The organism is Streptomyces sp. SD31 (genome assembly GCF_052068475.1).
Lineage (GTDB): Bacteria > Actinomycetota > Actinomycetes > Streptomycetales > Streptomycetaceae > Streptomyces.
The window spans coordinates 169215-220162 of sequence record NZ_JBQHCX010000021.1; the positions used below are offsets into that span (position 1 = coordinate 169215).

The 50948-nt window shown below is 71.3% G+C and carries 45 protein-coding genes (1 of these 45 only partly in view); 22 read left to right on the forward strand and 23 right to left on the reverse strand.

From position 1 onward, the window contains the following. Nucleotides 1-851 carry the 5' portion of a cytochrome P450 gene (locus ACTMVF_RS36470; protein WP_441275349.1) on the reverse strand. It extends 2314 nt beyond the left edge of the window, so the window shows 851 of its 3165 coding nt (coding positions 1-851); its start codon is at nucleotides 849-851; the stop codon falls past the left edge of the window. Between the two features lie 103 nt (nucleotides 852-954). On the opposite strand from ACTMVF_RS36470, the gene ACTMVF_RS36475 reads away from it, so the two are divergent. Beyond that, nucleotides 955-1638 (forward strand): PAS domain-containing protein, encoded by a 684-nt coding sequence (locus ACTMVF_RS36475; RefSeq protein WP_441275350.1) that lies wholly within the window; start codon nucleotides 955-957, stop codon nucleotides 1636-1638. Here the strand turns inward: ACTMVF_RS36475 and ACTMVF_RS36480 are convergent. Continuing rightward, nucleotides 1569-2492 (reverse strand): DUF3626 domain-containing protein, encoded by a 924-nt coding sequence (locus ACTMVF_RS36480; RefSeq protein WP_441275351.1) that lies wholly within the window; start codon nucleotides 2490-2492, stop codon nucleotides 1569-1571. The genes ACTMVF_RS36475 and ACTMVF_RS36480 overlap by 70 nt on opposite strands. Nucleotides 2493-2580: 88 nt before the next feature. On the opposite strand from ACTMVF_RS36480, the gene ACTMVF_RS36485 reads away from it, so the two are divergent. Continuing rightward, nucleotides 2581-3075: an FBP domain-containing protein gene (locus ACTMVF_RS36485; protein ID WP_441275352.1), complete on the forward strand. Its 495-nt coding sequence runs from the start codon at nucleotides 2581-2583 to the stop codon at nucleotides 3073-3075. Nucleotides 3076-3089: 14 nt separating this feature from the next. On the opposite strand, the gene ACTMVF_RS36490 is transcribed toward ACTMVF_RS36485, so the two are convergent. Continuing rightward, nucleotides 3090-4424, reverse strand: a complete 1335-nt coding sequence (locus ACTMVF_RS36490) for an erythromycin esterase family protein (protein ID WP_441275353.1) — start codon at nucleotides 4422-4424, stop codon at nucleotides 3090-3092. Nucleotides 4425-4700: 276 nt separating this feature from the next. On the opposite strand from ACTMVF_RS36490, the gene ACTMVF_RS36495 reads away from it, so the two are divergent. The 3 genes from ACTMVF_RS36495 to ACTMVF_RS36505 all read left to right on the forward strand — a co-directional run bounded on the left by ACTMVF_RS36495 (nucleotide 4701) and on the right by ACTMVF_RS36505 (nucleotide 8428). Further along, nucleotides 4701-5954, forward strand: a complete 1254-nt coding sequence (locus ACTMVF_RS36495; protein ID WP_441275354.1) for an FUSC family protein — start codon at nucleotides 4701-4703, stop codon at nucleotides 5952-5954. Between the two features lie 50 nt (nucleotides 5955-6004). Beyond that, a complete protein-coding gene (locus tag ACTMVF_RS36500) occupies nucleotides 6005-7063 on the forward strand; it encodes a hypothetical protein (RefSeq protein ID WP_441275355.1) in 1059 nt (352 codons plus the stop codon). Nucleotides 7064-7198: 135 nt separating this feature from the next. Beyond that, nucleotides 7199-8428 carry a beta-propeller fold lactonase family protein gene (locus ACTMVF_RS36505; RefSeq protein WP_441275356.1) on the forward strand — a complete coding sequence of 410 codons (1230 nt, stop codon included), beginning with the start codon at nucleotides 7199-7201 and terminating at the stop codon, nucleotides 8426-8428. On the opposite strand, the gene ACTMVF_RS36510 is transcribed toward ACTMVF_RS36505, so the two are convergent. Next, nucleotides 8396-9121, reverse strand: coding sequence for a DUF2470 domain-containing protein (locus tag ACTMVF_RS36510; protein WP_441275357.1), 726 nt, complete (start codon nucleotides 9119-9121; stop codon nucleotides 8396-8398). The genes ACTMVF_RS36505 and ACTMVF_RS36510 overlap by 33 nt on opposite strands. 104 nt (nucleotides 9122-9225) lie before the next feature. Then, nucleotides 9226-9834 (reverse strand): TetR/AcrR family transcriptional regulator, encoded by a 609-nt coding sequence (locus tag ACTMVF_RS36515; RefSeq protein WP_441275358.1) that lies wholly within the window; start codon nucleotides 9832-9834, stop codon nucleotides 9226-9228. A gap of 107 nt (nucleotides 9835-9941) precedes the next feature. Here ACTMVF_RS36515 and ACTMVF_RS36520 point away from each other — a divergent pair, with 107 nt between their 5' ends. After that, the gene (locus tag ACTMVF_RS36520; RefSeq protein ID WP_441275359.1) at nucleotides 9942-11468 is read left to right on the forward strand and encodes a cytochrome P450; all 1527 of its coding nucleotides are present in this window, start codon (nucleotides 9942-9944) and stop codon (nucleotides 11466-11468) included. Here ACTMVF_RS36520 and ACTMVF_RS36525 read toward each other — a convergent pair. Beyond that, entirely contained in the window at nucleotides 11430-12272 is an 843-nt protein-coding gene (locus tag ACTMVF_RS36525; RefSeq protein ID WP_441275360.1) for a pentapeptide repeat-containing protein, read from the reverse strand. The two genes, ACTMVF_RS36520 and ACTMVF_RS36525, sit on opposite strands and share 39 nt — an antisense overlap. A gap of 140 nt (nucleotides 12273-12412) precedes the next feature. On the opposite strand from ACTMVF_RS36525, the gene ACTMVF_RS36530 reads away from it, so the two are divergent. Continuing rightward, nucleotides 12413-12613: a DUF5999 family protein gene (locus ACTMVF_RS36530; RefSeq protein WP_441275361.1), complete on the forward strand. Its 201-nt coding sequence runs from the start codon at nucleotides 12413-12415 to the stop codon at nucleotides 12611-12613. A 3-nt stretch (nucleotides 12614-12616) separates the two neighbouring features. On the opposite strand, the gene sigJ is transcribed toward ACTMVF_RS36530, so the two are convergent. From sigJ to ACTMVF_RS36580, 10 genes are all read right to left on the reverse strand, one after another. Next, nucleotides 12617-13516, reverse strand: coding sequence for an RNA polymerase sigma factor SigJ (gene sigJ, locus ACTMVF_RS36535; protein ID WP_441275362.1), 900 nt, complete (start codon nucleotides 13514-13516; stop codon nucleotides 12617-12619). A 33-nt stretch (nucleotides 13517-13549) separates the two neighbouring features. Continuing rightward, nucleotides 13550-14293, reverse strand: coding sequence for a PIG-L deacetylase family protein (locus tag ACTMVF_RS36540; RefSeq protein WP_441275363.1), 744 nt, complete (start codon nucleotides 14291-14293; stop codon nucleotides 13550-13552). A 28-nt stretch (nucleotides 14294-14321) separates the two neighbouring features. Further along, the gene (locus ACTMVF_RS36545; protein WP_441275364.1) at nucleotides 14322-15623 is read right to left on the reverse strand and encodes an alpha/beta fold hydrolase; all 1302 of its coding nucleotides are present in this window, start codon (nucleotides 15621-15623) and stop codon (nucleotides 14322-14324) included. Nucleotides 15624-15724: 101 nt separating this feature from the next. Beyond that, complete coding sequence (locus tag ACTMVF_RS36550; protein WP_441275365.1) at nucleotides 15725-16750, reverse strand: LacI family DNA-binding transcriptional regulator; 1026 nt, start codon at nucleotides 16748-16750, stop codon at nucleotides 15725-15727. A gap of 84 nt (nucleotides 16751-16834) precedes the next feature. Further along, entirely contained in the window at nucleotides 16835-18265 is a 1431-nt protein-coding gene (locus tag ACTMVF_RS36555; RefSeq protein ID WP_441275366.1) for a BNR repeat-containing protein, read from the reverse strand. A 52-nt stretch (nucleotides 18266-18317) separates the two neighbouring features. After that, nucleotides 18318-18638 carry an L-rhamnose mutarotase gene (locus tag ACTMVF_RS36560; protein WP_441275367.1) on the reverse strand — a complete coding sequence of 107 codons (321 nt, stop codon included), beginning with the start codon at nucleotides 18636-18638 and terminating at the stop codon, nucleotides 18318-18320. A 17-nt stretch (nucleotides 18639-18655) separates the two neighbouring features. Then, on the reverse strand, nucleotides 18656-19735 hold the full coding sequence (gene rhaS, locus ACTMVF_RS36565) for a rhamnose ABC transporter substrate-binding protein (protein ID WP_441275368.1): 1080 nt from the start codon (nucleotides 19733-19735) through the stop codon (nucleotides 18656-18658). A gap of 114 nt (nucleotides 19736-19849) precedes the next feature. Further along, complete coding sequence (locus ACTMVF_RS36570) at nucleotides 19850-20836, reverse strand: ABC transporter permease (protein ID WP_441275369.1); 987 nt, start codon at nucleotides 20834-20836, stop codon at nucleotides 19850-19852. After that, nucleotides 20829-21869 carry an ABC transporter permease gene (locus ACTMVF_RS36575; RefSeq protein ID WP_441275370.1) on the reverse strand — a complete coding sequence of 347 codons (1041 nt, stop codon included), beginning with the start codon at nucleotides 21867-21869 and terminating at the stop codon, nucleotides 20829-20831. The genes ACTMVF_RS36570 and ACTMVF_RS36575 overlap by 8 nt, the downstream gene beginning before the upstream one ends. Then, on the reverse strand, nucleotides 21866-23383 hold the full coding sequence (locus ACTMVF_RS36580) for a sugar ABC transporter ATP-binding protein (RefSeq protein WP_441275371.1): 1518 nt from the start codon (nucleotides 23381-23383) through the stop codon (nucleotides 21866-21868). The genes ACTMVF_RS36575 and ACTMVF_RS36580 overlap by 4 nt, the downstream gene beginning before the upstream one ends. Nucleotides 23384-23664: 281 nt before the next feature. On the opposite strand from ACTMVF_RS36580, the gene rhaI reads away from it, so the two are divergent. From rhaI to ACTMVF_RS36610, 6 genes are all read left to right on the forward strand, one after another. Then, nucleotides 23665-24825, forward strand: a complete 1161-nt coding sequence (rhaI, locus tag ACTMVF_RS36585; protein ID WP_441275372.1) for an L-rhamnose isomerase — start codon at nucleotides 23665-23667, stop codon at nucleotides 24823-24825. A 143-nt stretch (nucleotides 24826-24968) separates the two neighbouring features. Next, nucleotides 24969-27008 carry a bifunctional aldolase/short-chain dehydrogenase gene (locus ACTMVF_RS36590; protein WP_441275373.1) on the forward strand — a complete coding sequence of 680 codons (2040 nt, stop codon included), beginning with the start codon at nucleotides 24969-24971 and terminating at the stop codon, nucleotides 27006-27008. A gap of 8 nt (nucleotides 27009-27016) precedes the next feature. Further along, the gene (locus ACTMVF_RS36595) at nucleotides 27017-28465 is read left to right on the forward strand and encodes a rhamnulokinase (protein ID WP_441275398.1); all 1449 of its coding nucleotides are present in this window, start codon (nucleotides 27017-27019) and stop codon (nucleotides 28463-28465) included. An 88-nt stretch (nucleotides 28466-28553) separates the two neighbouring features. After that, the gene (locus ACTMVF_RS36600; protein WP_441275374.1) at nucleotides 28554-29309 is read left to right on the forward strand and encodes a (Fe-S)-binding protein; all 756 of its coding nucleotides are present in this window, start codon (nucleotides 28554-28556) and stop codon (nucleotides 29307-29309) included. Beyond that, a complete protein-coding gene (locus ACTMVF_RS36605) occupies nucleotides 29306-30784 on the forward strand; it encodes a LutB/LldF family L-lactate oxidation iron-sulfur protein (RefSeq protein WP_441275375.1) in 1479 nt (492 codons plus the stop codon). Before ACTMVF_RS36600 ends, ACTMVF_RS36605 begins: the two co-directional genes overlap by 4 nt. Next, nucleotides 30781-31431: a LutC/YkgG family protein gene (locus ACTMVF_RS36610; protein ID WP_441275376.1), complete on the forward strand. Its 651-nt coding sequence runs from the start codon at nucleotides 30781-30783 to the stop codon at nucleotides 31429-31431. Before ACTMVF_RS36605 ends, ACTMVF_RS36610 begins: the two co-directional genes overlap by 4 nt. A 17-nt stretch (nucleotides 31432-31448) precedes the next feature. Here the strand turns inward: ACTMVF_RS36610 and ACTMVF_RS36615 are convergent, their stop codons facing one another. After that, a complete protein-coding gene (locus ACTMVF_RS36615; protein ID WP_441275377.1) occupies nucleotides 31449-32987 on the reverse strand; it encodes an FAD-dependent oxidoreductase in 1539 nt (512 codons plus the stop codon). Between the two features lie 252 nt (nucleotides 32988-33239). On the opposite strand from ACTMVF_RS36615, the gene ACTMVF_RS36620 reads away from it, so the two are divergent. From ACTMVF_RS36620 to ACTMVF_RS36635, 4 genes are all read left to right on the forward strand, one after another. After that, entirely contained in the window at nucleotides 33240-34031 is a 792-nt protein-coding gene (locus tag ACTMVF_RS36620; RefSeq protein ID WP_441275378.1) for an ABC transporter ATP-binding protein, read from the forward strand. A gap of 3 nt (nucleotides 34032-34034) precedes the next feature. Next, nucleotides 34035-35345: an FtsX-like permease family protein gene (locus tag ACTMVF_RS36625; protein ID WP_441275379.1), complete on the forward strand. Its 1311-nt coding sequence runs from the start codon at nucleotides 34035-34037 to the stop codon at nucleotides 35343-35345. Between the two features lie 122 nt (nucleotides 35346-35467). Continuing rightward, complete coding sequence (locus ACTMVF_RS36630) at nucleotides 35468-36334, forward strand: AAA family ATPase (protein WP_441275380.1); 867 nt, start codon at nucleotides 35468-35470, stop codon at nucleotides 36332-36334. Beyond that, nucleotides 36331-37689 (forward strand): vWA domain-containing protein, encoded by a 1359-nt coding sequence (locus ACTMVF_RS36635; protein WP_441275381.1) that lies wholly within the window; start codon nucleotides 36331-36333, stop codon nucleotides 37687-37689. Before ACTMVF_RS36630 ends, ACTMVF_RS36635 begins: the two co-directional genes overlap by 4 nt. Nucleotides 37690-37709: 20 nt before the next feature. Here the strand turns inward: ACTMVF_RS36635 and ACTMVF_RS36640 are convergent, their stop codons facing one another. Beyond that, the gene (locus tag ACTMVF_RS36640) at nucleotides 37710-38414 is read right to left on the reverse strand and encodes an SDR family oxidoreductase (RefSeq protein ID WP_441275382.1); all 705 of its coding nucleotides are present in this window, start codon (nucleotides 38412-38414) and stop codon (nucleotides 37710-37712) included. Between the two features lie 184 nt (nucleotides 38415-38598). Between ACTMVF_RS36640 and ACTMVF_RS36645 the strand changes: the two genes are divergently transcribed. Continuing rightward, nucleotides 38599-39573, forward strand: a complete 975-nt coding sequence (locus ACTMVF_RS36645; RefSeq protein WP_441275383.1) for an NAD(P)-dependent alcohol dehydrogenase — start codon at nucleotides 38599-38601, stop codon at nucleotides 39571-39573. A 52-nt stretch (nucleotides 39574-39625) separates the two neighbouring features. Here ACTMVF_RS36645 and ACTMVF_RS36650 read toward each other — a convergent pair whose 3' ends face one another. From ACTMVF_RS36650 to ACTMVF_RS36660, 3 genes are all read right to left on the reverse strand, one after another. Beyond that, on the reverse strand, nucleotides 39626-39982 hold the full coding sequence (locus ACTMVF_RS36650; protein WP_441275399.1) for a cupin domain-containing protein: 357 nt from the start codon (nucleotides 39980-39982) through the stop codon (nucleotides 39626-39628). A 144-nt stretch (nucleotides 39983-40126) separates the two neighbouring features. After that, nucleotides 40127-41104 carry a threo-3-hydroxy-L-aspartate ammonia-lyase gene (locus tag ACTMVF_RS36655; RefSeq protein ID WP_441275384.1) on the reverse strand — a complete coding sequence of 326 codons (978 nt, stop codon included), beginning with the start codon at nucleotides 41102-41104 and terminating at the stop codon, nucleotides 40127-40129. Beyond that, nucleotides 41101-41892: a helix-turn-helix transcriptional regulator gene (locus tag ACTMVF_RS36660; protein WP_441275385.1), complete on the reverse strand. Its 792-nt coding sequence runs from the start codon at nucleotides 41890-41892 to the stop codon at nucleotides 41101-41103. The genes ACTMVF_RS36655 and ACTMVF_RS36660 overlap by 4 nt, the downstream gene beginning before the upstream one ends. A 193-nt stretch (nucleotides 41893-42085) precedes the next feature. Between ACTMVF_RS36660 and ACTMVF_RS36665 the strand changes: the two genes are divergently transcribed. The 4 genes from ACTMVF_RS36665 (at nucleotide 42086) to ACTMVF_RS36680 (ending at nucleotide 48605) form a co-directional block, all read left to right on the forward strand. Beyond that, nucleotides 42086-43267 carry an MFS transporter gene (locus ACTMVF_RS36665; RefSeq protein WP_441275386.1) on the forward strand — a complete coding sequence of 394 codons (1182 nt, stop codon included), beginning with the start codon at nucleotides 42086-42088 and terminating at the stop codon, nucleotides 43265-43267. Between the two features lie 37 nt (nucleotides 43268-43304). Beyond that, the gene (locus ACTMVF_RS36670) at nucleotides 43305-45068 is read left to right on the forward strand and encodes a beta-galactosidase (RefSeq protein ID WP_441275387.1); all 1764 of its coding nucleotides are present in this window, start codon (nucleotides 43305-43307) and stop codon (nucleotides 45066-45068) included. Further along, nucleotides 45065-47437, forward strand: coding sequence for a beta-galactosidase (locus ACTMVF_RS36675; RefSeq protein WP_441275388.1), 2373 nt, complete (start codon nucleotides 45065-45067; stop codon nucleotides 47435-47437). The genes ACTMVF_RS36670 and ACTMVF_RS36675 overlap by 4 nt, the downstream gene beginning before the upstream one ends. A gap of 100 nt (nucleotides 47438-47537) precedes the next feature. Then, on the forward strand, nucleotides 47538-48605 hold the full coding sequence (locus tag ACTMVF_RS36680; RefSeq protein ID WP_441275389.1) for a LacI family DNA-binding transcriptional regulator: 1068 nt from the start codon (nucleotides 47538-47540) through the stop codon (nucleotides 48603-48605). 15 nt (nucleotides 48606-48620) lie between these two features. On the opposite strand, the gene ACTMVF_RS36685 is transcribed toward ACTMVF_RS36680, so the two are convergent. Both ACTMVF_RS36685 and ACTMVF_RS36690 read right to left on the reverse strand, forming a co-directional pair. Next, a complete protein-coding gene (locus ACTMVF_RS36685) occupies nucleotides 48621-50621 on the reverse strand; it encodes a heavy metal translocating P-type ATPase (protein ID WP_441275390.1) in 2001 nt (666 codons plus the stop codon). A 99-nt stretch (nucleotides 50622-50720) separates the two neighbouring features. Further along, the coding region (locus tag ACTMVF_RS36690) for a metal ABC transporter solute-binding protein, Zn/Mn family (RefSeq protein ID WP_441275391.1) at nucleotides 50721-50948 on the reverse strand (228 nt) is incomplete at its 5' end.

The following is a 50948-nucleotide window of genomic DNA, read 5'->3' on the forward strand; positions in this document are numbered from 1 at the left end:
TACAGCGCGAAGGACATCGCGCCGGAGGTCGTCTCGTGGCCGGCGATCAGGAAGGTGATGACCTGGTTGCGGATGTTGGCGGCGTCGAGGGTGGTGCCGTCCTGCGGGTGCTCGGCGGTGAGCATGAGGCCGAGCAGGTCCTGGGCGCCGCGCTGGTCGGTGCCGGCGCGGGAGGCGATGACGTCGTCGACGACCTGGGCGAGGTAGGCGGCGTCGTCCCGGAAGGAGGAGTCGGCCGCCGAGTGGTCCCGACCCGGGACACGAGCGAGCCGGGTCATGCTCCACTCCAGGCAGCGGACCATCGATTCGACGAAGGGGTGCGGCTCGGCCCGCTCGAAGGACCCGAAGTCGTAGCCGAAGCCGGCGAGCCCGATGGTGTCGAGGGTCATGCGGGTCATGTCGTCGGGAACGTTGACCGGCTGTCCGGCACGGGCATCACGGTCCCACGACCCGATGAGCCGCTGGGCCACCTTCAGCATCACGGGGTGATAGGTGCGCATCGAGCCGAGCGCGAAGGCGGGCATGAGGATGTCGTGCGCCCTGGCCCAGTTCGGTTCGTCGCTGTACGCCGTGAACAGGCCGTCGGCGGCGAACTCCCGGACGTTCTCCAGGGCGGGCCCCACATGCTTGGCGAACCGCTTCTCGTCCGCGAGGTCGGCCACCATGTCCAGATCGGCGGCGAACAGCGTGTCCCGCCCGTGCAGCCGCCGCACGAGCACCGGCCCGTGCTCCCGCATCAGCTCCATGACCTGCTGGATCGGGGTGCGGCCGGGTCCGACGGCGGTGATGTCGACGACGGGGACGCCGGGGAGGGTGTCGAGGGTCTGCGGGTGCAACGCGGTGGGGGGCATGGCGCGACAACTGCCTTTCGCGGTACGGGACTACTGCGGTCCAGCGTGATCGACGGCCCCCGGCCGCCCGCACCCCCGCCCTACATGATTGTGTAGTCCCCGGATGGGCGTCGCTCTTGCGCCCGAGGGACCGGAGGTGCTGGTGGACCGGGCTCACCCGGAGGCCGTGGTGTGGCGCAACCGCGCCCTGATGGTCTTCGACCGCGTCTCGGTGCCGCTCGCGGTCTGCGATGTGTACGGCGCGGTCCTGCTGGCCAATCCGGCGATGGCGGCGGAGTGCGGTACGACCCCGGGGCGGCTGCGCGGCCGGGAGGTACTGGAGCTGTTCCGGCCGCAGGAGGCGACGCAGGTGGAGCGCATCGCCGAGGCACTGCGGCTGCGGCACCGGTCGCGGTACCAGGTCTCGGTGCGCTGGCCGGCGCCCGACGGTGCTGAGCGGTACGGGGAGCTGACGGCGGACCCGGTGAGCGACACCGTCGAGGAGACGCCGGCGCTGCTGGTGATGCTCCGCGTCCTGGGCGAACGCGAGCCGCATCGGCGCAGGCCCGCGAAGGTGGCGCCGAGGGAGGCCCACATCCTGGCCCTGCTGGCCGGCGGCGCCACCACCGCCCAGGCCGCCCGCGAGACCGGCCTCACCGTGGACGGCGTCAACTACCACCTGCGACGCCTGTCGACCCGCTGGAACGCGACGAACCGCACGGAACTGGTGGCCCGCGCCTATGCGCTGGGGGTGCTGGCCGCCGGGGTGTGGCCGCCGGCGCCGGCCGCCGCGGAGGGACCGGAGTAGGCGGTCCCCGCACCCTCAGGGGCGCCGAAGCGGGCGAGGGTGTGCCACACCCTCTTCAGGTCCTGGAGTTCATGACGGCCGGTCCGCGCGGCGTCCCCGATCACGCGCGGGTCGATACGGCCGTCCTCGGCGATGCGGGCGCCGAGCTCGGCATACTCCCGGCCCCGGTAGTCGGCGTGGCGGTGCAGGTCGGCCACGGTGAGCCGGTAGCCGGGGTGCCACTCGACCGGGAACGGCAGCAGACGGGCCGCGGCCTCGACGGGCGTGCCCCGGTAGCAGCCGTCCAGTACGACGGCCTCGACGTCACGGGCGAGGACAACCCCGCCGTGGACCTGGGCCTCGATGTAGTCGTTGAGGGCGTCCTGTTCGTCGCTCTCGGCGAGCGCGACGAGATGCATGCCGACGGCGACGCCGAAGTCGGTCGGTTCGGCGGCACTGTCGGGATAGCAGAAGGTGGCGCGGGCGAGTGCCGCACCGTTCAGCCTGAAGTGCGAGGAACCGAACCGTGGGGCGGCGCCCACCACCTGACGGCGGAAGTTCAGCGCGCCGTACACGGGCCGCTCGTGCGGGGGCGCGTCGTCGTACACGCCGCCGAAGATCCGGCTCTCCCAGCGCCAGCGGTCGCCGCCGGGGTGGGCGGTGAGTCCGCCGTTGCTGACGCCGGTGACGAACTGCGAGTGGTAGCCGCCGTCCAGGGCCAGCGCGCGCAGGATCGGCCTGCCCCGCACCAGCCGGTCCGGGTGGAAGTTGAGGGTGACGCGCACGTCGGGGTCGAGGGCAGGTCCCGCGGAAGTGGCCGCGACATGCCGAAGGGCGGCATGGGCCCGGGGTGACCCGACAGGGCCGAAATTCACTGGCTCCCCCTCATCGAGCTGCCTACCCTAGCCAAGAACCTAGACACCCTAGTTTTCCTCCGGCACCCGTACACTCCAGGAGACTCCCATGAAGCCGCTCACCGAGCAGGACATCCGCAACTCTTTCATCAACTGCTCGAAAGGCGAGGCCAAGCGCCTGTCCCTCCCCCGTGATCTCGACGAACGCCCTTGGGACGATCTCGACTTCCTCGGCTGGCGGGATCCGGGAGCCCCCGATCGCAGCTATCTGGTCACCGAGCGGGAGGGGCGACCGGTTGGTGTCACTCTTCGCTTCCCGTCCTCGCAGCGCGGTTTCCTGCACCGCAGCATGTGCTCCCTGTGCCTGACGACGCATCCGGGCGGCGGCGTCTCGCTGATGACGGCCCGCAAGGCGGGGGCGGCGGGCCGTGAGGGCAACTCGGTGGGTCTGTACATGTGTACTGACCTCGCCTGTTCGCTGTACATCCGCGGCAAGAAGAACCTGGAGTCCGGGAGCCGCTTCGAGGAGAGCCTGACGCTGGAGGAGCAGATCGCCCGGACCACGGGCAATCTCACCGCCTTCCTCGACAAGCTGTACGTCTGACGAGCGCCGGGCGGCTAACGGTCCCGTAGCCGCGCCGCCTCCACCCGGTGCAGATGGATCAGCACGTCGTAGCTGCGGGCGAGCGCGATGTCGTGCGGCCCGTCGGGGTAGGAGGTGCCGATGCCGCGCGTCGGGCGCGCCCGCCGCAGCCAGTCACGGGCCGGAGCTGCGGCGGTCCGTAGGTCCAGTACGTAGTCGCGGTGCCGCACCCCGTCGAGGGTCCGCTCGTTGCTGCCCGGGCCCGCCGGGCCGAGCGTCCAGCGGCGGACGGTCTCGTCGTCCCGGCCGGTGGCGTTGAACGAGCCGTGGTCGAAGGTCAGGCCCACGCTCACATAGCCCGCGCCGAGGAGGTCGCGCAGGAACGCGCCCTGCACCTTCGGGTTCTCGGCGGGTTCCTCCGGGACATAGCCGACGTGGTTGTTGTGCGCCGACAGCAGCACCTTGGTGCCGGTGTGCCGCTGCCACCACACCACGTTGGCGGCCATCGCCCCGTCGCGGTAGCGCATGGCCTCGGCGATCTGTGCGGGGTCCTCGAAATCGAAGTCGTACTGCCGGGCGGTCCGGTCGATCGCCGTCGCATGCTGGATCGCCCAGTCGTACGCCGCGCGGTCGGCACCCGGGGCCAACTGCTCGACCAGCCGCAGCGCCTCCCCCGTCCGCGCCGCCCGCTCCCTGCGTTCGGCGTACGGCAGGCCCAGGTACTGCTCGATGTACGCCCCGGTCGGCACGGTGGGCCGCAGTCCGCGGTAGAGCTCGGCCAGGCGGGCACTCAGCTCGGGAGCGGCGTCGGCCACGTAGTCCTCGACGGCGTCGTACAGCTCGGGTCCGGTCCAGGCGATGTCGTCGCCCATGAAGCGGACGGGGTCCCCGGGGTGCCGGACGTTGTAGGCGCGCATCCACTCCACGAGCCGCAGATAGTCGGTGTTGTTCCACCACAGGTAGTCCCGCTGGAACTCCTCACGCATGATGCGCCGCGGATCGCCCTTGCCGTACAGCACATAGTCGTTGAGGCGCAGGCCGGTGCTCCAGGGGGCCTCCACGGCGAAGGTGCGGAAGCCCCGTTCCTCGACGAGGTGGCGGAAGACGCGGTCCTTGAGGGCGAAGAAGTCGTGCGAGCTGTGCGTGGCCTCGCCCAGGCCGACGACGCGCGCGTCGCCGATCATGCGGTCCAGGGGGCGCAGGTCGCCGGTGTCGCCGACGGGTTCCACGGTCCGCAACGGGTGGGCGGCACGGTCGAGCGCCCCGACGACCGTGGTGGAGGTAGGTGCCGCCGCGGCCGGGATGCCGGTCGTCAGGGCGGCGAGGATGATGAAGAGGGTCAGTGCCGGTCCGGTCGGATGCCGTTTCATGATCCCAGGCTTGCGTCCCGGCCCGGGCCGGGACCATACGGCGGTCCGCCGTCCCCGGGTGCGGCCAACCGGGGGGTGGCGGCGGGGGTTTTCCTCAGTCCGGACCCGGTCGGCCGCCCGGCCTCACGTCGCGCGGGTGTCGCGCGGGTGTCGATGATCACCAGCCCGGCCCCTTGCCGCACCACGACCGCTGCGCTCAGTCTGGGGGTTCCTTGCGGACCGTCACGTTCCGCGAGCAGGGTTGGGAAGCGTCTGTGGAAAGGGAACAGCCCAAGGATGCGAGAGGTACGTGAGGGCACGCTGTCCCTGGAGCGGCTCGGGAAGCTGCGCCGGGACCCGGTGGTGGTCCAGACGCTGCGGTCGGCGGCCGCGGCGACGATCGCGTACGTCATCGCGCTGCGCCTGAGCCCCGAGCAGGCGCCCCTGACCGCGCCCCTGACGGCGCTGCTGGTCGTCCAGGTCACGCTGTACGCGACGCTCACCAACGGCATCCGACGGGTGAACTCCGTGGTGGCCGGCGTCCTCGTCGCCATCGCCTTCAGCCTCCTGGTCGGCCTGACCTGGTGGAGTCTGGCGCTGCTGATCGTGGCCTCGCTGGTGGTCGGGCATCTGGTGCGGGTCGACGAGTACGTGCCCGAAGTGGCGATCAGCGCGATGCTGGTCCTCGGGGTCACGACCGTCGGGGACACGGCCTGGGCGCGGATTCTGGAGACACTGATCGGCGCGGTGGTCGGGCTCGGCTTCAATCTGCTCCTCGCGCCACCGGTGTGGGTGGAGGAGGCCGGTGAGTCGCTGGAGGGACTGGCCCGGCGGCTGCGGCAGTTGATGCTGCGCATCGGCGAGGAGGCCGCCGGCCGCACACCGTTCGAGCAGGCCGCCGCCCGGCTGCACGAGGCACGCCGGCTCGACCACGACATCGTCGAGGTGGACGCGGCGCTGAAGCAGGCCGAGGACAGCCTGCGGCTCAACCCGCGGGTGCGCGACAGCCTGCTGCACCGGGTGGTGCTGCGCACCGGACTGGACACGCTGGAGATCTGCACGGTGGTCCTGCGGGTGCTCGCGCGCACCCTCACCGACCTGGCGAAGGAGCGGGAGCCCGAGCCGCTGTTCGCGAAGGAGACCGGCGCGGTCGTGGAGCAGCTGCTGTCGGAGATCGCCGACGCGGTGGTCAGCTTCTCGGTGCTGGTCACCACTCATGTCAGCAGCAACGCCGACGCGGCGGAGTCCCGGCTCGCCGCCGAGTTGCGCGCGGCGGCGGGCACCCGCGACAAGCTGGCCCTGCTGCTGCGTGAGGAGGCCGAGCGCGAGGACCGGCACTGGCAGCTGCTCGGCGCCGTACTCACCGAGGTGAACCGCATCCTCGACGAGCTCGACACCGAGCACCGCTCACGCAGGCTGCTGGAGGAACTGGACCGCGTGTCGCAGGACCAGCGCGCCCGAATGCCACGCCTGACCCGGCTGCGCGAGCGCATGGGCGTTCAGGAGCAGCTGTGGCGGAACCGCACGGGGTTCGGCGGGCGTTCTTCGTGAGGGAGCGCCGGGACGCGGCCGGCGAATACAGGACCTGGGGGAGCTGTCCGATGACCGACACCACCGTGCGGATCGACGGGAACACGTTGCGGCTGCCGGGCGGGGTGGTGGTGCGGTTCATCCGTACGCTGCGGCTGCCCGAGTCGGGCACGCACCCGCTGCCGCCGGGGCTCGGCGAGTTCCCGGTCCGGCGGGTGGCGGACTGCGCGGACCGCGTTCCCGAGGCATGGCGGCAGCGCGGCGGTGTGATGCTGCCGGTGTATCTGCGCGAGGCGATGTGGCTGAGCTTCGGGGGCACGACCGAGCCGGCCGCGCTCCAGGTCGGGGTGGGCAAGGTGTGCGCGGTCTCGGGGAAGCCGTGGAGCGACCGGCTGTCCCGCAAGCCGCAGAACTACGTCGTGCTGCCCCGCCAGCCCTGGCTGGACGGCATCAACTCCGGGAAGGGCACGGTCCGCCAGTTCGTGGCCGTGCCGCTGGGGCTGGGCGCGACCGTCGAGGGGCAGGTCACCGGCGAGGAGGTCTGGGGCGGCGTACAGCTGCAGTCCTTCGCGCTGAAGGAGCCCCAGCTGGCGAGGTGGCGGGAGGAGGAGCGGCGCCGGGCGGAGCAGGCGCGGGCGATGCCCGCGTATGGGGGCTTCGGTGCCGCCATGCCCATGGCGGCGGCCGCCCCGCAGGGCGGCGTTCCGGCGCCCGCGGCCGCTCCGGCCGGTCCCGCGCGCCGGGCCGCCGCGGCGATGGGCCTGGGCGTCGGCGGTTCGATGCGCCAGGAGGTCTACGAGGACGACCGGCCACTGTCGGACTGGTCCGAGGGCCCCGCAGGCCGGGTCTTCGTCCATCTGGTGACGCCCCCGGAGTGGCGTCGCATCACCGGTGAGGCTCCCCCGCCGTCGCCGGTGGACCGGGCGGCGTACACACGGGCGGGGCTGCCGTGGTTCGACTACTACGACCAGGACGCCGAGGATCTCGCCCCCACGGACACGCTGGGATCGGTGAAGCCGGTCGGCGACTGGCTCGGTGACGACCACGAGCCCTGGCAGGCGCCCTCGCCGGGCCAGGTGACGCCGCTCAAGGACGCGCAGGGCAAGCCGGTGCAGGACGGGGACTGGTAGGAGACCCGAAGCGCACGCACAGCACACCCCTGAATTGCAGCATACGCAACGACCGTTGCTCTTCTTGCGCTCGATGGGTGATCCACGCCAAGGTGGCTGTCGCGACCACGACGACCGACGACCTGAGGTGTGGACATGGGCAGTGGTGGGCTGAGCAGGCGCCGATTCGTCGGAACCCTCGCTGGATCGGCCGCCGGCGTGACGCTCCCGGCGGCCACGGCGTGCGACGACGCGCCGGCCCCGGCGGACACGGCCGGCACGGCGGCCCCCGGGGCGACCACTCCGGGCACTCCCGGGACCCGCCCGAGCGCCCAGACCGAGAGCCGCGAGCCATCCGGCCCGCGCCCCCTCCACCTCGGCACCTACACCTCCGTCGAGAGCGGCGGCACAGGCATCGGCGTCGCCACGTACGACCCGGTGACGGGCCAGGTCACCGGCGCCGGAACGATCACCGGGATCGGCGACCCGTCATATCTGGCACCGCACCCGAACGGTCGGACGCTGTACGCGGTCAACGAGCGCGAGGACGGTGCCGTGACCGCCGTCCGTCTCGCCGACCGCAAGGTCCTGGGGAGCCGGAGCACCGGCGGGGCCGCGCCGTGCCATCTGTCGGTGCATCCGAGCGGCCGCTGGCTGCTGAGCGCCAACTACGGCACGGGCAGCGTCGCCGTGCACCCGATCGACGCCTCGGGTGCGCTCGGCGAGCGCACCGAGCTGGTCACGCACTCCAGTCCGCCGCCCGGCCCCGGCCAGGAGGGCCCGCACGCCCACCAGTTCATCACGAGCCCCGACGGCGGCCATGTGCTCGCCGTGGACCTCGGCACGGACACCGTGTACACCTATCGCCTCGACCAGAAGGCGGGCACGCTCACCGAGGTGGCGCGGGCGCAGACCGAGCCGGGCGCGGGCCCGCGTCATCTCACCTTCCACCCGGGCGGCCGGTACGCGTACCTGGCCAACGAGGTCGGCAACACCCTCGCGGTGTGCACCTACGACCCCGGCACGGGCCGGCTGACCGTCGGCAAGGAGCAGTCCACGGGCACGGGCTCGGGCACGAGCTACCCGGCGCAGATCGTGGTGACGCCGAACGGCCGCTACGCCTATCTCGCCAACCGGGGCCACAACAGCCTCGCGCGCTACGCGGTGGAGGCGGACGGCGCCCGGCTCAGGCTGCTCGACACGGTGCCGGTGTCCGGGGACTTCCCGCGACAGATCGCCCTCTCGCCGGACGGCTCGCTGCTGTTCGCGGCGAACCAGCGGTCGAGCACCGTCAGCGTCTTCCACGTCGACGAGGACAGCGGTGAACTGCGGCTCGCCGGCGAGCCGTTCGCGTCACCCGTCGCCGTCTGTGCGCTGCCGCTGTAGGGCGCGCGGGCAGGAGGCGGCACTGGCCTGGGACAGCAGGATGTGCATGCGTTCGGTGAGCTGTGCGACGTCGTCGGCGGGCCGGTGGAACGGCAGCCGTACGTCGGCCTGGGCGCGGGCGCGTTCGATGCGCAGCGTCAGCCCGTGCCGGTCGACCGCGAGGGGCTGGACGCGGACGGCACCGTGCAGACTGTCGGAGTCGACGAGACGGGTGAGCCGCTCGACGGCGTCCGGGTGGCAGTCGGCGAGGTGGGTGAGCAGCCGGGCCTCGGCGGCGGCCAGCGGGTCCGGCGTGGCGGCGGCGAACTCGTCGAGGTCGACGACCACGGCACCGGACGGCTGCCGCAGCACCGCCCGCATAGGCTGGAACGCCAGTTTGCCCTCCTCTGGGGTGAACCAGCCGGACAGCCAGAGCCGGGCGCGAATCCGTTTGCGTACGGGTACGGGGGCGACGTCGGCGAACTCCAGGACGGCGGCGGGCTCTCCGCGGGGGGCGCAGATCGCCGCCGCGACGAGCACGCTGTCCTCCGGCACGTCGAGCAGGACGCGGCCGTCCTCGGCCACGGTGTGCGCGCCGACGAGTTCGTCGCGACTGCCCTCCGCGGTCACCGCGCAGGACCACGCGGCGGCGAGCACCGACCGGGCCCGCTCCGCCGCGGAAGGCGCGGCCGTCCACGCTTGACTGTCACCCATCCCAGACCTCCTTAGGTAAGCCTTGCCTAAGCTACAGAAGATCGGGCCGCACGCCAACCAGCCCCACCGATCCTGTGCCATCTCTTTGCTGGTGTACGCGCCCCTCAGGGCGTGATGACGCCCAACAGGGCCCGGGCGCACAGGTCGCGCACCTGCTCCCGGGAGAGGTCCGAGCCGCGCAGCCACTCCAGGCAGACGGCGGTGGTGAACGCCAGCCAGCCCCGCACGGCGAGCCCGACATCGGGCCGCTTCCCGAAGACCGGGCCGAACTCGGGGTCGGCCGCCATCGCCGCGAGGATCTGCTTCTCCTGCGCGGCCAGGGCCTGTTGGTAGACCTTGCGCACGGCCTGGTCACCGGCCGCGTCGGCACGATGGAAGGCGCGGAATCCGTGCGCGTGCGCCTCGACGTACTCCAGATACGTGTCGAGGCCCGCAGCGAGCTGCTCGCGCACCGGGACTCCGGGCACGGCGGCCGTCATCCGCAGCATGCGCTCGCTCTCCCGCTCGACGACGGCCGCGAAGAAGTCCCGCTTGTTGGGGAAGTAGTGGTAGAGCAGCCCGCGCGAGACTCCGGCGATCTCGGCGACCTGCTCGATCCACACGTCGTCGTACGGACTCTCCGAGAACAGCCGCGCCCCGACCGCGAGAAGCTGCTCACGGCGTTCCCCGGTGCTGAGCCGGCGGCGGGTGCGCTCGCCCTCGTTCGCGGCCATGACCGCACTTTACTTGACGTGGATTCAACGGTGGGACCAGACTGAGCGCGTTATTGAACCCACGTACAACGAGCTCAACCTGCCGCTGGCTCAAGGGAGATCACGTCATGGCGGAGACAGTGACCGGGACAGTGACCGGGACCGGACTCCCCAAGGGATTCCGCAGCGCCGAGCAGGGCTGGCCGGAGCTGTCCCGCATCCCGCATCCGCCGCACCGGCTCCCGCTGCTCGGCGACGTGCTCGGCGCCAGTCGGCGTACGCCGCTGCAGGACTCGCTGCGGTACGCACGGGAGTTGGGGCCGATCTTCCGGCGCAGGGCGTTCCACAGGGAGTTCGTGTTCGTCTGGGGAGCCGGACTCGTGGCCGACATGGCGGACGAGTCGCGCTTCGCCAAGCATGTGGGGCTCGGCATAGCCAATCTGCGGCCGGTCGTCGGAGACGGTCTGTTCACGGCGTACAACCACGAGCGGAACTGGCAGCTGGCGCACGACGTCCTGGCGCCGGGGTTCAGCCGGGAGGCCATGGCGGGCTACCACCCGATGATGCTGGCCGTGGCCGACCGGCTCATGGACCACTGGGACCGCCAGGCGGCTGCGGGCCGGGCGGTGGACGTGCCCGGCGACATGACCAAGCTGACCCTGGAGACCATCGCGCGCACCGGGTTCGGGCACGACTTCGGCTCCTTCGAACGGGCCCGTCCGCATCCCTTCGTGACGGCGATGGTCGGCACCCTCACCTACGCGCAGCGGCTGAACACCGTGCCGACGCCGTTCCTGCTGCGGCGTGCGGCGCGTCGCAACGAGGCCGACATCGCGTCCCTCAACCGCACGGTCGACGACCTGGTCCGCGCCCGTACGGCGAGCGGGCCCGGGGACGGGGATCTGCTGGACCGGATGCTGGAGACGGCCCACCCGGAGACGGGCGAACGGCTCTCCGCACGCAACGTCCGCCGCCAGGTGATCACCTTCCTGGTGGCCGGCCACGAGACCACCTCGGGCGCGCTCTCCTTCGCCCTGCACTATCTCTCCCGGCACCCCGACGTCGCCGAGCGCGCCCGTGCCGAGGTGGACCGCGTCTGGGGCGACACGGCGGTGCCCGGCTACGACCAGGTGGCGAAGCTGCGGTATGTGCGCCGGGTGCTCGACGAGTCGCTGCGGCTGTGGCCGACGGCGCCGGCCTTCGCCCGGGAGGCGCGCGAGGACACGGTGCTCGGCGGGGTCCATCCGATGCGGCGCGGTGCGTGGGCGCTGGTGCTCACGGCGATGCTGCACCGCGATCCCGAGGCCTGGGGCGCGGACGCCGAGCGGTTCGATCCGGATCGCTTCGACCCGAAGGCCGTACGGACGCGTCCGCCGCACACGTTCAAGCCGTTCGGGACGGGGGCGCGGGCCTGCATCGGGCGCCAGTTCGCGCTGCACGAGGCCACGCTGGTGCTGGGACTGCTGCTGCGCCGGTACGAGTTCAGGAGCGACCCGGGCTATCGGCTGCGAGTGACGGAGCGGCTGACGCTGATGCCGGAGGGGTTGCGGCTGCGCCTGGAGCGGCGGGCGGCCGGCCCTCCGGTTCCGTCGTCCGGGGCCGTCGAGGACGCGCCCTCAGAGCTGCGTTGTCCAGTGCACCGGGCGACTGACTGAGGCGGGCAACCGCGTGCCCGCGCTGCCCCGGGCCGCGTTCAGCTGGGGCTGGGTCAGAAAGAACGCGCCGGTCAGATCGGCGTCCGTGAGGTCGGTGTCGCGCAGGTCGGCACCGATGAGGTCCGCCCCGCGCAGGTCGGCGCCGGTGAGGTCGGCGGCTATGAGGTAGGCGCCGCGCAGATTCGCGCCGCGCAGGTCGGCGCCCTTGAGACGGGCGCCCATCAGATCCGCGCCCCGGCGGTCCTTCTTGCGGCCGCGGACGCCCGCTCGCGCCAGCTCACTGGCCTTCAGCAGGAGCACATTGACCTCCTGCCGGTGAGCGGCCACGTCCAGCGCGCCCAATTCCTCCGGCGTCCGGCGGGTGAGCTGCTCGGTCGCCTTCAGGAGTTCCCGCAGTTCGGTGTGGAGGGGGCGGGCGGCGGGCAGGGTGAGGGCCTCGGTCAGGTACCAGAGCAGTTCGTGGAGCTGGCGGACGACCGGGAAGACGTCGAACATCCGCCGGGCGTGCTCGCGGGAGGCCGCACGCCAGTCCTTCCCGGCGAAGGTCACCTGCGAGACCTTCTGACCGGCGCCGAAGCAGTCGTAGACCGTGCAGCCGGTGAAGCCCTTGGTGCGGAGCCGGCTGTGGATGCCGCAGCGGTGGTCGTCCTGGAGGTTCTTGCAGGGCGTTCCGGCCGCCTTGTCGACCGCGAAGTCGGCGGAGGCGGCGAAGGGCAGGGCGACGCAGCACAGCCCGAAGCACCGTGCGCAGTCGCCGTGCAGGTCCGCCCGGTCGACGGTCTGATCTTGCATGACATTCAGCATACGGAACGAAAACTCACCGACGAGTTTCCGGGGCTGTGGGGGTCTTCTCATCCAACGGAAAACAAGCTCGGCTACCACTGAGAGACGAGCCGACGGAAGCAGGAGCACCACCGCATCGAAGAGAGTCGAGGCGATACGTCATGTGCAGCCACCAGCCCCCGTGCCCGACCGCCGACAGCCCTGACCATCACGCCGCCGTGATCGTGTCGGCCCACCCCGAGCAGGGCTGGAGCCTGCTGTGCAACGGCACCATCGTCTTCGACGACACCGGTGAACTCCTCCCGGACGGGCGGGTGGTGAGCCCGCACCGTACGGTCGGCGCGCTGGCCGTGGCCGCCTGAGCGTCAGGCCTCAAGACCGGTGAGGTCCAGGCGCCCGAGGCGCTCGGGGTCGGCCAGGATGTACATCTCCGTGATGCGGCCGTCGGCGATGGTGACCCCCATGACCGACTGCGGCTTCCCTTCGGGGGCGTTGAGGACCCCGAGCGTGCCGTTGACGAGCACGAGCGCGAGCTGTGTGTGCTGGGCGAACTGCCGGAACAGCAGCGCCTGTTCGGCCACCGACTTCGCGCCGCGCACCACCTTGGACGCCGCGACACCGCGGACCAGCGGCCCGGAGTCGGCGCGCAGCACCACGTCGGGGTCGAGGACCGCGAGCAGTGCCTCGAAGTCCCCCGCGCGGGAGGCCGCCATGAAGGCGTCGAGGACCTGCCGCTGTCTGCCGAGATCCGGCTCGGTCGACGGTGTGGCGCCCTTCACCCGGCGCCGGGCGCGGCTGGCCAGCTGGCGGGTGGCGGCCGAGGTGCGTTCCACGATCGGTGCGATGTCGTCGAAGGGCACGGCGAACATGTCGTGCAGTACGAACGCGATCCGCTCGGCCGGGTCCAGTGTCTCCAGCACGACCAGCAGGGCCAGGCCCACCGAGTCGGCCTGGAGCACCTCCTGTTCCGGGTCGATCGTCGACAGCGGTCTGATCACGGGGTCCGGGACGAAGGTGTCGTCCAGGGGCTCCTCGTGGCGCCGCGTGCGCGACCGGAGCATGTCCAGGCAGACCCGGCCGACCACGGTGGTCAGCCAGCCGCCCAGGTTCTCGATGTCGTCCGCGTCGCTGCGGCTCAGCTTCAGCCAGGCCTCCTGGACGGCGTCCTCCGCCTCGGCCATCGAGCCGAGCATGCGGTAGGCGACCGCCTTGAGATGGCCCCGGTGCTCCTCGAAGCGGCGCGCCAGCAGGTCCGTGTCGTTCATATTCCCCCCGTTTCGTCCTTCGATCGAGCGCGTCTACCGGCTGAACAGCTCGAAGGCCACGGCCGGCTTCCCGCCGAACCGCTCCCCTGTCGTCTCCGCGTGCGAGGTGAGGAAGCCGCGGGCGTACGTCTCCGGGTCCTGCGTCGTCAACGCCTCGATGTAGGCGCGGTGTTCGAGCAGCGAGCGCACCGCACGCTCCAGGCCGGCCGAGGCGTCCACCGCGTGCGTGGGCGTGCTGGAGCCCGCGACGGCGACCCAGCGCACGCCGTTCCAGGGCTCGAGGCCCTGCTCGACGAGCTCCGGAAAGATCCACCGGTTACCGGCGTCGCCGGCCGCGTCCAGCGTGGCGCGGCCGACCGCCACATGGTCCGGGGTGTTCCAGGCGACGCCGCCCCAGGTGTCCCGGTGGTTGAGCGTGATCACCAGCTCGGGTCGGTGCCGGCGGATCGCGGCGGCGATGTCGCGGCGCAGGGCGGTGCCGTACTCGATCACGCCGTCCTTGTGGTCGAGGAACTCCACCGCCGACACGCCCACCACCGCCGCGCTGGCCCGCTGCTCGCGTTCCCGCAGCGGGCCGCACTTCGCGGGTTCCAGCGTGTCGATGCCGGCCTCACCGCGGGTCGCCAGGACGTACGCCACCTCGCGGCCTCCGTCCGTCCAGGCGGCGATCGCCGCCGAGCAGCCGTACTCGAGGTCGTCCGGGTGCGCGACGACGGCGAGCGCGCGCTGCCAGTCGTCGGGCATGGGCTTCAGCTGAGTGATCGTCGGCTCGGTCATGCCCGCACACTAACCCGTCACACCGACATCACGCTTCGTCACGGGTGAGCGCGAGCAGCCGGTCCAGGACGCGGGGGCCGCCGGCCCGTACGCCGTCGTGCTCGAACTCGTCGGTGACCCAGGTGCGCAAGCCCCGGATCGCACGGGCGGTGGCGAGGGAGTGGGCGGTGTCGACGTACATGTCGTCGTGGTAGACGGCCGCCGCGACCGGCACCTCGTTGGCGGCGAGGCGCGTGGAGTCGTAGAGAGGCTTCCAGTCGGTGCGGGCGGCGAGGAGTTCGGCGGTCTCGCGCAGCGGGCGCAGCGCCGGGTCGCAGTCGAACATCCAGGGGTGGATGGTCTCGCCGGTGAACAGCAGCGGCCCGTCCCCCGCGAGGGTCTTGGCCGCGTCGAACTGCGCGAACTCCGCGCGGACGCGCTCGGCGGACCAGGCGGTGGGGCGGGTGTCCTGGCCGTAGATCGCCTCGTGGACCAGGGCGTACAGCGGGTGGCTCGCGTACGACAGCAGGCCCTGGACCTCCTCCTGGAAGGCGTCCGAGAGGGCCGGGCCCTGCGGGGTGCGCACGAAGGCCTCTTCGAGGAGGTAGTGCAGGCGGTGGCTGCCCTCGCTGCCGCCGAGGACGATGCCGAGGGACTGGAAGGCCTCGGCGGTGAGGCGGTAGCCGTTCGGCAGGACCACGTCGTGCGCGAGGAGGTGGTCGGCGATACGGCGGGCGCGTTCGACGTCCTGCGGGTAGCGGGCGTAGTGCGCGGCGACCTTGCGTTCGATGCGCGGGTAGGCCGCGCGGTAGACGTCGTCGGCGTGCGCGTCGAGGGAGGGCAGACCGCCGGTGATGACGGCGGCGGTCAGGCCCTCGGGGGCGGTGGAGAGGTAGTTGACCGTGCAGAAGCCGCCGAAGCTCTGGCCGAGGACGGTCCAGGGGGCGCCGCCGGTCACCTCACGGCGGATCGCCTCGCAGTCGCGGACGATGGAGTCGGCGCGGAAGTGCGTGAGGTAGTCGGCCTGTTGGGCGGGGCCGCCGCGCAGCGGGAGCGTCTGACGGTTGGCGGGGGTGGAGTGGCCGGTGCCGCGCTGGTCGAGGAGCAGGACGCGGTACTCCTTGAGCGCGCGGCCCAGCCAGGCGCCCTTGCCGACGAAGCGGTTCGCGCCGAAGCCGGGGCCGCCCTGGAGGTAGAGCAGCCAGGGCAGGTCCTGGTGCGCCTTGTCGCCGGCGACGACCTCACGGGCATAGAGCTCGATCGTCTCGCCCTTCGGGGCGTCGTGGTCGAGGGGCACGGTGAAGTGGCGGTCGGTGAGGACGACGCCGGGCTGGCGGTAGCTGACGGTCAACAGGGCTCCCGGGACGGAGGGTTTTCGGGCCGCGTCCCAGTTCAGCACATGTTCGTCCGCCGACCGAGCCCCTGGATCATGAAATCGTACTGAACGACGGATCAGCGGGCCGAGAGACTGGATCGCCGGACCACCAGCTCCGGCTGCAGGACGACCCGCCGGTGCTCGTGCCTCTTCGTCGCGGTCTCCTCCTCCGTCTCCTCCAGCAGCATCTCCGCCGCGAGCGTGCCCATGGTGACCGCGGGCTGCCGTACGGAGGTGAGGGGGACGGCCGCGGCGGCCGCGAACTCGATGTCGTCGTAGCCGACGATCGCGAGGTCGTCGGGGACCTTTATGCCGGCCGCGTACATGGCCTGGAGGACGCCCAGGGCGAGCAGGTCGTTGGCGCAGAAGACGGCGGTCGGGCGGTCGGCGAGGCCGAGCAGGCGTGCGCCGGCGTCGCGGCCCGCGGCGACGTCGAGCCGCTCGGTGGGCAGCTCGCGCAGGCGCTCGGGGCCGAGGCCGGCCTCGGCGAGCGCGTTCAGGGCGCCGGTGCGGCGGTCGCGGACCTGGTTGAGGCCGGGCGGGCCGCTGACGTAGGCGATGGAGCGGTGTCCGGCGTCGACGAGATGGCGTACGGCGAGGGCGCCGCCGGCGACGTCGTCGACGGAGACCGAGCACTCGGTGGTGCCCTCGGCGACGCGGTCGACGAGGACGAAGGGGATGTTGTGGCGCCGGAACGCCTCGATGTTGCGGCCGGTGGCGTCGGCGGGGGTCAGCAGGACGCCGCGCACCCGCTGTTCGGCGAAGAGGGACAGGTACTCGGCCTCCTCGCTCGCGCTCTGCGCGCTGTTGCAGACCATCACGCCGAGCCCCGACTCGCGCGCGGCCCGCTCGGCGCCGCGCGCCACGTCGACGAAGAAGGGGTTGCCCATGTCGAGGACGAGCAGCCCCATGATCCGGCTGCGGCCCGCGCGCAGCTGGCGCGCGGACTCGCTGCGGACATAGCCCAGCCGGTCTATCGCGGACTGCACCCGCGCCCGGGTCTCGGTCGCGACCGTGTCCGGACGGTTGATGACGTTCGAGACCGTGCCGACGGAGACTCCGGCGGCACGGGCGACGTCCTTGATACCCACCGACTGGGCCATCGGGCAGGGACCTCCAGTGAGACTCGGCAAGACGTGGGGCGGCGGGAAGGCACATTACCGTCAAGCCGCCCACAACGGCTCTGGTCAGGCAGGCAGGCGGAAATTGAGGTTGCGCAGCGCCGAGGGCGTCGTACCGCTGGACTTCTCCTGGTACATGATCGACAGGAAGTTGTCCTGCGCGATGCGCGTCTCGTCGATGACGACCTCCCCGAAGGCGTTCAGCCCGGCCGTGACGCCGTCGTACAGGACCGACCAGTCCGTGTAACCGGACGCCTTGGAGGCCCCGGCGATCCGGCAGAACGGGAAGATCGCGTACGCGTTGTCGTACTTGTCCAGGATCAGCTTGGTGCGCTGGCTGGAGTTGAGCGGGACCGGGATCTCGGTCTTCTGCCAGGTGCCGGAGGAGTTCTTGCGGACGTGGAAGGCGCGGCCGCCCGCGGTGCGGTCGGTGACGTAGTTCGTCGTGCACTGGCCGAAGCGGCCGGGGACGTAGCTGATGATCGCGTGCGGCAGGCCCGCGGAGTCGGTGAACTGGCTCTCCTGGTTCATCAGGGAGTGGTCCGGGTTGAGCGCGTCGATCACCAGGCCGCTGTCGGTGACGGCGACCTTGTTGGAGCCGCCGGTGGTGCCGACGACGGTGCCGGCGTTGTTGCGCCAGGTGCGGCCGCGGTCGTCGGAGTAGACGTAGCCGGTGTCGTGGTTGGTGATGCCGCCGCTGGAGCACATCACGGCGCCGTTCTGCTCGCGCCAGGTGAAGAAGGAGTGCAGTCGGCCGTTCTTGTCGTAGTCGATGCCGTGCAGGTACATGTTGCGGGCCGTCGAGGAGCCGTGCTCGCTGGTGTACGTGCCGGTGGAGCTGCTCCACTCGCCGAGGTTGGTCCAGGTCGAACCGTCGTATTCCGCCAGCGCGTTGCGGCCGTTGCCGGAGATGGCCACCCGGTAGCTGAGCTGGAGCTTGCCCTCGGGGGTCGATATGAACTGCGGGTAGGTGAACTGCGAGGTGAGGGCGAGACCGTCCAGGGTGGACTGGGGGGCGCCGAAGCGGCTCGCGGTCCAGCTCAGGCCGGCGGGATTGTCCATGAGCCCGGCGACCGACTTGACGTAGGTGAAGCCGTCGCTGTGCGAGTCCATGTTGAGGTGGAGGCGTCCGTCGATCTTGGAGACGCCCATCGAGATGACGTTGTGGGAGTCGTTGTAGCGCAGGGTGTGGCCGACCTTGACCGTGGACCAGGTGCTGGAGCCGAGCACGCGGCGGCCGACCACGGCGTTGCGGTCGGCGGTGTACCAGACGGCGTACTGGTAGCCCTTGTAGGTCAGCAGGCCGTTCTTCTGGAAGGAGTTGTTGTTGACCAGGCCGTCGTACGACACGAAGAAGATGGCCCGCGTGTCGAGGGTGGTGGTGCCGGTCAGGGTGAGGGACGGGCCGGGGTCGGCGGCACGCGCGGTGCCGGAGGCGAGGGCGGGGGTCATGACGGCTCCGGCGAGGGCGGCGCCCAGCAGCGTACGTCTCTTCATCTCGGGGGACTCCATTGTCGGCGAGGTGCGGGGGAAGGGGAACACTCAGGGCTCAGGCCAGGTGGAACACTTCCGTGAGCGGTTTCATGGCCTCGTCGGGCCGGGCGCCGTCCAGCGACTCGAAGAACGGCGCCATCTCCGCCTGCCAGCGGGCGTTGACGTCGGTGGCTTCCATACCGGCCACGGCGGCCGCGAAGTCCTCGGTCTCCAGATAGCCGACGAGCAGGCCGTCCTCGCGCAGGAAGAGCGAGTAGTTGTGCCAACCGGTGGCCTTCAATGCGTCGAGCATCTCGGGCCACACGGCGGCATGCCGCTCACGGTACTCGTCGAGGCGGTCCGCCCTGACCTTCAGCAGGAAGCACACGCGCTGCATCAACAACCCTCCGGATGTCAGAAGTTGAACTGGTCGATGTTCTTGGCGTCGAAGACGGTGGGCTTGCCGAGACTGATCACGCCGTCCTTGCCGATGGTGTACGTGGTGCCGCCGGCCTTGAAGGTCTCGCCCTCCTTGCCGGTGATCTGGCCGGAGACCAGGGCGACGGCGGTGCGGGCGGCCAGGTCGCCGAGCTTCGCCGGGTCCCACAGCTCGAAGGCGTCGACGGTGCCGTTCTTGACGTACTTGCGCATGTCGTTCGGGGTGCCGAGGCCGGTCAGCTTGACCTTGCCCTTGTACTTGGAGCCCGACAGGTACTGGGCGGCGGCCTTGATGCCGACGGTGGTCGGGGAGATGATCCCCTTCAGGTTCGGGTACTCCTGGAGCAGGCCCTGGGTCTGCTGGAAGGACTTCTGGGCGTCGTCGTCACCGTAGGCGACCTTGACGAGCTTGATGTCCTTGTACTTGGGGTCCTTCAGCTCGTCCTTCATGAAGTCGATCCAGATGTTCTGGTTCGTCGCGGTCTGGGCCGCGGACAGGATCGCGATCTCGCCCTTGTAGTCGATCTGCTCGGCGAGCAGCTGCACCTCGGTGCGGCCGAGGTCCTCGGCGGAGGCCTGCGAGACGAAGGCGTTGCGGCAGTCGGCGGTGGTGTCGGAGTCGTAGGTGACGACCTTGATGCCGTTCTTCATGGCCTGCTTGAGCGCGGTGCACAGGGCGCCCGGGTCCTGCGCGGAGACCGCCATCGCGTCGACCTGCTGCTGGGTGAGCGTGTTGACGTAGGAGACCTGGCCGGCGGTGTCGGTGGCGCTGGACGGACCGACCTCCTTGTAGCTGGAGCCCAGCTCCTTCAGGGCCTCCTCGCCGCCCTTGTCGGCGGAGGTGAAGTAGGGGTTGTTGACCTGCTTGGGCAGGAAGCCGACGGTCAGGCCCTTCTTCAGCTCGGCGTTCGGGTTGGCGGAACCGCCGGTGGCGGCGGAGGCGCCCTCGCTCTTGACGTCCTCCTTGGTGGTGCCGCCGCAGGCGGTGGCGGCGAGGGCGAGCGAGGTGACGGCGGCGAGGGCCGCGCAGGTACGGCGGATGGATGACTTGCGCATGCTGGGTTCCTTTTTTACGAAGGTGAGGGGGAGCGCCCCGTCAAGGGCGCGGGGCGTTATCGATTTGCGGCTACCGCCGCGTGGGCGCGACCAGCCACGGACGGCCCGCAGCTGTCAAACGGCCCTCCTGGCGGAGCGCTGCGCCCTCCCGACGGAGATCTGGCGTGCGACCCGGGGGCCGAGCACGGAGAGGACGAGCAGGACGCCGGTGACGACGATCTGCGACTGGGCGGAGACGTCCTGGAGGCTCATCACGTTCTGCAGGGCCCCCAGCAGGAACACCCCGGCGATGGCGCCGCCCAACGTGCCCTTGCCGCCGTCGAAGTCGATGCCGCCGAGCAACACGGCCGCGACGACCGAGAGTTCGAGGCCGGTGGCGTTGTCGTAGCGGGCGCTTGCGTAGTGCAGCGCCCAGAAGATCCCGGTGAGGGAGGCCATCAGGCCCGTCACCGTGAACAGGATCAGCTTCTGTCGCTTGACCCGGATACCGGCGAACCTCGCAGCCTCCTCGCTCGCGCCGGTCGCGAAGACCGACCGTCCGAACGGGGTGGCGTGCAGGGCGATCACGGCGATCGCGAGGAGCACCAGGAAGGGCAGGAAGGCGTACGGGATGAAGGTGTCCCCGATACGTCCGGCCGCGAAGTCCAGGTACTGGGTGGGGAAGTCGGTCACCGCGTCGGAGCCGAGGATGATCTGTGCGATGCCGCGGTAGGCGGCGAGAGTGCCGATGGTGACGGCGAGCGACGGCAGGCCCAGCTTGGTCACCAGCAGACCGTTGATCAGGCCGCACACCACACCGAGCACCAGACAGATCGGGATGATCGTTTCGATCGTCATGCCCTGGTTCCACAGGGCGCCCATCACGGCGCCGGAGAGACCGGCGGTGGAGGCGACCGAGAGATCGATCTCGCCCGAGACGACCAGAAGCGTCATCGGCAGGGCGATCAAAGCGATCGGAAGGGTGTTTCCGATCAGGAAGGACAGGTTGAGAGCGTTTCCGAAACCATCGACCGTTCCGAAGGACAGCAGGAGCACGACGATCAGAAGCGCACCGACGACCGTGTCCCAGCGGATCGCTCGGCTCAGGGAGAAGTCAGCCATGGCGAGCGTTCCTCTTCTTCAGGGCGGAGGCCACGCGCAGCGCGACGATCCGGTCGACCGCGATGGCGAGGATGAGCAGGATGCCGTTGATCGCGAGCACCCAGACGGAGCTGACACCGAGGGCGGGCAGCACGCTGTTGATGGAGGTCAGCAGCAGCGCGCCGAGCGCCGCGCCGTAGACGCTGCCGGAGCCGCCGGTGAAGACGACGCCGCCGACGACGACCGCGCTGACGACGGTGAGTTCGTAACCGTTGCCGGTGCCGGAGTCGACGTTGCCGAAGCGGGCCAGGTACATGGCGCCGGCGAGACCGGCCAGCGCACCGCAGAAGGTGTACGCGGCCAGGATCCGCTTGCGCACCGGGATGCCGGCGAGACGGGCGGCCTCCGGGTTGGAGCCGAGGGCGTACAGCTCCCGGCCACTGCCGAAGTGCTTGAGGTAGTACGCGGTCGCGACCAGCACGCCGACGGCGATCAGTGCCAGCCACGGCACCGCGGAGATGCCGCCGGAGCCGAAGTCGACGAAGCCGTCCGGGAGGTCGGCAGCCGTGATCTGCCGGGAGCCGACCCAGATCGAGTCGATGCCGCGGATGATGTAGAGCGTGCCCAGGGTGACGACGAGGGCCGGTACCTGGCCGAGGCTGACGAGAAGGCCGTTCAGCAGGCCGAAGGCGATGCCCATCAGGACCGCCAGCAGCACGGCGACGACGGGGTTCCCGCCGCCCTGCAGATACGTGCCGGCGGCGAAGGCGCTGATGCCGAGGGTCGAGCCGACCGACAGGTCCACGTTTCTCGTGATCACCACCAGGGACTGGCCGGTGGCGACCAGGACGAGGATCGTCGCGTTCAGGAGCAGGTCCTTGATGCCCTGCTCGGTGAGGAACTCGCTGTTGCCGAGCTGGGTGACGACGATCATCACCACGAAGACGACCAGGATGGCGAGTTCGCGCATCTTGAAGACGCGGTCGACCAGGCGGGTGCCGCTGGACTTCGGTACGTCGGTGACAGGGGCCTGCTTGGGAGTGATCACCGTCATGCGGCGGCCCTCCCGGTCGCTGCGGCCATCACGGTTTCCTCGGTGGCGTCGGAGCGCGGGATCTCGGCGGTCAGGCGGCCCTCGTGCATCACCAGCACGCGGTCGGCCATGCCGAGGATCTCGGGCAGGTCGGAGGAGATCATCAGGACGGCGACGCCGTCGGCGGCCAGTTCGCTGAGCAGCCGGTGCACCTCGGCCTTGGTGCCGACGTCGATGCCGCGGGTGGGCTCGTCGACGATCAGTACCTTGGGGCCGGTGGCGAGCCACTTGGCGAGGACGACCTTCTGCTGGTTGCCGCCGGACAGGGTGGAGACGGTGTCGGCGATCCGGGCGTACTTGACCTGGAGCTTGACGGCCCAGTCGAGGGAGCGGCTGCGTTCGGCGCCGCGGTCCATCAGGCCCGCCTTGACGGTCGTACGAAGACCCGTGAGGCCGATGTTGCGCTCGATGGACATGTCCATCACCAGGCCCTGGGCGCGCCGGTCCTCGGGTACGAGGGCCAGACCGGAGGCCATCGCGGTGGACGGGGCGCCGTTGATCAGGGCCTTGCCGTCGATGGTGACCTCGCCGGCGTCCCATCGGTCGATGCCGAACACGGCCCGCGCGACTTCGGTACGGCCCGCGCCGACGAGCCCGGCGAGGCCGACGATCTCACCGCGTCGTACGTCGAAGGAGACGTCGGTGAAGACGCCCTCGCGGGTGAGCCGGCGCACGCTCAGGGCGACCTCGCCCGGCTTCACGTCCTGCTTGGGGTACAGCTCGTCGAGGTCACGGCCGACCATCCGGCGGACGAGGTCGTCCTCGGTCATGCCGTCCAGCGGTTCGCTGGCGATCCAGGCGCCGTCGCGCAGCGTCGTGACCCGCTGGCAGATCTGGAAGATCTCCTCCAGCCGGTGGGAGATGAACAGGACGGCGGCGCCCTGTTCGCGCAGGGCGCGGACGACGCCGAAGAGACGGGCGACCTCGCTGCCGGTGAGGGCGGCGGTCGGCTCGTCCATGATCAGGACGCGGGCGTCGAAGGAGAGCGCCTTGGCGATCTCGACGATCTGCTGGTCGGCGATGGACAGGCCGCGCGCGGGGCGGTCGGGGTCGAGTTCGACGCCGAGGCGCTGCATCAGGGCCAGGGTCGCGGCGTGCGTGGCCTTGTGGTCGATCCGGCCGAGCGCGCGCCGCGGCTGGCGGCCCATGAAGATGTTCTCGGCGATCGACAGGTCCGGGAAGAGAGTCGGCTCCTGGTAGATCACGGCGATACCGGCGTCGCGGGCGTCCCCGGGGCCGTGGAAGACGACGGGCGCACCGTCGAGCAGCACCTGGCCCGCGTCGGGCCGGTGCACTCCGGCGAGTGTCTTGATGAGGGTCGACTTGCCCGCGCCGTTCTCGCCGGCGAGGGCGTGCACCTCCCCGGGAAACAGCTCCAGGGAGACGTCCCGCAGGGCACGGACCGCGCCGAAGGACTTCGAGATGTCCCTGAGCGCCAGAACCGGGGCCGGACCCGTTTTGGACGGGTGGGTCATGGGGGCTCCTCGACGACGCCGGCGGGACGGCCCTCTCGACGTCGTGAAAGGTTTCAACTTGGTTGCCGGGACGTTAGGCGTGGCGCGCATGTCACGTCAATGGGTCTGTGTCGAAAAAATTTCGATGAGACAAGGTCACTGGGGAGTCACGGGCAACAGCCTTGGCCACAGGGCTTGACACCCCACCGGACGGCTCATACGTTCCCCTCTTGAATCGTTTCACAGCGAAGCCGTTCAGATGTCTACCGTCCGACTTCCGTCCCGACGTCACAGGAGCCTCAGTGACCGAGCTCGCCGCGGTGAAGGCCGCACTCAAGACCCAGGCAGTCGAAACGCCGTCGTGGGCGTACGGGAACTCGGGGACGCGGTTCAAGGTCTTCGCCCAGCAGGGCGTTCCGCGTACGCCGCGCGAGAAGCTGGAGGACGCGGCCCAGGTGCACGCCTTCACCGGCGTGGCCCCGACCGTCGCGCTGCACATTCCGTGGGACGAGGTCGAGGACTACGGCGCGCTGGCCAAGTTCGCCGAGGAGCGCGGCGTGCAGCTGGGCGCGATCAACTCCAACACCTTCCAGGACGACGACTACAAGCTGGGCAGCATCTGCCATCCGGACGCGGTGGTGCGACGCAAGGCCGTCGACCATCTGCTGGAGTGCGTCGACATCATGGACGCGACGGGCTCCGCCGATCTGAAGCTGTGGTTCGCGGACGGTACGAACTACCCCGGGCAGGACGACCTCCGGGCGCGGCAGGACCGGTTGGCCGAGGGCCTGGCCGAGGTGTACGAGCGGCTCGGGGACGGGCAGCGGATGCTGCTGGAGTACAAGTTCTTCGAGCCGGCCTTCTACTCGACGGATGTACCGGACTGGGGGACGGCGTATGCGCACTGTCTGAAGCTCGGGCCGAAGGCGCAGGTCGTCGTGGACACCGGGCACCATGCGCCGGGGACCAACATCGAGTTCATCGTCGCGACGCTGTTGCGGGAGGGGAAGCTCGGGGGGTTCGACTTCAACTCTCGGTTCTATGCGGATGACGACCTGATGGTGGGTGCCGCGGATCCGTTCCAGCTGTTCCGGATCATGTACGAGGTCGTGCGTGGGGGCGGGTTCTCGCCCGAGGTCGCGTTCATGCTCGATCAGTGTCACAACATCGAGGCGAAGATTCCGGCGATCATCCGGTCGGTGATGAATGTGCAGGAGGCCACGGCGAAGGCGTTGCTGGTTGACCGCGTCGCCCTGGCCGAGGCGCAGGCCTCTGGTGACGTGCTGGAGGCGAACGCCGTGCTGATGGACGCGTACAACACGGATGTGCGGCCGTTGCTGGGTGAGGTGCGGGAAGAGATGGGTCTCGACGCCGACCCCATCGCCGCGTACCGCCGGTCCGGGTGGGCCGAGAAGATCGTGGCCGAGCGGGTTGGTGGGGAGCAGGCCGGGTGGGGGGCGTAAGCGTCTGCCACGTTCTGTTGTCTTCGGGCTGCGGGCCGGATGTGGCTGGTCGCGCCCGCGCGGCGGTAGCCGCAAATTCAACACAGCCCCCCCCCCCCTTTGGGGCGCTTCCCGCACCCTCTCTCAGATAGGACTGAACACCAATGGCACCCCATCCCGAAGCCGCCGCCCTCCTCGCCCGTTCCCGTCGGCTCGGCTCCGACCCCCGCAACACCAACTACGCCGGCGGAAACGCGTCCGCCAAGGGCACCGACACCGACCCTGTCACCGGTGGTGACGTCGAGCTGATGTGGGTCAAGGGGTCCGGTGGCGACCTCGGGACGCTCACCGAGGCGGGGCTTGCGGTGTTGCGGCTGGACCGGATGCGGGCCCTCGTCGACGTGTACCCGGGTGTCGAGCGTGAGGACGAGATGGTCGCCGCCTTCGACTACTGCCTGCATGGGAAGGGTGGGGCGGCTCCGTCCATCGACACCGCCATGCACGGGCTCGTCGAGGCCGCGCACGTGGACCATCTGCACCCCGACTCCGGCATCGCGCTGGCCTGTGCCGCCGACGGCGAGAAGCTGACCGCCGAGTGCTTCGGTGACACCGTGGTGTGGGTGCCGTGGCGGCGGCCCGGGTTCCAGCTCGGGCTCGACATCGCCGCTGTGAAGGCCGCCAATCCGCAAGCCATCGGGTGCATTCTCGGGGGCCACGGCATCACCGCCTGGGGTGACACCTCCGAGGAGTGCGAACGCAACTCGCTGCACATCATCCGCACCGCCGAGGCGTTTCTCGCCGAGCGCGGGAAGCCGGAGCCCTTCGGGCCGGTGATCGAGGGGTACGCGGCGCTCGGCGCCGTCGAGCGGCGGGAGCGGGCCGCGGCGCTGGCGCCGGTCATCCGCAGCATCGCCTCGCAGGACCGGCCGCAGGTCGGTCACTTCACCGACTCCGAGGTCGTCCTCGACTTCCTCGCGAGCGCCGAGCACCCGCGGCTCGCGGCCCTGGGCACCTCGTGCCCGGACCACTTCCTGCGGACCAAGGTCCGGCCGCTCGTCCTCGACCTGCCGCCCACCGCGCCCCTCGACGAGGCCGTCGCCCGGCTCAAGGAGCTGCACGCCGAGTACCGCGAGGAGTACGCCGCCTACTACCAGCGGCACGCCCTGCCCGACTCCCCTGCGATGCGCGGCGCCGACCCGGCGATCGTGCTGATCCCCGGGGTCGGCATGTTCAGCTTCGGCAAGGACAAGCAGACCGCGCGGGTGGCCGGCGAGTTCTACGTCAACGCCATCAATGTGATGCGGGGCGCCGAGGCCGTCTCCACCTACGCGCCCATCGAGGAGTCCGAGAAGTTCCGTATCGAGTACTGGGCGCTGGAGGAGGCCAAGCTTCAGCGGATGCCGAAGCCCAAGCCGCTCGCGACCCGGATCGCGCTCGTGACCGGTGCCGGCAGCGGGATCGGGAAGGCCATCGCGCAGCGGCTCGTCGCCGAGGGCGCGTGCGTGGTCGTCGCCGATCTCAACGCCGAGAACGCCCAAGCCGTCGCCGAGGAGCTGGGCGGGCCGGACAAGGCCGTCGCCGTGACCGTCGACGTCACGTCCGAGGAGCAGATCACCGAGGCCTTCAAGGCGACCGTGCTGGCCTTCGGCGGGGTCGATCTGGTGGTCAACAACGCCGGTATCTCCATCTCCAAGCCGCTGCTGGAGACCTCGGCCAAGGACTGGGACCTCCAGCACGACATCATGGCGCGCGGTTCCTTCCTGGTGTCGCGGGAGGCGGCGCGGGTGATGATCGCTCAGGAGCTGGGCGGTGACATCGTCTACATCGCCTCGAAGAACGCCGTCTTCGCCGGACCGAACAACATCGCCTACTCCGCCACCAAGGCCGACCAGGCTCACCAAGTGCGGCTGCTGGCCGCCGAGTTGGGGGAGCACGGCATCCGCGTCAACGGGATCAACCCGGACGGTGTGGTGCGTGGGTCCGGGATCTTCGCCGGTGGCTGGGGAGCCAAGCGGGCCGCCGTGTACGGCGTCGAGGAGGAGAAGCTGGGTGAGTTCTACGCCCAGCGGACCATCCTCAAGCGCGAGGTGCTCCCCGACCATGTCGCGAACGCCGTCTTCGCCCTGACCGGCGGGGACCTGACGCACACCACGGGACTGCACATCCCGGTCGACGCCGGCGTCGCGGCCGCCTTCCTGCGGTGAGCGCGTCCGTGAAGTCGTATGCCGCGGTCGACCTGGGCGCCTCCAGCGGGCGTGTCATGGTCGGCCGCGTCGGCCCGCACTCGCTGGAGCTGAGCGAGGCCCACCGCTTTCCGAACCGGCCGGTGCGCGTGCCGGAGGGGCTGCGCTGGGACGTGCTCGCGCTGTACGCGGGTGTCCTGGAGGGGCTGAAGGCGGCCGGGCAGGTGGCCGGGCAGGTCGACTCCGTCGGCATCGACAGCTGGGCCGTGGACTACGGGCTGCTGGACGCCGACGGGGCGCTGCTCGGCAATCCCGTGCACTACCGGGACTCCCGGACGGAAGGGGTCGCCGAGAAGGTGTGGGCGACCGTCCCGGCGGAGGAGCTGTACGCGGCCACCGGGTTGCAGTACGCGCCCTTCAACACGCTGTACCAGCTCGCCGCGGCCCGGAGTTCGGCCCAACTGTCGTATGCCAAGCGCCTGTTGCTCATCCCCGACCTGCTGACCTACTGGCTCACCGGCGAGCAGGGCACCGAGCTCACCAACGCCTCCACCACCCAGCTGATCGATCCCCGGACGCGCGAGTGGTCGTACGACATCGCCTCCCGGCTCGGCATCGACCTGGGCCTGTTCGCGCCGCTCAGGCGACCCGGCGATGCCGCGGGGCTGCTGCGCGACGCGGTGCTGGAGGAGACCGGGCTCGCCGGTCCCGTGCCGGTGACGGCGGTCGGGTCGCACGACACCGCGTCCGCCGTGGCCGCCGTCCCCGCCGAGGGCGAGCGGTTCGCGTACATCTGCACCGGCACCTGGTCGCTGGCGGGGCTCGAGCTGAACGCCCCCGTGCTCACCGAGGAGAGCCGGGCCGCCAACTTCACCAATGAGCTGGGGCTGGACGGCACGGTCCGGTATCTGCGGAACATCATGGGGCTGTGGCTGCTCCAGGAGTGCGTACGGGCCTGGGGCGACCCGGACCTGGGCGGACTGCTGCTCGACGCGTCCAAGGTGCCGGCGCTGCGGTCGGTCGTGGACGCGGGGGACGCGGCGTTCCTGGCGCCGGGGCGGATGCCGGAGCGGATCGCCGAGGCGTGCCGTGCCTCGGGGCAGCCGGTGCCCGTCTCGCCCGCCGAGATCACGCGCTGCATCCTCGACTCGCTCGCCCTCGCCCACCGCAAGGCGATCGCCGAGGCCCAGCGGCTGGCCGACCATCCGGTCGACGTCGTGCACGTCGTCGGGGGCGGCACGCGCAACGCTCTGCTGTGCCAGCTGACCGCCGACGCCTGCGGGCTGCCGGTGGTGGCCGGTCCGACCGAGGCCGCCGCCCTCGGGAACGTGCTGGTCCAGGCACGGGCCCATGGGCTGGTCGGCGACCTTGCCGACGGGCGGCGACTGCTCACTCGTACGCAGCCGTTGACCCGGTACGAGCCGCGGGGGGACGCGGCGCGCTGGAGCGAGGCGGAGGCCCGGCTCACCCGACGGTGAAACTCACCCGACGGTGAGCGGGGTCTCCCCCGGGCCGCACGCCCGCACTACCCTGCACTCATCCGATGACCGATCACAAGGAGCCGCGATGCGTGTCGCCCTGTTCCTGACCTGTGTCAACGACACGCTCTATCCGGACACCGGGCGCGCCGTGGTGAAACTACTGACCAGGCTGGGCGTCGAGGTCGACTTCCCGATGGCCCAGACCTGTTGTGGGCAGGCGCACTACAACACCGGATACCGGCATGAAGCCGAGCCGCTGGCCCGGCATTTCTCCGATGTCTTCGGCGAGTACGAGGCGATCGTCACCCCGTCCGGCTCCTGCGGGGCGATGGTGCGGGAACTGTATCCGCGGATGGGTGAGCGGGCGCGGGCCGAGGGGCGTGGGGACACCCTCGCCGCGACGCTGGCGCCGGTGGTGCCGAAGACGTACGAGCTGACGGAGTTCCTGGTGGACGTGCTGGGGGTGACGGACGTCGGGGCGTACTACCCGCACAAGGTGACCTATCACCCGACCTGTCACGGGCTGCGCGGGCTCGGTCTCGGCGAGCGGCCCCGGCGGCTGCTCCAGGCCGTCAAGGGGCTTGAGCTGGCCGAGCTTCCGGGTGCGGACGAGTGCTGCGGGTTCGGTGGGACCTTCGCGCTGAAGAACCCCGATGTCTCGGCGGCGATGGGCGCCGACAAGGTGCGCAACGCCGAGTCGACCGGCGCCGAGGTGCTGTGCGCGGCCGACAACTCCTGTCTGATGCACATCGGCGGGACCATGGCCCGGCTGCGCACCGGCATGCGGCCGGTGCACATCGCGGAGATCCTGGCGAGCACGGAGGAGGAGCCGGCCGTATGAGCGGGACGTTCGTAGGGATGCCGGCCTTTCCGAAGGCCGCGCACGAGGCCGTGCACGACCAGACCCTGCGCGGCAATCTGCGGCATGCCACGCACACGATCCGCGCCAAGCGGGCGGGCGCCGTCGCGGAGGTGTCCGACTGGGCGGCGCTGCGGGAGGCCGGGAAACGGATCAAGGACCATACGCTGCGTCATCTCGACCGCTACCTCGTGCAGTTGGAGGAGTCGGTCACGGCGGCGGGCGGCACGGTGCACTGGGCCGCCGACGCCGACGAGGCCAACCGGATCGTGACGGAACTCGTCCAGGCGACCGGTGAGTCGGAGGTCGTCAAGGTCAAGTCGATGGCCACGCAGGAGATCGGGCTGAACGAGGCGCTGGAGGCGGAGGGCATCCGCGCCTACGAGACGGATCTCGCCGAGCTGATCGTGCAGTTGGGCAAGGACCGGCCCTCGCACATCCTCGTCCCGGCGATCCACCGCAACCGGGGCGAGATTCGGGACATCTTCGAACGCGAGATGAGCGAGTGGGGCCGCCCGGCCCCCGAGGGCCTCACGGACACGCCTGCCGAACTCGCCGAGGCGGCCCGTCTGCACCTGCGCGAGAAGTTCCTGCGCGCCAAGGTGGGCGTCTCCGGCGCCAACTTCATGGTCGCCGACACCGGCACGCTGGTGGTCGTGGAGTCCGAGGGCAACGGGCGGATGTGCCTGACCCTGCCCGAGACGCTGATCTCGGTCGTCGGCATCGAGAAGATCGTGCCGACGTGGCGGGACCTGGAGGTGTTCCTGCAGACGCTCCCCCGCTCCTCGACGGCCGAGCGCATGAATCCGTACACGTCGACGTGGACCGGTACGACGGACGGCGACGGGCCGAAGAACTTCCACCTCGTCCTGCTCGACAACGGCCGCACCGACACCCTCGCCGACGAGGTCGGCCGCCAGGCCCTGCGCTGCATCCGCTGCTCGGCGTGCCTGAACGTGTGCCCGGTGTACGAGCGGGCCGGCGGGCACGCGTACGGCTCGGTCTACCCGGGTCCGATCGGCGCCATCCTCAGCCCTCAACTGCGGGGCGTGGCAAGCGAGATCGACGCCTCGCTGCCGTACGCGTCGTCGCTGTGCGGTGCCTGCTACGAGGTGTGTCCGGTCGCCATCGACATCCCCGAGGTGCTGGTGCATCTGCGGGAGCGGGTCGTGCAGGGCGGCGAAGTCACCTCGCAGGGCAACAAGGTGGTGCTGAAGCCGGCGAAGGGGCATGCCGCCGAGCGGGCCGCGATGCGGGCGGCACGCTGGGCCTTCCGCCACCCGGGTGTCCTGCGCACCGGTCAGCGGCTCGCCTCCCGCACCCGGCGCCTGCATCCGCGGTCGCTGCCGGGTCCGGGCAAGGCGTGGAGCGGCAGCCGGGATCTGCCGGCGGTGCCCGCGGAGCCCTTCCGGGACTGGTGGCAGCGTACGCGGGGCGGAAAGGACGGTGCGAAGTGAGCAGCAGGGAACGGATCCTGGGCCGGGTGCGGCGCGCGCTGGCGGACGTGGCGGACGTACGGCAGGACGACGCACCGTACGAGCAGGCGGTTCCGCGCGACTATCTGCGCGAGCACGGGGAGCGGACCGTCGCGGAGACCGTCGAGTTGCTGGCCGAGAACCTGGCGGACTACCGGGCCGTCGTGCACCGCTGCACCGCCGCCGATCTTCCGGCGACGATCGCCGGGATGCTCGCCGCGCGGGGTGCGAAGACGGTGCTCGTGCCGCCGGGACTGGAGCCCGAGTGGCTCTCGGCGACCGACGCGGAGCCGGTCGCGGACCGGGCGGAGAGCACCCCGCACGAGCTGGACCGCATCGACAGTGTGGTCACGGCGTGCGCGGTGGCCGTCGCGGAGACCGGCACCATCGTCCTGGACGGCTCGGCCGACCAGGGCCGTCGCCGTATCACCCTCGTCCCCGACCACCACATCTGTGTCGTACGGGTCCCCGAACAGGTCGTCTCCTCCGTCCCGCAGGCACTCGAACGCCTCGACCCGGGCCGCCCGTTGACGTGGATCTCCGGTCCGTCGGCGACCAGTGACATCGAGCTGGACCGGGTCGAGGGAGTGCACGGTCCGCGCACCCTGGAGGTCGTCCTGGTCGGCTGAGGCCGTGCCCCTGGGCCTCAGATGTCCCGCGGCTCCAGGGGCCGCACCGCCGGGCCCTGCACCACATGGCCGTCCGGATCGAAGCGGGAGCCGTGGCACGGGCATTCCCAAGCCCGTTCCGCGCGATTGAACGCCACGATGCAGCCCAGGTGCGTGCACTTCGCGGAGACGGCGTGCAGCTTTCCGTCCTCGTCCCGGTGGACGGCACAGCGCTTGCCGGACACGTGGACGACCGCGCCGTCGCCCGGGGCGATCTCGTCCACCGATGTGGACGAGGGGCCCGGCAGGTGCTGGAGCCGGTCGCCGACGAAGTGGCGTGCCACGTCGGCCTGGTGCCTGAGGAAGTCCTTGCCCTCGCGCAGGACGGACGTCACGCGGCGCGGGTCGTACAGGTCGCTCCACGCGTTCTCGCGACCGGTGATCAGATCGCACAGGAGGCGGCCCGCCATGACCCCGCTCGCCAGTCCCCAACCGCCGAAGCCGGTGGCCACGTAGGTGTGCCGGCTCGCGGGGTGGAGCGGGCCGACGAGGGGCACGGAGTCGGTGGGGTCGTTGTCCTGCGTGGCCCACCGGTGCGTGAAGTCGAGCTCTCCGAAGCGCTCCACCGCCCACGCGGACAGGGTCTCGAACCGCGCCTCGACATCGCTGCCGGTCCCCGGGGTGAAGTGCTCGCCGGTGACGATGAGCAGGCGTTTTCCGTCCTTGTAGGGCGCCGTGCGGACGGAGCGGGTGTTCTGCTCGGGGGTGATGTACATGCCGGACGGAGCGGCGGCAGGGTCGAGGGGAGCGGTGACCACGAGTTCGCGGCGAGGCGAGAGCCGGGTGAACAGCAGGGCCCGGTCGAAGATCGGATAGTGGGTGGCGACGACGACGGATCGCGCGGTCACCTTCACCCCGTCCTCGGTCGTGAGGACACACCGGTCGCCCTCGGAGAGCCCGACCACACGCGTGTGCTCGTGCACGCGGCCGCCCAGGCGGCGCAGGTCCTCGGTGAGCGCCAGCAGGTACTTGCGGGGGTGGAACTGTGCCTGCTCCTCGACCCGCACCGCGCCCGCGACCGGGAACGGCAGGTCCGTGTCGGTCACGTACTCGGCGGGCAGCCCCGCATCCCGGGCCGCGGTGGCCTCGGCCCGCAGCTCATCGGTGCGGTCGCCGTCCTCGGCGAAGGTGTACGCCGCCGTGCCCTCCCAGTCGCAGTCCACGCCCAGCGCGTCCGCGGTCTCGGCGGCGTGCCGGATCGCGTCCATCTGCGAGGCCGCGAACAGGCGCGCCCCCTCCTTGCCACGGGTGCGGCGCAGCCGGTCGTAGATCAAGGTGTGCTGGGCGCTCAGCTTGGCCGTCGTGTGCCCGGTGACGCCGGTGGCGACGCGGTCCGCCTCCAGTACGGCGACCTCGTGGCCCCGCCGGGCCAGTTCCCAGGCCGTGCTGAGCCCGGCGATGCCCGCGCCGATCACGGCGACCTCGACGGTGAGATCGCCGTCCGGTGGGGGCGCGAGGTCGCCGGGCGGTGCCGTCTCGATCCAGTACGAGGTGTAGGTGCGACCCTGATCGTCCATGGCGCCCGGGTTCCCCGGACCGGCCGGGCCACACGACGGACGCCGACCGGTCGAACGATGCGACCTCGCGCCCGTCGGTCTTCCGCCGCGCCGGCTGGTCCACGCTGCCCCGCAGCCGCCGCGGCAGCGGCTGACCCCAGGTCCGGGGTGTCGTTGAGTACACCCCGCAACACGGGTTCTGCGCCCAGTGTGGTCACGTCGTCGCCTCCGTAGCTTCTTCGGCAGGGCACAGGGAGTGCCGGACGGAGAGTGATGACGATGTTTCGCGCAGGCTCGCGAACGACGCACGACAAGGGACCCGCCGCCGAGGCGCTCCGGCTCGTCAAGGTCACGAAGACCTACGGCGCGCACGACAGTGCCGTGACCGCTCTGGACGGGGTCACCCTCGGCCTGGGGCGGGGCACCTTCACGGCGGTGATGGGGCCCTCGGGGTCCGGCAAGACCACGCTGCTGCACTGCGCGGCCGGGCTCGACCGGCCCGACAACGGCATCGTGCGGGTGGACGGCACCGAGCTGACCGGGGGCGGCGAGGCCGAGTTGACGAAGTTCCGGCGGGGGCGGATCGGGTTCGTGTTCCAGCAGTACAACCTGCTGGAGACGCTGACCGTCGCGCAGAACACGGTGCTTCCGCTCAAGCTCGCCGGGCAGCGCGTGGACCGCGAACGGGCCAAGGAGGTCCTGGCCTCCGTCGGCCTCGGCGACCGGCTCGGGCACCGCCCCGACCAGTTGTCCGGCGGGCAGCGGCAGCGCGTGGCGATCGCCCGTGCCCTGGTGACGGAGCCCCGGGTGATCTTCGCGGACGAGCCGACCGGCGCCCTGGACACGCGCAGCGCACGCGACGTACTGCGGCTGCTCCAGCAGGCGGTGCGGGTGCACGGCCGGACCGTGGTGATGGTGACCCACGACCCGGTCGCCGCCTCCTACGCCGACTCGGTGCTGTTCCTGGCGGACGGCCGGCTGGCGGGCCGGATGGACGCCCCGACGGCGGACGCGGTGGCCGAACGCCTCGCGCACCTGGGCGACAACGTGGCGACGGGGGTCTGAGCGATGTTCCTGCTGGCCATGCGGTCGATACGGCACCGTCCCGGGCGGTTCCTCGCCACCCTGCTGTCCGCGTTCCTCGGCGCGGCGATCATCATGACGTTCAACTCGATGCACGACACGGCGGCGCAGGACGGTGTCGACGCGACCAGCGCGGAGACGCTGTCCACCGCGGCGGGCGTGGTCGGCGGCTACGGCACCCTGCTGGTGTTCTTCGCCGTCGCCTCCACCCTGACGGTCAACGTCCGTCAGCGCGCGGCCGAGTTGGCGCTGCTGCGCTGCTCGGGGGCGACTCCGGCGCAGCTCAAGCGGATGGTGGTCGGCGAGGCGGTGGCCGTGGCGGTGGTGGGCGCGGCACTGGCGATCGGCCCGGCGATGCTGGGCGGTCGGGCGCTGCTGGAGGTGTTCCAGGACAGCGGCCAGGTCGCCGAGTCCGTGGACCACTCCTTCGGGCCGATCGCCCTGATGACGGGCATCGACATCACGCTGCTCGCGTCGGCCGGCGCCGCCTTCCTCGCCGTACGGCGGGCGACCCGCGGGCGCGAACGGCGGGGCGGGGCGCGCAGGTTCCTCGCGTACGCGGCGCTGCTCACCGGCGCGGCGTCGGCCTCCGCCACCTTCGTGTTCTCGGCGACGGACGCGGCCCTGATGGCGCCGCCCGCCTATGGGGCGATCCTGCTGTCGGTGGGCTTCGCGCTGATGGCGCCGCGACTGCTGGAGGGCGTGCTCGACCGGCTGCCGCTGAGCGGGGCGAGCGGCTGGCTGGCCGTGCGGAATCTGCGGGAGCGGGCCGGTCAACTGGCGGGGATCCTGGTGTCGTTGATCCTGTTCACGGCGGTGGCCACGGCCACGCTCACCATGCAGGCGGTGGAGAGCGACGCAGTCGAGGCCTCGGGCCTGACGAAGTCGGTCGACGCCAAGAACCTCGAGACGCTCAACTTCACGGTGGTCGGCATCATCGTGGTCTTCGTCTGCGTGATGCTGGTCAACTCGCTGTACGCGGCGACGAGTTACCGCGTCCGGGAGTTCGGTCAGCAGCGCCTCGCGGGCGCGACCCCGGGTCAGGTGCTCGGGACGGTCGGCGCCGAGACGCTGATCCTGACCGTCACCGGGGTCCTCTTCGGCATGGTGGCCGCGCTGGCCGGGATCGTCCCGTTCACCATGGTCCGCACCGACGGGGTGCTGCCGGGCGAGGTCTACGGCATCGGTGCCGCGGTGGTCGCGGTCGCGGCGGCGGTGACGCTGGGGACGAGCCTGGGCACGGCCCGGCGGATGCTGCGCACTGCGGCGGTGGGGGCGGTCGCGGTGGCGTCATGAGGAGAGCGACCACGGGGGCGGCTGCTTCGGCGGCCGTCCCTTGTGCGGAACCCCCGTGACAACATCGCTGAACAAGCGCTTAGATAGGTGCTGCGACTGTCACTGCCGAGCTGGAGGCCCCGTTGTTCACATCCGTCGACGACGTCTCCGCACGTCTGGCCGAGACCGGCTATCTCGCCTCGCCCGCGGTCGCCACGACCGTCTTCCTCGCCGACCGCCTCGGCAAGCCGCTCCTGGTGGAGGGCCCGGCCGGAGTCGGCAAGACGGAGCTGGCCAAGGCCGTCGCCGAGGTCGCCGGGGCGCGGCTCGTGCGTCTGCAGTGCTACGAGGGGGTCGACGAGTCCCGGGCGCTGTACGAGTGGAACCACGCCAAGCAGTTGCTGCGCATCAGCGCGGGCCGCGACGAGACGTGGGACGAGACGCGCACGGACATCTTCAGCGAGGAGTTCCTGCTCACCCGCCCGCTGCTGACGGCCATCCGGGGCGAGGACCCCAAGGTGCTGCTGATCGACGAGACCGACAAGGCGGACGTCGAGGTGGAGGGCCTGCTCCTGGAGGTGCTCAGCGACTTCCAGGTGACCGTCCCCGAGCTGGGCACCATCACCGCGACGCGCCGCCCGTTCGTCGTCCTCACCTCCAACGCGAGCCGGGAGCTGTCCGAGGCGCTGCGCCGCCGCTGTCTGTTCCTGCACATCGGCTTCCCGGACGAGGAGCTGGAGCGCCGGATCGTACGGCTGAAGGTGCCGGGCCTCGACGAGGCGCTGGCTCGCTCGGTCGTACGGGTCGTGGGTGCGCTGCGGGCGATGGACCTGCGCAAGGTGCCGTCGGTCGCCGAGACCATCGACTGGGCGCGCACGCTGCTCGCGCTCGGCGCCGACACGCTGGACGAGACGGTCGTACAGGCGAGCCTCGGCGTACTCCTCAAGCACCAGGACGACGTCCTCAAGGCGTCCGCCAAGCTGGACCTGGACACCCTGGACGCCCTGTGACCACGCCCGCGGGTGTCGCCGAGCGGCTGACGTCCCTCGTCGGCGCCCTGCGCGCGCACGGCGTCCGGATCGGTACCGGCGAGACGGTGGACGCGGCGCAGGCGGTGGAGGCGCTCGGCCTCGCGGACCGGGAGCTGCTGCGCGAGGGGCTAGCGGCGACGCTGCTGCACGGCACCGGCCAGCGGCAGGTGTTCGACCCGGTCTTCGACCTGTACTTCCCGCGCGGTGTCGGCGGGCCGGAGCAGAAGGCCGCGGGGCGGGACGACCTGCGCGAACGGCTGGCGGCCGCGCTCACCACCAACGACCAGGTGATGATGGGCCGGTTGGCCGTCGAGGCGGTCGACGGTTTCGGTGGCTACGGTTCCTCGCCGGAGTCGGACGGCTGGTCGTCGTACCAGGCACTCGAACGGTTGCGTCCGCAGACCCTGCTCGCCCGTGTCCGCGACAACGTCCGGGCGCAGGGCGGCAGTTCGGGGTTCGCCGACCGGCTCCTGGAGGATGAGATCCGGCGGCGTATCGAGGCGTTCCGGGCGCTGGTGGCGGCGGAGGCCCGGCGCCGGGTCGCCGAGCGGCGGGGCCGGGACGAGATCGCCCGGCGGGCGGTGACGCCGACCGCCGACCGGGTCGACTTCCTGTTCGCGGGTAAGGCTCAACTCGCCGAGCTGCGCAGGGCTGTTCAACCGCTCGCCCGCAAGCTCGCGACCCGGCTCGCGGCCCGTCGCCGCCGTGCCTCCCGGGGCTCGATCGATCTACGCCGGACCCTGCGCGGGTCACTGTCGACGGGCGGGGTGCCGATGAAGCCGGTGCTGCGCCGGCGCCGTCCTGTGCGCCCCGAACTGGTGCTGCTGTGCGATGTGTCGGGCTCGGTGTCCGGGTTCTCGGACTTCACGATGCTGCTGGTGCAGGCGTTGCACGACCAGTTCAGCAAGGTGCGCGTGTTCGCCTTCGTCAACCGGATCGACGAGGTGACCGGGCTGCTGGAACGCGGCACCGCGGACCCGGAAGGGCTCAGTGCTCGCATCGAGGCGGAGGCCACGCTCACCGGCTATCACGGCAGCAGCGACTACGGCATGGCGCTGGGCGAGTTCGCCGAGCGCTACGGCGACGCGGTCGGCCCGCGCACGACCGTGTTCGTCCTCGGCGACGCCCGCACCAACATGAGCGACCCCAACCTGCCGGCCGTCCGGGAGATCGCCGAACGGGCGCGCCGCTTCTATTGGTTGAACCCCGAGCAGCGCTCCCGCTGGGGCACGGGCGACTCCGCCGCGCCCGCCTACGCCGAACTCGTCGAGATGCACGAGTGCCGCACCGCCCGGCAGCTCAGCGCGCTGGTGGCGCGCCTGCTGCCGGTGTGATCAGGGGCGATCAGGGGTCGTCAGGCGGCGGCGAGCTGCGGGTAGAGGGCGACCGGATCGGCCGCCAGGCCGGCCTTGACCTGCCGCGAGATGTCATCGGCCAGGACCTCGTAGGCACCGGACGCGATCCCGTCGAGGGCCTGGGCCGCGACGCTCTCGGCCGTGGACTTGGGCGCGTCGATGCCGGAGGTCAGGTCGGTGTCGACGTATCCGACGTGCAGGCCGGTGACGCCGATGCCGCGCGGCTGCAGATCGAGTCGCAGCGAGTTGGTCTGTGACCAGAAGGCGGCCTTGGAGGCGCTGTAGGAGCCGGCCAGGCCGAGCCACGACAGCACGGAGTGGACGTTGAGTATGTGGCCGCCGCCGTTGCGCTCGATGATGGGGACGAAGGCCCGGGTGACCAGGAGCGGCCCGTAGAAGTTGGTCTCGAATTCACGCCGGACGTCCTCGACGGGCGAGTCGAGGAAGTTCGCGTTCACCGAGGCTCCCGCGTTGTTGATCAGCAGGGTGACGTCCTGCGCCTGCTCGGCGGCCGCCGCTACGGACGCGGGGTCGGTCACCTCCAGTGCGAGCGGCACGGCGTCGGGGTGCGTGACGGTACGCGGGTCGCGGGCGGTGGCGTACACCTTCTTCGCGCCCCGCTCGTAGAGGGCGGCGACGAGGGCGCGGCCGATGCCGCGGCTGCCGCCGGTCACCAGGGCGACGGAGCCTTCGATGGTGGTCATGGGTCTCTCCCAGCTGTTCGACAAAGGCGCGGGAAACCGATCGGTTTCCGTCCTGGTGTCAGGGTAAACCGATCGGTCTCGTCGGGGCAAGCCGGGGGTCGGTTCCGGAGAAGATCAGGGTTCATCCCCGATATCCGGTTCTGCGGAACTTCCGTACTGTCGCCAGAAACAGAGGGGGGATCCCATGAAGGCTGTGGTTCAGGACAGGTACGGTTCGGCGGACACGCTGGAGTTCAGGGACGTCGACACTCCGGTGCCGGCGGCCGACGAGGTGCTGGTGCGGGTGCATGCGGCCTCGGTCAACGCCTACGACTGGCACCTGATGCACGGCGACCCGAAGATCGCCCGTCTGGTCTTCGGGCTCTCCAGGCCGAAGGCCAGGGTTCGGGGCCGGGACTTCGCCGGCCGCGTGGAAGCCGTGGGCAGCGGGGTCATGGGGCTCAAGCCCGGCGACGAGGTGTTCGGCGAGGCCGACGGCGCCTTCGCGGAGTTCGTGTGTGCCAAGGACGGCATGGTGGGCCCGAAGCCGGCCAACCTGACCTTCGAGCAGGCGGCCGCGATACCCCTCGCCGGGAACACCGCCCTCATCGGGCTGCGGGACGTGGGGCGGGTACAGCAAGGCCAGACGGTCCTGGTCAACGGCGCGTCGGGCGGGGTCGGCACGTTCGCCGTACAGCTCGGCAAGGCGTACGGCGCCGAGGTGACCGCGGTGTGCAGCACACGGAACGTGGACCTGGTCCGTTCACTCGGCGCGGATCACGTCATCGACTACACCCGCGAGGACTTCACCCGGGGCGGCCGACGGTACGACGTCGTACTGGACCTGGTGGGCAACCACTCGCTGGCCGAGTTCCGGCGCGCGATCACTCCCAGCGGCACGCTCGTACTGTCCGGCGGCGGTGTCTACGAGGGCGGCAGCGTCGTCGGACCGATGGGGCTCTTCTTCAAGAGGCGGCTGGCAGCGCCGTTCGCCCGTCAGCGGCTGCTCGAACTCCCGGCCAGGCAGAGCAGGGCGAACCTCGCGGCGCTGCGCGAACTCGCCGAGTCCGGGAAGATCGCCCCGGCCGTCGAGCGGACGTATCCGCTGAGCGAGGCGGCCGAGGCGATCCGGTACGTGGAGGTGGAGCACGCACGCGCGAAGGTCGTCGTCACCGTGTGACGAGCCGGCGCGGGACGCCCGGCGCTACTTCTTCGCGTTACTCCCTCGCCGGCTACTTCTTCGCGTACTCCCTCGCCGTCTGCCCCTGGAAATCGTAGAGCACGACCTGCTCGTCACCGACGACCCAGGCGTCATGACCGGGCGAGCAGACGAAGACGTCTCCGGGGCCGACTTCCTGTTCGCCGCCCTCGTCCATGCGGATGTGCAGACGGCCCTGGGCCATGTAGCAGTTGTGGTGCATCTGACAGCTCTCGGTGCCCGCGATCGGGCCCACGGACTCCGACCAGCGCCAGCCGGGCTCGAAGGTCGCCACGGCGAAGTCGAGATCTGTCATGTGGACGGCTTCGAGGTGGCCGCGGGGGAAATCACGGCGCTCGTCGGGCTTCTCGAGCGGCTTCACTTCCAACACCATGACGCGCTCCCTTCCGGCCGCGGTTCATCGCGGCCTGGGCCGGTCTCCCCGGCGGCCCTGGGCATCGCCGCCGGCGGTCCGGCCCTCTACCATTCCATGGTCCGCCCGTCCATCCGGGGCCGCCAATCGGGGGACGCCCGCTCAGGCCCGCTTCCCGCAGAGTTCGGCGAAGCGCTCTGCGTCGACGTTGCCGCCGGAGACGATCACACCGACCCTGCGCGGCAGCGCACCCGCCCGGCCGGTGAGCAGGGCGGCCAGCGGGGTGGCCCCGCTCGGCTCGACGACGATCTTCAGGCGTTCGAACGCGAACCGCATCGCGTCCCGGATCTCGTCGTCGCCGACCAGCGCGATCTCGTCGACGAGCCGCCGGTTCACGGAGAAGGTCAGTTCTCCGGGTGTGTGCAGGGCCTGCCCGTCGGCGATGGTGTGCGGCACCGGGATGCTGATGCGCCGCCCCGCTTCCAGGGATCGCTTGGTGTCGTCGCCGGCCTCCGGCTCGACGCCGATCATCCGGATGTCCGGGTGCAGGCTCTTGGCCACCGTGGAGCTGCCGGCGATCAGTCCGCCGCCCCCGACCGGCGTGATGAGTGCACCCAACTCCCCCACCTCTTCGAGCAGTTCGAGGGCCGCGGTGCCCTGACCCGCGATGACATGCGGGTGCTCGTAGGGCGGGATGAGGGCGAGGCCGCGCTCGGCGGCCAGGGCCTCGCCGATCGCGACGCGGTCGCCGGTGTAGCGGTCGTACGTGACGATCTCGGCGCCGTAGCCAACGGTCGCCGCCCGCTTCGACGGCGGGGCGTCCTCGGGCATGACGATCACCGCGGTGGTGCCGAGTTCCCGGGCGGCCAGGGCGACGGCCTGGGCGTGGTTCCCGGAGGAGTAGGCGGCGATTCCGCGGGTGAGCTGCTCCGGCGTGAGCCGTGAGGCCGCGTTGTAGGCGCCGCGGAACTTGAAGGCGCCGACACGCTGGAAGTTCTCGCACTTGAGGAAGACCTCTGCACCGACGAGTGCGTCGAGTGTCCGCGAGCGCAGCACCGGCGTGCGGTGCGCGACGCCCTTGAGCCGCGCGGCGGCATCACGGACGTCGTCGAGGGTGACCGGCGGGGTGGTGGTCGTCACGCGTGTCCTCCAGGGGATGTCTCGTCGGTGACTGTGGGGTCGGTCGTGCGGTCGGTCGCGCTGTCCGGCGCTCGATGGGTCGCTCCGTCTGCCGCCGCCCGGTCCGTCACCCGGTCCGTCGCCGTCCGGGCATCGGTCCGCGCCTGCGACAGATAGCTGTAGGCGGACGCGCGGGAGATGCCGAGCCGTGAAGCGACCTGTTCGATCGCGCGCCGCACCCCGAAGACGCCCCGCTCGTCCAGGCCACGGAACAGCTCCAGGCGCTGGGCACGGTCGAGCGCGGCCCAACTGCCGTTCTGGCGGAGCTGGTGGGCGTCGAGGATGGCGTCGACGACGGAGTCGATGTCGTTGCCGAAGGTGGTGACCGGCACCTCGGCCGGGGTGCCGCCGATGCCGGCGAGGGCGCCGAGGAGAGCGTGGGCGTCGCCGACGGCGGTGACGTCGAGGTTGACGCAGAGCGCGCCGAACACGGTGCCCGTGGAGTCCCGCAGCACCATGGTGGACGCCTTGACCAGCTTGCCACCCCGGGTCCGGGTGACGTAGTTCAGCTCGTCGTCGGCCCCGTCGCCGCGCGCGACGATCCGCATGCCGATCTCGCTCATCGCCCCGCCCACGGCCCGCCCGGTCACCGAACCGGCAACGGCGACCACGGACTTCTCCGGCCGCCGATAGTCATGCAGGACCACCTCGCACATCGGCCCGAACGTGGCCGCGAGCCCGTCGACGACCGGCGTCAGCGCGGCGACGATCGCGTCCCGCTCGGATTCCAGGGCCTGTTCGGCCACCATCGCGCACTCCCCGTCCGCCCTCGACCCGTCCGCCCTCGACTCGGCGTTCCGTCCATCGAGCGCTTCTAGACTACACGTCCAGATCCTGTACTGGCAGTCCAGATCGCTCGCCGTCCGCGACCACCGAGCCCCCGCCGAAGTGTGCGCACGGACCTTGACGAGCGGCGTGATGTTACCGGTAACATCACGCCTCATGACAGTGACCCCGGCACCCCCGCTCCCCCGGGCCCCCCGGGTCTTCAGCCCCGCCGCCGTAGTCGCATCCTGGGTGGGCTTCATGCTCATCGGCGCCCTCCAGGCCCTGTACGGCCCCGCGATTCCCGCCTTCCGCGAGGAGTTCGGCCTGTCCCCGTCGGCGGCCGGCCTCGGGCTGAGCGCGCACTTCGTCGGCGGGGTGGCCGGCGTGCTGCTCTTCGACCGGCTCTACGGCCGCATCGGCAACCGGCGGATCCTGGGCGCCTCGTATCTGCTGATGGCCGTCGGCGCGGCGGGCGTCGCGCTGGCGCCGAACTGGCCGGCCGCCCTGGCCATGGCCCTGCTGGCCGGGCTCGGGTTCGGCGGTATCGACTACGGCCTCAACCAGCTGTTCGCCGTCGGCTTCGGCCACCGCTCGACCGCCATGCTCAACATCCTCAACGCTCACTTCGGCATCGGCGCGATCCTCGGCCCGGTGCTGATCGGCCTGGTGGGCGCCGCGCACTACCCGGCCGTCTTCCTCTGCTTCGCGCTGGCCAACCTGCCGCTGCTGCTGTGCCTGCGCGGCGTGCGCGACCGGGCGCCGCAGCCGTCCGAGACGGCCGGTGAGTCCTACGACGGCCAGGTCCTCGCCCGCAGCCTCGGCTCCGTGCTCGCCGTGTTCGTCGCCCTGTATGTCCTGCACGTCGGCATCGAGGCCGGGGTCGGCGGCTGGGAGCCGACCCATCTGCAGACCGTCGGCCACGGCGCCGGATTCGCCGCGACGGCCACGTCCGTGTACTGGCTGATGATGACCGTCGGCCGCTTCCTGGTCGCCCCGATCGCGCTGCGTTTCTCCGCCCAGGCCATCATCACGGTCTCGTGCGCGGGCATGACGGTGTGCCTGCTGCTCGCCACGATCCCGGCACTCGCCCCGTACGCGTACGCCGGTGTCGGCCTGTTCATCGCGCCGATCTTCCCGACCGGGCTGCCGTGGCTCAACCGGGCTGCCCCGCAGGCTCGCAGAGCAGGAGCGGTGGTCATCGCCGCCTCCATGGTCGGCGGCGTGGTGGCGGGTCCGGCGCTGGGCAAGGCCATCGAGTGGTCCGGGATCCGCGCCGTCCCGCTCCTGCTGTCCGGTGTCTCGGCGCTGTGCCTGGCCGCCACGCTCTGGCTGATCCGCAGTACCCGAACTCGCTGAACCCGCTGCGCACTTCATGGTGAAGGGAAGCTTCCGTATGTCCGCTCTCACGACGTCGCCCGACGGTTTTCTGCTGCGCGGCGAGCCGTTCCGGATCATCTCCGGCGCGATGCACTACTTCCGGATCCACCCCGACCAGTGGGCCGACCGACTGCGCAAGGCCCGCCTCATGGGGCTCAACTCGGTGGAGACATACGTGCCATGGAACCTCCACCAGCCCGATCCGGACGGCCCCCTCGTCCTTGACGGCTTCCTCGACCTGCCCCGCTATCTGCGTCTCGCCCACGCCGAGGGCCTGCACGTCCTGCTGCGCCCGGGTCCGTTCATCTGCGCCGAGTGGGACGACGGCGGTCTGCCCGCGTGGCTGATCGCGGACCACGACATCCGGCTGCGCACCAGCGACCCGCGCTTCACCGGGGCGATCGACCGCTACCTCGACGCCCTGCTGCCCCCGCTGCTGCCGCACATGGCCGCGGCGGGCGGCCCGGTGATCGCCGTACAGGTGGAGAACGAGTACGGGGCCTACGGTGACGACTCCGCCTACCTCAAGCACCTCGAACAGGCCTTCCGCTCCCGGGGCGTCGAGGAGCTGCTCTTCACCTGCGACCAGGCCAATCCCGAGCACCTGGCCACCGGGGGCCTGCCCGGTGTCCTGGCGACCGCCACCTTCGGCAGCCGGGTCGACCAGAACCTGGCGGAGCTGCGCCGGCACCAGCCCGAGGGCCCCCTGATGTGCGCGGAGTTCTGGATCGGGTGGTTCGACCACTGGGGCGGGCCCCACCATGTGCGGGACGCCGCCGACGCCGCCGCCGATCTGGACCGCCTGCTGTCCGCGGGCGCGTCGGTCAACATCTACATGTTCCACGGCGGCACCAACTTCGGCTTCACCAACGGCGCCAACCACAAGCACGCCTACGAGCCCACCGTCACGTCCTACGACTACGACGCCGCGCTCACCGAGTGCGGCGACCCCGGCCCCAAGTACCACGCCTTCCGCGAGGTCATCGCCCGCCACGCGCCCGTCCCCGACGAGCCGGCCCCCGCGCCCGCTCCCAAACTCCCGCACGCCACCGTGGAGTTGGACCGTCGAGCCCCGCTCCTCCCCCACGCGCCCACCCTCGCCGAGCCGGTCCGCACCGACGACCCGGCCACGATGAACGACCTGGGCGTGCAGACCGGTTACGCCCTCTACCGCACGACCTTCGAGGCGGCGGGCGACGGCCTGCTGCACTTCGCCGGCGGTGTCGGCGACCGCGCCCAGGTCTTCGTCGACGGCGCCCCCGTCGGCGTACTGGAACGCGAACGCCACGACGAGACCCTCCCCGTACGCGTCCCGCGCCCCGGCGCCACGCTGGAGGTCCTCGTCGAGAACATGGGCGGTGTCAACTACGGCCCCCGCATCGGCGCCCCCAAGGGCCTCCTCGGTCCTGTCGCCTTCAATGGCGCGGCCCTGCGCGGCTGGGACTGCCACCCCCTGCCCCTCGACACCCTGGACGCGGTGCCGTTCGAGCCGTCCGACGCGACGGCCGCCGAACCCGCCTTCCACCACGGCACCTTCGACGTCGACACCCCGGCCGACACCTTCCTGGCCCTGCCCGGCTGGACCAAGGGCCAGGCCTGGATCAACGGCTTCCACCTCGGCCGCTACTGGAACCGCGGCCCGCAGCACACCCTGTACGTCCCCGCCCCGGTCCTGCGCCAGGGCACCAACGACCTCGTCGTCCTGGAACTGCACGCCACCACCGCAACCCGCGCCCAGCTCACCGACACTCCCGACCTCGGACCGGAGAACACCTGGTGACCCGCCCACACCGCCTGCGCATCCCCGCACCCGCCGCTCCACCTCTGACGGGTCACGTCCCGTTCGCCGACGCGCCCGGCGTCACCGACCCGATCGAGGTGACCAGCCGCTGGCTCACCCGCGGGGGTCGCCCCTGGTTCCCGGTCTCCGGCGAGTTCCACTACTCCCGCTACCCCGCCGGGGAGTGGGAGGAGGAACTGCTGAAGATGAAGGCGGGCGGCGTGACCGCCGTGGCCTCCTACCTCATCTGGATCCACCACGAGGAGATCGAGGGCCGCGTCCGCTTCGACGGCAACCGCGACCTGCGCCGCTTCGCCCAGCTGTGCGCCCGCCACGGCCTGGACTTCATCCCCCGCGTCGGCCCCTGGTCCCACGCGGAGGTCCGGGGCGGCGGCCTGCCCGACTGGCTCCTGGCCCGCGCCTGCACACCCCGCACCGACGACCCGGCGTACCTGGAGCCGGTGCGCGGCTGGTTCGCGGCCATCGCCGAGCAACTGCGCGGCCTCGACCGCGGCCACGGCGGCCCGATCATCGCGATCCAGATCGAGAACGAGCTCTACGACCGGCCCGGCCACCTGCGGACGCTGAAGCACCTCGCCCTGGAAGCCGGCCTGAGCGCACCGATGTGGACGTCGACCGCGTGGGGCGGCGTCCAGCTCCCGGGCGACGAGCTGCTCCCCCTGTACGGCGGCTACCCCGAGGCGTTCTGGACCGAGGCGGACGGCGGCTGGCCCGACACCTGCCGCAAGCACTTCTTCTTCACCCACCAGCGCGACGACGAGGGCATCGGCGCCGATCTGCGGCCGACCACCGTCCGGGGCGGCGACCCGGACGCCTTCGCGGACCGATTCCCGTGGGCCACCTGCGAGCTGGGCGGCGGCATGGCGGTGGCCTACCACCGGCGGCCGCGCCTGGACGCCGCCGACATCGGCGCGCTCGGGCTCACCAAGATCGGCTGTGGCTCGGTGTGGCAGGGCTACTACATGTTCCACGGCGGCACGAATCCGGCCGGGGAACTGTCCACACTCCAGGAGTCCCACGCCACCGACTACCCCAACGACCTGCCCGTCCTGACGTACGACTTCCAGGCGCCCCTTGGCGAGTACGGCCAGTACCGCCCCTCGTACGACGAACTGCGCCTCCAGCACCTGCTGTTGGCGGACTTCGGCCACCTCATCGCCCCCATGGAGTCCGTACTGCCGGAACAGCGGCCCGACGGCCAGCACGACCGGAACACCCTGCGCTGGGCGGTCCGCGCGGACGGCACCTCGGGCTTCCTGTTCGTCAACAACCACCAGCCGCACGAACCCCTGCCCGACCGTCCGGACACCTCCTTCACGGTCGAATTCCCGGGCGGCGCAGAGACGTTGACGCTGCCCAGCTCGCCGGTGACCGTGCCCGCCGGGGCCTACTTCTGCTGGCCGCTGCGGCTCGACGTCGCGGGTGTGCGGCTGGAGTGGGCGACCGCGCAACCGGTGTGCACGGTCGGCCCGGACGGCCGTTCGGTCCTGGTGCTGGCCGCCACCGACGGCATCGCGCCCGAACTGGCCCTGGACGCGGGCACGGTGAAGTCGGTGAGCGCACCGTCCGGCGACGTCGCCGAGGCCGACGGACGGATCCTGGTGACCGGTCTGCGGCCCGGCACCGACGCGCTGGTCGAGGTGGAGACGGTGGACGGCCGGCGGGTCGGTCTGCTGGTGCTGGACTCCGCGACGGCTCGTACCGTCTACCGGGGCGAGGCGTGGGGCGCCGAGCGGCTGGTGCTGTGCGCGGACGGAGTCGTCTTCGACCGTGATGAGGTACGGGTCCACAGCACTTCGGTACGGCCGTCGTTCGCTGTGCTGCCCGCGCCGGAGCATGCGCTGGTGGTCGACGGTCGGACGGTGACCGGTGAGGCGGACGGGGTGTTCGCCCGCTACACCGTCGGGGGCGGCGGCGCGGAGGGCGAGGCTTCCGCGGTGCCGGTCACCCTCGTCCGGCCTGCCGGTCCGGCGCCCGAGCCCTCGACGGGCGTGCTGGGCCGGGCGAGCGCGCCCGCGGACAAGTACTTCGACTCTGTGGCCGCCGAGTACCTCATCGACGTACCGGAGGATCTTCCGGACGGGGCCGTCCTGCGGCTGCACTGGAGCGGGGACGTGGGGCGGGCGTACGTGGGGGACGCGCTGGTCGCCGACCAGTTCTTCTCGGGGCGGGTCTGGGACATCGGACGGCTCCCGGCGGGGGCGGCGCTGCGGGTGCGGGTCCTCCCGCTGCACGCCGACGCCAGGGTCCACGTGCCGCGGAACGCCAGGGACGCGGCGCGGACGGCTGCCGTGACACGTGCCGAGTGGATCAGCAGCCGGACGTGGACGGTCCGACCGGCGGGCTGAGGCTGCGCCCGTCCGGGATCCCGCCCCGCCGGCCTGCCTATGCTGGGGGTCTGCCGGGGCGGGACACCACCGCCGTGCCGATGTCGAGGAAGCAGCCATCATGACCCGCAGCTCCGCCGACGGCACCGCTCCGAGGGGGCGCAGCAGACGGAACTTCGCGGGCTCGCGTCCGGTGATGGACGACGTGGCCCGGCTGGCCGGTGTCTCCAAACAGACCGTCTCACGCGTCCTCAACGACCATCCGTCGGTGCGGCCCGAGACGCGCGAGACGGTTCTGACGGCCATGCGGACGCTGGGCTACCGACCGAGCCGCAGTGCCAGGTCGCTGGCCAGCGGCAAGACCCGGATGCTCGGCGTGATCTCCTTCGACGCCGCCCGCTATGGCCCCGCCTCCATCCTCACCGCGATCAACACCGCGGCCCAGGAGGCCGGTTACCTGCTGAGTTCGATCGCGCTGGACACCGCCGAGCCGGACACGGTGGTCGAGGCGGTGAACCGGCTGTCGGCCGAGGGCGCGGACGGGGTGATCGCCATCGCGCCGCAGCTGTGGGTGGGCAAGGCGCTGGCGGACACCCGCCTCGACACCCCGCTGGTCGTGCTGGAGAACGGCCTCGACACCGACACCCAGCAGGTCACCGGCGACTCCCGGACCGGCGCCCGCAAGGCGACGGAACATCTGCTGGGGCTCGGCCATCGCACCGTCTGGCACATCGCGGGCCCGACCGGCTGGACCTCCGCCGACTACCGCACGGGCAGTTGGCAGGCGTGTCTGGAGGCGGCCGGCGCCGAGGTCCCGGCCCCGCTGATCGGCGACTGGAGCGCCGGCTCCGGCTACGAGCTGGGCCGACAGCTGGCCCGGCGCCCGGATGTCACGGCCGTGTTCGCCGCCAACGACCAGATGGCCCTCGGCCTGCTGCACGCCCTGCACGACGCCGGCCGCTCGGTCCCGGACGACGTCAGCGTCGTGGGCTACGACGACATCCCCGAGGCCGCGCACTTCCTGCCCCCGCTGACCACCGTACGCACGGACTTCGCCGAGATCGGCACGCGTTCGCTGCGCCTGCTGCTGGACCGGCTCGACGGCCCCGGCGAGCCACCCCGGGTCGACTCCCTGGTCCCGGTCGACCTCGTGATCCGGCGCAGCAGCGGCCCGGCGCCGGGGCACTGACGGGCCCTCACCCCGTCAGTCGGATCCTCCGTCGGTCCCGTCGGTCGCCGCCCGCTGCCAGGCCGCCTCGCGCAGCAGGCGCAGTCCGTTCAGGCCGACGAGGACCGTGGAGCCCTCGTGGCCCGCGACGCCGAGCGGCAGCGGAAGGGTGCCGACCAGGTCCCAGGTGACGAGGCCGGCGATGAACACGCCGGCGATGACCAGGTTCTGCACGACCAGCTTCCGGGCCCGGCGGGAGAGGGCGACGGTGGTGGGGACGGCGGCGAGTTCGTCGCGGACGATCACCGCGTCCGCGGTCTCCAGGGCGAGGTCGGAGCCCGCCCGTCCCATGGCGACGCCGATGTGGGCGGCGGCCAGGGCGGGAGCGTCGTTGACACCGTCTCCCACGACCATCACCTTGCGGCCCGCGCCCTCCCACTCCTGGACCGCGCCCGTCTTGTCCTGCGGCAGCAGCCCGGCACGCACGTCCTCGATGCCGGCCTCGGCGGCCAGCCGGGCGGCGGCCCTGGGGTTGTCGCCGGTGAGCAGGATCGGCGCGGTGCCGGTGAGGGCGGTGAGGGAGGCGACGGTGGCGGCGGCGTCGGGGCGCAGCCGGTCCGCGATGCCGAGGACCCCAGCGGGGGCGCCGTCGACGACGACGAGGACGGCGGTACGGCCGGACTGTTCCAGTTCCTCGGCGAGAGCAGCGACCGGGCTGCCGTCACCGTCGACGCCGTCGAGCAGGCGGGCCGGGGCGCCCACCTCGACCGTACGGCCGTCGACGAGGGCCTGCACCCCGACCCCGGGCGCGGAGGCGAAATCCTGTGCGGTGGGCAGTGCGAGGCGGCGCTCGTGTGCCGCGGCCACGACGGCCCGGGCCAGCGGGTGTTCGCTGGGGTGCTCGGCGGCAGCGGCGAGCGTCAGCAACGCGTCCTCGTCCAGCCCGCATCCGGGCAGCGGCCGTACGTCGGTGACGCGCGGCGTGCCCTCGGTGAGGGTGCCGGTCTTGTCCAGCGCGACGGCGTCGACCTGGCCGAGGCGTTCCATCGCCACCGCCGACTTCACCAGGACACCGTGCCGGCCGGCGTTGGCGATGGCCGACAACAGGGGCGGCATGGTCGCCAGGACCACCGCGCACGGCGAGGCCACGATCATGAAGGTCATGGCGCGCAGCAGCGCCTCGGAGAACGCCTCGCCGAAGGCGAGCGGAACACCGAACACGGCGAGCGTCGCGGCCACCATGCCCAGCGAGTAGCGCTGTTCGACCTTCTCGATGAACAGCTGGGTGGGCGCCTTCGTCTCGGACGCCTCCTGCACCATCCGCACGATCCGGGCGATCACCGAGTCGGAGGCGTCGCGTTCGACCCGGACCCGCAGCGCGCCGGTGCCGTTGAGGGTGCCGGCGAACACCTCGTCGCCGGGCGCCTTCGTCGCGGGGAGCGGTTCGCCGGTGATGGTCGCCTGGTCCACCTCACTGGCGCCGTCCAGCACCCGGCCGTCGGCTCCGACGCGCTCGCCGGGCCGTACGAGGACGGTGTCGCCGACCGCCAACTCCTCGACGGGAACGGTCTGTTCGGTGCCGTCGCGGCCTATCCGGGTGGCGGTGGCGGGGGCGAGGTCGAGCAGTCCGCGTACCGAGTCGGCGGTGCGGGCGGTGGCGAGCGCCTCCAGGGCACCCGAGGTCGCGAAGATGACGATCAGCAGGGCACCGTCCATCACCTGCCCAATGGACGCGGCGCCGAGCGCGGCGACAACCATCAGCAGATCGACGTCGAGGGTCTTGTCCTTGAGCGCCTTGAGCCCTTCCCAGCCCGGCTCCCAGCCACCCGTGACGTACGACAGCGCGTACAGCGGACCCCAGGTCCAGGCAGGCGCTCCGGCGAACTGCAAGGGCAGCGCGAGCAGGAACAGCACGGTGGCCGCGGCGGCCCAGCGGACCTCGGGCAGCGCGAGGAGCCGCGTACGCCGCCGGGGCAAGGCGCCGGACCGCGCGGACACGGCTCGGTCGGCCGAGGGCGAGGTGAGCGTGGAAGTCATGCATGGCACGATACAGGAATAGATGAAGACTCCTTCATGTCTTCATGTCGGGGAGACAGGGTGGTCTGCCGTGGGACGTAGCGTTGGGGCCGGGGCGCCTCACTTGGCCAGCGCGTTCGCGAGCGCGTCGACGTTGGCGGTCATCCAGCCGAGGTAGTCCTCGCCCTTGGGCAGGGTCTCGGTGACGGGGACGACCGGAATGCCGGCCGCCTTGGCCGCCTGCTGGACCTTCTCGGTCTGCGGGCCGGAAGTCTGCTCGTTGTAGACCAGCGCGTTGACCTTCTTGCCGGTGAACAGCGCCAGGGTCTCCTGCAGGGTCCTCGGGGA

Coding starts and splice junctions, on each gene's coding strand:
- ACTMVF_RS36665 (WP_441275386.1), top strand. CDS start 42,086: ATGACAGTGACCCCGGCACCCCCGCTCCCCCGGGCCCCCCGGGTCTTC.
- ACTMVF_RS36550 (WP_441275365.1), bottom strand. CDS start 16,750: ATGGCCCAGTCGGTGGGTATCAAGGACGTCGCCCGTGCCGCCGGAGTC.
- ACTMVF_RS36640 (WP_441275382.1), bottom strand. CDS start 38,414: ATGACCACCATCGAAGGCTCCGTCGCCCTGGTGACCGGCGGCAGCCGC.
- ACTMVF_RS36575 (WP_441275370.1), bottom strand. CDS start 21,869: ATGACGGTGATCACTCCCAAGCAGGCCCCTGTCACCGACGTACCGAAG.
- ACTMVF_RS36590 (WP_441275373.1), top strand. CDS start 24,969: ATGGCACCCCATCCCGAAGCCGCCGCCCTCCTCGCCCGTTCCCGTCGG.
- ACTMVF_RS36495 (WP_441275354.1), top strand. CDS start 4,701: ATGCGAGAGGTACGTGAGGGCACGCTGTCCCTGGAGCGGCTCGGGAAG.
- rhaS (WP_441275368.1), bottom strand. CDS start 19,735: ATGCGCAAGTCATCCATCCGCCGTACCTGCGCGGCCCTCGCCGCCGTC.
- ACTMVF_RS36615 (WP_441275377.1), bottom strand. CDS start 32,987: ATGGACGATCAGGGTCGCACCTACACCTCGTACTGGATCGAGACGGCA.
- ACTMVF_RS36485 (WP_441275352.1), top strand. CDS start 2,581: ATGAAGCCGCTCACCGAGCAGGACATCCGCAACTCTTTCATCAACTGC.
- ACTMVF_RS36680 (WP_441275389.1), top strand. CDS start 47,538: ATGACCCGCAGCTCCGCCGACGGCACCGCTCCGAGGGGGCGCAGCAGA.
- ACTMVF_RS36505 (WP_441275356.1), top strand. CDS start 7,199: ATGGGCAGTGGTGGGCTGAGCAGGCGCCGATTCGTCGGAACCCTCGCT.
- ACTMVF_RS36500 (WP_441275355.1), top strand. CDS start 6,005: ATGACCGACACCACCGTGCGGATCGACGGGAACACGTTGCGGCTGCCG.
- ACTMVF_RS36670 (WP_441275387.1), top strand. CDS start 43,305: ATGTCCGCTCTCACGACGTCGCCCGACGGTTTTCTGCTGCGCGGCGAG.
- ACTMVF_RS36490 (WP_441275353.1), bottom strand. CDS start 4,424: ATGAAACGGCATCCGACCGGACCGGCACTGACCCTCTTCATCATCCTC.
- ACTMVF_RS36620 (WP_441275378.1), top strand. CDS start 33,240: ATGACGATGTTTCGCGCAGGCTCGCGAACGACGCACGACAAGGGACCC.
- ACTMVF_RS36520 (WP_441275359.1), top strand. CDS start 9,942: ATGGCGGAGACAGTGACCGGGACAGTGACCGGGACCGGACTCCCCAAG.
- ACTMVF_RS36475 (WP_441275350.1), top strand. CDS start 955: ATGGGCGTCGCTCTTGCGCCCGAGGGACCGGAGGTGCTGGTGGACCGG.
- sigJ (WP_441275362.1), bottom strand. CDS start 13,516: ATGAACGACACGGACCTGCTGGCGCGCCGCTTCGAGGAGCACCGGGGC.
- ACTMVF_RS36530 (WP_441275361.1), top strand. CDS start 12,413: ATGTGCAGCCACCAGCCCCCGTGCCCGACCGCCGACAGCCCTGACCAT.
- ACTMVF_RS36685 (WP_441275390.1), bottom strand. CDS start 50,621: ATGACTTCCACGCTCACCTCGCCCTCGGCCGACCGAGCCGTGTCCGCG.
- ACTMVF_RS36625 (WP_441275379.1), top strand. CDS start 34,035: ATGTTCCTGCTGGCCATGCGGTCGATACGGCACCGTCCCGGGCGGTTC.
- ACTMVF_RS36580 (WP_441275371.1), bottom strand. CDS start 23,383: ATGACCCACCCGTCCAAAACGGGTCCGGCCCCGGTTCTGGCGCTCAGG.
- ACTMVF_RS36515 (WP_441275358.1), bottom strand. CDS start 9,834: ATGGCCGCGAACGAGGGCGAGCGCACCCGCCGCCGGCTCAGCACCGGG.
- ACTMVF_RS36525 (WP_441275360.1), bottom strand. CDS start 12,272: ATGCTGAATGTCATGCAAGATCAGACCGTCGACCGGGCGGACCTGCAC.
- ACTMVF_RS36605 (WP_441275375.1), top strand. CDS start 29,306: ATGAGCGGGACGTTCGTAGGGATGCCGGCCTTTCCGAAGGCCGCGCAC.
- ACTMVF_RS36510 (WP_441275357.1), bottom strand. CDS start 9,121: ATGGGTGACAGTCAAGCGTGGACGGCCGCGCCTTCCGCGGCGGAGCGG.
- ACTMVF_RS36560 (WP_441275367.1), bottom strand. CDS start 18,638: ATGCAGCGCGTGTGCTTCCTGCTGAAGGTCAGGGCGGACCGCCTCGAC.
- ACTMVF_RS36600 (WP_441275374.1), top strand. CDS start 28,554: ATGCGTGTCGCCCTGTTCCTGACCTGTGTCAACGACACGCTCTATCCG.
- ACTMVF_RS36645 (WP_441275383.1), top strand. CDS start 38,599: ATGAAGGCTGTGGTTCAGGACAGGTACGGTTCGGCGGACACGCTGGAG.
- ACTMVF_RS36555 (WP_441275366.1), bottom strand. CDS start 18,265: ATGAAGAGACGTACGCTGCTGGGCGCCGCCCTCGCCGGAGCCGTCATG.
- ACTMVF_RS36570 (WP_441275369.1), bottom strand. CDS start 20,836: ATGGCTGACTTCTCCCTGAGCCGAGCGATCCGCTGGGACACGGTCGTC.
- ACTMVF_RS36540 (WP_441275363.1), bottom strand. CDS start 14,293: ATGACCGAGCCGACGATCACTCAGCTGAAGCCCATGCCCGACGACTGG.
- ACTMVF_RS36660 (WP_441275385.1), bottom strand. CDS start 41,892: ATGGTGGCCGAACAGGCCCTGGAATCCGAGCGGGACGCGATCGTCGCC.